The 47689-nt window shown below is 65.2% G+C and carries 47 protein-coding genes and 1 pseudogene; 19 read left to right on the top strand and 29 right to left on the bottom strand.

Annotated features, from left to right (window positions below):
* Positions 1–1219: TonB-dependent receptor domain-containing protein (locus tag HWN72_RS23065; RefSeq protein ID WP_211151516.1), on the top strand; the 1219-nt coding region annotated here is incomplete at its 5' end.
* Between the two features lie 81 nt (positions 1220–1300).
* On the opposite strand, the gene HWN72_RS23060 is transcribed toward HWN72_RS23065, so the two are convergent.
* Complete coding sequence (locus tag HWN72_RS23060) at positions 1301–2056, bottom strand: SDR family NAD(P)-dependent oxidoreductase (protein ID WP_036529617.1); 756 nt, start codon at positions 2054–2056, stop codon at positions 1301–1303.
* Positions 2057–2173: 117 nt separating this feature from the next.
* On the opposite strand from HWN72_RS23060, the gene HWN72_RS23055 reads away from it, so the two are divergent.
* From HWN72_RS23055 to HWN72_RS23020, 8 genes are all read left to right on the top strand, one after another.
* Complete coding sequence (locus HWN72_RS23055) at positions 2174–4534, top strand: membrane-bound PQQ-dependent dehydrogenase, glucose/quinate/shikimate family (RefSeq protein ID WP_248006271.1); 2361 nt, start codon at positions 2174–2176, stop codon at positions 4532–4534.
* Positions 4531–5295 carry an SDR family NAD(P)-dependent oxidoreductase gene (locus tag HWN72_RS23050; protein ID WP_036529619.1) on the top strand — a complete coding sequence of 255 codons (765 nt, stop codon included), beginning with the start codon at positions 4531–4533 and terminating at the stop codon, positions 5293–5295. The genes HWN72_RS23055 and HWN72_RS23050 overlap by 4 nt, the downstream gene beginning before the upstream one ends.
* 5 nt (positions 5296–5300) lie before the next feature.
* Entirely contained in the window at positions 5301–5708 is a 408-nt protein-coding gene (locus tag HWN72_RS23045; RefSeq protein WP_036529620.1) for a nuclear transport factor 2 family protein, read from the top strand.
* A gap of 14 nt (positions 5709–5722) precedes the next feature.
* Positions 5723–6133 (top strand): nuclear transport factor 2 family protein, encoded by a 411-nt coding sequence (locus HWN72_RS23040; protein WP_036529623.1) that lies wholly within the window; start codon positions 5723–5725, stop codon positions 6131–6133.
* A 96-nt stretch (positions 6134–6229) separates the two neighbouring features.
* Entirely contained in the window at positions 6230–8035 is a 1806-nt protein-coding gene (locus HWN72_RS23035; RefSeq protein ID WP_211151515.1) for an FAD-dependent monooxygenase, read from the top strand.
* Positions 8032–8379: a hypothetical protein gene (locus tag HWN72_RS23030; protein WP_036529627.1), complete on the top strand. Its 348-nt coding sequence runs from the start codon at positions 8032–8034 to the stop codon at positions 8377–8379. Before HWN72_RS23035 ends, HWN72_RS23030 begins: the two co-directional genes overlap by 4 nt.
* A 40-nt stretch (positions 8380–8419) precedes the next feature.
* Positions 8420–9682, top strand: a complete 1263-nt coding sequence (locus HWN72_RS23025) for an aromatic ring-hydroxylating dioxygenase subunit alpha (protein WP_051587157.1) — start codon at positions 8420–8422, stop codon at positions 9680–9682.
* Positions 9683–9698: 16 nt separating this feature from the next.
* A complete protein-coding gene (locus tag HWN72_RS23020) occupies positions 9699–10121 on the top strand; it encodes a nuclear transport factor 2 family protein (RefSeq protein ID WP_036529628.1) in 423 nt (140 codons plus the stop codon).
* Between the two features lie 166 nt (positions 10122–10287).
* Here HWN72_RS23020 and HWN72_RS23015 read toward each other — a convergent pair whose 3' ends face one another.
* The 3 genes from HWN72_RS23015 to HWN72_RS23005 all read right to left on the bottom strand — a co-directional run bounded on the left by HWN72_RS23015 (position 10288) and on the right by HWN72_RS23005 (position 13913).
* A complete protein-coding gene (locus HWN72_RS23015) occupies positions 10288–11235 on the bottom strand; it encodes a hypothetical protein (protein WP_211151514.1) in 948 nt (315 codons plus the stop codon).
* Entirely contained in the window at positions 11235–12161 is a 927-nt protein-coding gene (locus tag HWN72_RS23010) for a hypothetical protein (RefSeq protein ID WP_036529633.1), read from the bottom strand. The genes HWN72_RS23015 and HWN72_RS23010 overlap by 1 nt, the downstream gene beginning before the upstream one ends.
* A gap of 132 nt (positions 12162–12293) precedes the next feature.
* Entirely contained in the window at positions 12294–13913 is a 1620-nt protein-coding gene (locus tag HWN72_RS23005) for an FAD-dependent monooxygenase (protein ID WP_197524479.1), read from the bottom strand.
* Positions 13914–14152: 239 nt separating this feature from the next.
* On the opposite strand from HWN72_RS23005, the gene HWN72_RS23000 reads away from it, so the two are divergent.
* From HWN72_RS23000 to HWN72_RS22975, 6 genes are read left to right on the top strand one after another with little or no spacing between them, the layout of a single operon-like run.
* Positions 14153–14905 carry an SDR family NAD(P)-dependent oxidoreductase gene (locus HWN72_RS23000; RefSeq protein ID WP_036529691.1) on the top strand — a complete coding sequence of 251 codons (753 nt, stop codon included), beginning with the start codon at positions 14153–14155 and terminating at the stop codon, positions 14903–14905.
* A gap of 52 nt (positions 14906–14957) precedes the next feature.
* A complete protein-coding gene (locus HWN72_RS22995; protein ID WP_036529635.1) occupies positions 14958–15716 on the top strand; it encodes an SDR family NAD(P)-dependent oxidoreductase in 759 nt (252 codons plus the stop codon).
* Between the two features lie 11 nt (positions 15717–15727).
* Positions 15728–16108, top strand: coding sequence for an EthD domain-containing protein (locus HWN72_RS22990; protein ID WP_051587159.1), 381 nt, complete (start codon positions 15728–15730; stop codon positions 16106–16108).
* A gap of 14 nt (positions 16109–16122) precedes the next feature.
* Positions 16123–17139 carry an NAD(P)-dependent alcohol dehydrogenase gene (locus tag HWN72_RS22985; protein WP_081799203.1) on the top strand — a complete coding sequence of 339 codons (1017 nt, stop codon included), beginning with the start codon at positions 16123–16125 and terminating at the stop codon, positions 17137–17139.
* 46 nt (positions 17140–17185) lie between these two features.
* Complete coding sequence (locus HWN72_RS22980) at positions 17186–18397, top strand: phosphotransferase family protein (RefSeq protein WP_036529637.1); 1212 nt, start codon at positions 17186–17188, stop codon at positions 18395–18397.
* A complete protein-coding gene (locus tag HWN72_RS22975) occupies positions 18397–18897 on the top strand; it encodes a hypothetical protein (protein WP_036529639.1) in 501 nt (166 codons plus the stop codon). The genes HWN72_RS22980 and HWN72_RS22975 overlap by 1 nt, the downstream gene beginning before the upstream one ends.
* 128 nt (positions 18898–19025) lie before the next feature.
* Here the strand turns inward: HWN72_RS22975 and HWN72_RS22970 are convergent, their stop codons facing one another.
* The 3 genes from HWN72_RS22970 to HWN72_RS22960 are packed head-to-tail and all read right to left on the bottom strand — an operon-like array spanning position 19026 to position 21893.
* Complete coding sequence (locus HWN72_RS22970; RefSeq protein ID WP_036529699.1) at positions 19026–19781, bottom strand: SDR family NAD(P)-dependent oxidoreductase; 756 nt, start codon at positions 19779–19781, stop codon at positions 19026–19028.
* Positions 19774–21489, bottom strand: a complete 1716-nt coding sequence (locus tag HWN72_RS22965; protein WP_036529642.1) for an FAD-dependent oxidoreductase — start codon at positions 21487–21489, stop codon at positions 19774–19776. Before HWN72_RS22965 ends, HWN72_RS22970 begins: the two co-directional genes overlap by 8 nt.
* Complete coding sequence (locus tag HWN72_RS22960; protein WP_051587161.1) at positions 21486–21893, bottom strand: nuclear transport factor 2 family protein; 408 nt, start codon at positions 21891–21893, stop codon at positions 21486–21488. The genes HWN72_RS22965 and HWN72_RS22960 overlap by 4 nt, the downstream gene beginning before the upstream one ends.
* A gap of 230 nt (positions 21894–22123) precedes the next feature.
* Here HWN72_RS22960 and HWN72_RS22955 point away from each other — a divergent pair, with 230 nt between their 5' ends.
* Positions 22124–22990 (top strand): NmrA family NAD(P)-binding protein, encoded by an 867-nt coding sequence (locus HWN72_RS22955; RefSeq protein ID WP_036529644.1) that lies wholly within the window; start codon positions 22124–22126, stop codon positions 22988–22990.
* A gap of 36 nt (positions 22991–23026) precedes the next feature.
* On the opposite strand, the gene HWN72_RS22950 is transcribed toward HWN72_RS22955, so the two are convergent.
* Genes HWN72_RS22950 through HWN72_RS22935 form a run of 4 tightly spaced genes read right to left on the bottom strand, consistent with a single transcriptional unit; the run spans position 23027 to position 25223 of the window.
* Entirely contained in the window at positions 23027–23719 is a 693-nt protein-coding gene (locus tag HWN72_RS22950) for an EthD domain-containing protein (protein WP_155986454.1), read from the bottom strand.
* A 39-nt stretch (positions 23720–23758) separates the two neighbouring features.
* Positions 23759–24184, bottom strand: coding sequence for a nuclear transport factor 2 family protein (locus HWN72_RS22945; protein ID WP_036529647.1), 426 nt, complete (start codon positions 24182–24184; stop codon positions 23759–23761).
* Between the two features lie 11 nt (positions 24185–24195).
* Complete coding sequence (locus HWN72_RS22940) at positions 24196–24789, bottom strand: VOC family protein (protein ID WP_036529649.1); 594 nt, start codon at positions 24787–24789, stop codon at positions 24196–24198.
* A gap of 29 nt (positions 24790–24818) precedes the next feature.
* Positions 24819–25223 (bottom strand): nuclear transport factor 2 family protein, encoded by a 405-nt coding sequence (locus HWN72_RS22935; protein ID WP_036529652.1) that lies wholly within the window; start codon positions 25221–25223, stop codon positions 24819–24821.
* 114 nt (positions 25224–25337) lie between these two features.
* Between HWN72_RS22935 and HWN72_RS22930 the strand changes: the two genes are divergently transcribed.
* Positions 25338–25823 carry a VOC family protein gene (locus tag HWN72_RS22930; RefSeq protein WP_036529654.1) on the top strand — a complete coding sequence of 162 codons (486 nt, stop codon included), beginning with the start codon at positions 25338–25340 and terminating at the stop codon, positions 25821–25823.
* A 143-nt stretch (positions 25824–25966) separates the two neighbouring features.
* Here the strand turns inward: HWN72_RS22930 and HWN72_RS22925 are convergent, their stop codons facing one another.
* From HWN72_RS22925 to HWN72_RS22880, 10 genes are all read right to left on the bottom strand, one after another.
* The gene (locus HWN72_RS22925; protein ID WP_051587163.1) at positions 25967–26719 is read right to left on the bottom strand and encodes a TetR/AcrR family transcriptional regulator; all 753 of its coding nucleotides are present in this window, start codon (positions 26717–26719) and stop codon (positions 25967–25969) included.
* A gap of 149 nt (positions 26720–26868) precedes the next feature.
* Positions 26869–27723 (bottom strand): fumarylacetoacetate hydrolase family protein, encoded by an 855-nt coding sequence (locus tag HWN72_RS22920; protein WP_036529656.1) that lies wholly within the window; start codon positions 27721–27723, stop codon positions 26869–26871.
* A 23-nt stretch (positions 27724–27746) separates the two neighbouring features.
* The gene (locus tag HWN72_RS22915; RefSeq protein ID WP_036529658.1) at positions 27747–28562 is read right to left on the bottom strand and encodes an SDR family NAD(P)-dependent oxidoreductase; all 816 of its coding nucleotides are present in this window, start codon (positions 28560–28562) and stop codon (positions 27747–27749) included.
* A 24-nt stretch (positions 28563–28586) separates the two neighbouring features.
* Positions 28587–28934 (bottom strand): hypothetical protein, encoded by a 348-nt coding sequence (locus tag HWN72_RS22910; protein ID WP_036529659.1) that lies wholly within the window; start codon positions 28932–28934, stop codon positions 28587–28589.
* Positions 28931–30196, bottom strand: a complete 1266-nt coding sequence (locus HWN72_RS22905) for an aromatic ring-hydroxylating dioxygenase subunit alpha (protein WP_211151513.1) — start codon at positions 30194–30196, stop codon at positions 28931–28933. The genes HWN72_RS22910 and HWN72_RS22905 overlap by 4 nt, the downstream gene beginning before the upstream one ends.
* Before the next feature lie 239 nt (positions 30197–30435).
* Complete coding sequence (locus HWN72_RS22900; protein WP_036529661.1) at positions 30436–31236, bottom strand: enoyl-CoA hydratase/isomerase family protein; 801 nt, start codon at positions 31234–31236, stop codon at positions 30436–30438.
* Positions 31233–32867: an AMP-binding protein gene (locus HWN72_RS22895; protein ID WP_036529664.1), complete on the bottom strand. Its 1635-nt coding sequence runs from the start codon at positions 32865–32867 to the stop codon at positions 31233–31235. Before HWN72_RS22895 ends, HWN72_RS22900 begins: the two co-directional genes overlap by 4 nt.
* A 68-nt stretch (positions 32868–32935) precedes the next feature.
* The gene (locus tag HWN72_RS22890) at positions 32936–35263 is read right to left on the bottom strand and encodes a TonB-dependent receptor (protein ID WP_036529666.1); all 2328 of its coding nucleotides are present in this window, start codon (positions 35261–35263) and stop codon (positions 32936–32938) included.
* Between the two features lie 26 nt (positions 35264–35289).
* Positions 35290–36597 carry a cytochrome P450 gene (locus tag HWN72_RS22885; RefSeq protein ID WP_036529669.1) on the bottom strand — a complete coding sequence of 436 codons (1308 nt, stop codon included), beginning with the start codon at positions 36595–36597 and terminating at the stop codon, positions 35290–35292.
* Positions 36598–36609: 12 nt separating this feature from the next.
* Positions 36610–37710 (bottom strand): NAD(P)-dependent alcohol dehydrogenase, encoded by a 1101-nt coding sequence (locus HWN72_RS22880; RefSeq protein ID WP_036529672.1) that lies wholly within the window; start codon positions 37708–37710, stop codon positions 36610–36612.
* Positions 37711–38049: 339 nt separating this feature from the next.
* On the opposite strand from HWN72_RS22880, the gene HWN72_RS22875 reads away from it, so the two are divergent.
* Positions 38050–38841, top strand: a complete 792-nt coding sequence (locus HWN72_RS22875) for a MerR family transcriptional regulator (RefSeq protein WP_051587166.1) — start codon at positions 38050–38052, stop codon at positions 38839–38841.
* Positions 38842–38848: 7 nt separating this feature from the next.
* On the opposite strand, the gene HWN72_RS22870 is transcribed toward HWN72_RS22875, so the two are convergent.
* Genes HWN72_RS22870 through HWN72_RS22850 form a run of 5 tightly spaced genes read right to left on the bottom strand, consistent with a single transcriptional unit; the run spans position 38849 to position 44969 of the window.
* Positions 38849–39856 carry a hypothetical protein gene (locus HWN72_RS22870; protein WP_069709342.1) on the bottom strand — a complete coding sequence of 336 codons (1008 nt, stop codon included), beginning with the start codon at positions 39854–39856 and terminating at the stop codon, positions 38849–38851.
* 43 nt (positions 39857–39899) lie between these two features.
* Positions 39900–40409, bottom strand: a complete 510-nt coding sequence (locus tag HWN72_RS22865) for a hypothetical protein (RefSeq protein WP_036529676.1) — start codon at positions 40407–40409, stop codon at positions 39900–39902.
* The gene (locus tag HWN72_RS22860) at positions 40406–41638 is read right to left on the bottom strand and encodes a phosphotransferase family protein (protein WP_069709559.1); all 1233 of its coding nucleotides are present in this window, start codon (positions 41636–41638) and stop codon (positions 40406–40408) included. The genes HWN72_RS22865 and HWN72_RS22860 overlap by 4 nt, the downstream gene beginning before the upstream one ends.
* 11 nt (positions 41639–41649) lie before the next feature.
* Positions 41650–42621: a hypothetical protein gene (locus HWN72_RS22855; RefSeq protein WP_036529679.1), complete on the bottom strand. Its 972-nt coding sequence runs from the start codon at positions 42619–42621 to the stop codon at positions 41650–41652.
* Positions 42622–42641: 20 nt separating this feature from the next.
* Positions 42642–44969: a TonB-dependent receptor gene (locus HWN72_RS22850; protein ID WP_036529681.1), complete on the bottom strand. Its 2328-nt coding sequence runs from the start codon at positions 44967–44969 to the stop codon at positions 42642–42644.
* Positions 44970–45345: 376 nt separating this feature from the next.
* On the opposite strand from HWN72_RS22850, the gene HWN72_RS22845 reads away from it, so the two are divergent.
* The gene (locus HWN72_RS22845) at positions 45346–46611 is read left to right on the top strand and encodes a TetR/AcrR family transcriptional regulator (protein WP_036529682.1); all 1266 of its coding nucleotides are present in this window, start codon (positions 45346–45348) and stop codon (positions 46609–46611) included.
* A 90-nt stretch (positions 46612–46701) separates the two neighbouring features.
* Here HWN72_RS22845 and HWN72_RS22840 read toward each other — a convergent pair.
* From HWN72_RS22840 to HWN72_RS22830, 3 genes and pseudogenes are all read right to left on the bottom strand, one after another.
* Positions 46702–46812, bottom strand: a pseudogene (locus HWN72_RS22840) (IS3 family transposase); the annotation flags it as partial.
* Positions 46813–47058: 246 nt separating this feature from the next.
* The gene (locus HWN72_RS22835) at positions 47059–47517 is read right to left on the bottom strand and encodes a nitroreductase family protein (RefSeq protein WP_081799206.1); all 459 of its coding nucleotides are present in this window, start codon (positions 47515–47517) and stop codon (positions 47059–47061) included.
* The coding region (locus HWN72_RS22830) for a transposase domain-containing protein (protein ID WP_211151512.1) at positions 47435–47689 on the bottom strand (255 nt) is incomplete at its 5' end. The genes HWN72_RS22830 and HWN72_RS22835, both read right to left, overlap by 83 nt.

Here is a 47689-nt window from a genome sequence, read left to right as displayed (position 1 = left end):
GAACTACGCCGCCTTCGGAAACCTGGAGTTCGACGTCAACGACCAGATCACGCTCAAGGCCGGCATCCGCCAGACCCGTGCCAAGCGCGATGCCTATGCCTTCAACGGCGATCTGCCGCAGTTCCCGATCCTGCCGACCGACACCACTTTCGGCGGCACCCCGGGGGTCACGCTGACCGACTTCTTCAACGCGGTATACGGCTCGCTCGGCCCGCTCTACGGCGGCCCGGGCTACCAGATCCCGACGATCGCACCGGGCGGCTCGATCATCCTCGACACGCGCGGGCTGGTGCTGGGCGATCCTTCGGCGAACGATCCGGTCGATCCCGATACTTTCCTCACCGCCACCACCGTCAATACCCGAATCCGCGAGAACAGCACCTCGTGGATGGTCGGTGCGGACTTCAAGCCGGTGGACGGCCTGCTGCTCTACGCCAACGTGTCGAAGGGCTACAAGGCGGGCAGCTTCCCGCACTTGTCGGGCGCGATCTTCGATGCCTATGCGCCGGTGAAGCAGGAATCGATCATGGCCTACGAGGCGGGCTTCAAGGCCCAGCTGATGGACCGCCTGCTCACCATCAACGGCGCCGCGTTCTACTACGACTACAAGAACAAGCAGACCCGCGCGAAATTCGTCGATCCGATCTTCGGCGCGCTCGACAAGCTCCTGAACGTGCCCAAGTCCACCATCAAGGGCGCCGAACTGGAAGTCACCGCGCGCCCGATGCAGGGCCTGTCGCTCAGCGCCTCGGTGACGTACCTCGACGCCAAGGTGGACAAGTACCTCGGCGCCGTGGGCCAGACCGCGGTGAGCGGCGTGCTGGTACCGGTGAACGCCTCGTTCAAGGGCGTGGACCTGCCTTTCTCGCCCAAGTGGCAGTACTCGCTGCGCGCGGACTACACGTTCCCGGTCAGTTCGGCGCTGGACGGCTTCGTGGGCGCGGGCCTCAACGGGCAGAGCAGTTCGGTATCGGCGCTGGTCGTGCCGGGTTCGGCCACCTTCGGGGCGACTTCCGACCTCTACGACATCAAGTCCTATACGCTGGTCAACGCCAACCTCGGCATCCGTTCCTCGGACGGCAAGTGGACGGCGTCGGCCTGGGGCAAGAACATCTTCAACACCTATTACTGGAGCAACGCCACGCAGGCCTACGACACCTTCGTGCGCTACACCGGCCGTCCGGCGGAATACGGCATCACGGTCGGCATGAACTTCTGACGAAGCAACCTACCCTCCTGAAAAGGCCCGGAAACCGCGAGGTTTCCGGGCCACTTTTTTTGCCATCGTGACGGATGAAGATCAGATGCTGGTGTGCCCGCCATCGATCGCGAACGAGGCGCCGGTGGCAAACGAGGCTTCGTCCGACAGCAGCCAGCGCACCGCGCCCGCGATCTCGGAAGGCTGGCCGAAGCGGTTCATCGGATGGACAGCGGCCAGCGCCTTTTCCAGCCCGGCATCCACTTCCATCGCGCCCTTCAGCATCGGCGTGAGCGTACCGCCCGGCAGCACGGCATTGATGCGGATGCCCTTCGTCGCATAGTCGATCGCGCCGCCGCGCGTCAGGCCCATCGCCCCGGCCTTGCTGGCGCAATACTCGCTGCCGTTCGGGAAACCGACCATGGCGGACGTGGAGACGATGTTGACGATCGCCCCGCCCTTGTCGAGCATCGCGCGGATCTCGTGCTTGTTGCACAGGAACAGCCCGCGCAGGTTCACCGCATGGCAGCGGTCCCATTCGTCCAGTTCGACTTCGTGCAGCAGCTTGCCGCGCTGGGGGACTCCGGCGGCGTTGCAGGCGCCATCGAGGCGGCCGTAGGCGCCCACCGCCCCCTCGATCATCGCGATGACCGAGCTTTCATCCGCCACGTCCGCCGCGATGCCCTGCGCGGTGCCGCCCGCCTGCCCGATCGCTGCCGCGACGGCCTGCGTCTTGCCGCCATCGAGGTCCGCCACGGTGACCCGGCAGCCCGCCTCGCCCAGCGCGAGCGCCACCGCTTCGCCGATCCCGCTGCCACCGCCGGTGACGACGATCGACTTGTCCTGAAGACCTTTCATTCGTTCGTTCTCCCATCTTCGCATCCTTCCCCACTCGATGCGGGTGGGCGTGCAATGTTTTTATTGACCATAAGGTAAGTTTAGTCCAGCCTCCTCAAAACGAACGGGGAAACGAGGATGGCGCCGAAAACGGCGAGCCGGGGCATGATTGCGCTGGGCATGGCAGTGGCTATCGCAGGTCTGGCATTGCTGGCGGGTGGGCTATGGCTCGCCGCGCTGGGAGGCTCGATCTATTACCTGATGGCCGGGGCGGCTCTGCTTGGATCGGGTACGCTGATCGCCCTCGGGCGGGGCACCGGCGCTAAAGGCTATGCGCTGTTCCTCACGGTCACGATCGCATGGGCGGTGGCGGAAAGCGGGTTCGCGCCATGGCCGCTGACGGCGCGGCTGCTGGCCCCGGCGCTGCTCGGACTGCTTTTCGTCATTCCCGGTGCGCGCGCCTCGCTCGGCCAGGGCGCCAGCCTCGCGGCGGGTGTCGGGGCGCTGGCGCTGCTGCTGGTCGTCGGCGCGCACCTCGCCCGCGACAGCCACGACATTCGCACGGCCGAAGCGATCGCCGCCTCGGCGCCGATCCCCGCAGACGCAGCGGGGGACGAATGGACATCGTGGGGCGGGGACAAGGGCGGAAGCCGCTTTTCCCGGCTGGCGCAGATCACGCCCGCCAATGTCGGCAAGCTCGAAGCCGCGTGGACCTTCCATACCCGCATTCCGTCCGACCCCGCCACCGGCTACCTCTCCGCCACGCCGCTGATGGTCGGCGGGCGGATGTTCCTGTGCGGGCAGGACAATTCGGTCTTCGCGCTCGATCCCGACAGCGGCCGCGAACTCTGGCGCTTCGATCCCCGCGTATCCGCCAAGGGCTCCTCGGCCGTGCGGACCTGTCGCGGCGTGGCCTTCGCGCGGACCGAAGGCGCCGGCCGCTGCGCCGCGCGGATCGTCACCGCCACCTTCGACGGCCGCCTGATCGCGCTCGATGCCACCGACGGCAAGCGCTGCGAGGGCTTCGGCACGAACGGCGCGGTCAACCTGTTCGACGGCATGGGACTGGTGCAACCCGGCTTCTACTATTCCAGCGCCCCGCCCGCCATCGCCCGCGACCGCATCGTCGTCGCCGGATGGGTGGCGGACAACCAGAGCAATGACGAACCCTCCGGCGTCATCCGCACTTACGATGTACACACCGGCGCGCTTGTCTGGGCCTGGGACGCGGGCAATCCGCTGAACGTCCACGGGCCCCGACCGGGCGAGCACTACTCGCGCTCTACGCCCAACACCTGGGCGCCGATGAGCGTGGACGATACCCTCGGCCTGATCTACGCCCCGACCGGCAATCCCACGCCCGACCATTACGGCGCGCTGCGAAGCGCCGCGAGCGAGAAGTACGGCTCCTCGGTCGTCGCGCTGGACATCGCCACCGGGGCCGTGCGCTGGTCGTTCCAGACCGCGCATCACGACTTGTGGGACTATGACGTTCCCGCGCAGCCCAGCCTCTTCGCAGCTGGCAACACCCCCGCCATCGCGATCCCCACCAAGCGCGGCGAGACGTTCGTGCTCGACCGGCGCACCGGCAAACCGCTGCTGCCGGTCACGGAACGTGCCGTCCCCAGCCGGGGGGCGGTGGAGAAAGTCGCCGCGACGCAGCCCTTCTCCGCCTTTCACTCCATGGCCGGCCCGGACCTTGCCGAGCGCGACATGTGGGGCCTCACCCCGTTCGACCAGCTCTGGTGCCGCGTGCGCTACCGGCAACTGCGCTACGACGGCAAGGCCACCCCGCCCGGCACCGACGAGGCGCTGATCTATCCCAGCATCGGCGGCGGCATGAACTTCGGCGGCGTGGCGATCGATCCCGTCCGGCGCATCGCCGTGGCTAACGCGCTCTATTACGGCACGATCATCCAACTGGTGCCGCGCGCCGAGACCGACCGCCTGATCGCAGGCGCGGCCGCAGGAAGCCATGCCGTCACCAACTTCGGCCTGCCATTGCCGCAGGCGGGCACCCCGTTCGGTGTTCGCCTCAAGCCCCTCGCGTCGCCGCTGGGCGTGCCGTGCAATGCCCCGCCGTTCGGCCGGATCGCCGCGATCCATCTCGACACCGGCAAGGTCGCATGGGAGCGCCCGTTCGGCACCGCGCGCGATGCCGGGCCGCTGGGTCTGGCGCTCGGCCTGCCGATCCCGATGGGCGCGCCCAACTTCGGCGGATCGCTGACCACCGCGAGCGGCCTCACCTTCATCGGCGCCGCGCGCGAGCAGACCCTGCGCGCCTTCGACACCGCGACGGGTAAGGAACTGTGGTCCGCCCGCCTGCCCGCCAGCGCGCAGACGATGCCGATGACCTACCGCAGCCCGCGCACCGGCTGCCAGTACGTCGCCACCGCCGCGGGCGGTCACAACATGCTGCAATCACCGCTTTCCGACAGCGTCGTGGCCTTCCGGCTGCCGGGCTGCTCCGCAAGCAAATCCAAGGGAGATGGGAAATGAATCGACTTCAGGACAAGGTCGCCGTGGTATCGGGCGGCGCATCGGGCATCGGCGCGGCGGTCGTGCGGCTGTTCGTCGAGGAAGGCGCCCGGGTGCTCGCCTGCGACATCCAGCCCCCGCTCGACGCCGCCTTGCGCACCCTGCTGGACGAGGCGCCCGAGAAGGTCCGCTTCACCACTTGCGACGCCTCGAAGGAGAGCGACGTCGCCGCCGCCGTGGCCTTGGCAACCGAAACCTGGGGCCGCCTCGACGCTGCCGTCGCCTGCGCGGGGGTTCCCGGACAAGGCAGCGACATCGACCTTGCGGTGGACGAATGGGACCGCATCATGGCGATCAACGCGCGCGGCGTATTTTTGCTGACCAAGCATTCCCTGCCGCCGATGATCGCGGGCGGCGGCGGTTCGATCACCAACATTTCCTCGGCCTACGGCGTCGTTGGCGCACCCGGTTTCGCGGCCTACTGCGCCTCCAAGGGGGCTGTGCGCACCTTCACCAAGTCCACCGCCGTCGAGCATGCGCACCAGCGCATCCGCGCCAACTCGATCCATCCCGGCGTGATCGAGACGCCGATGCTGCAGGGCATCTTCGACCGCAGCGACGATCCCGAAGCAACGCGCGCCGCCTTCTCCGCGCAGCAGCCCAACGGCTTCAACGGCGCGCCCGAGGACATCGCCTGGGGCTGCGTCTACCTTGCTTCGGACGAGGCGCGCTTCGTCAACGGGGTCGAGCTGCCGATCGATGGCGGCCTCTTGGCGGGATAGGAAGAATGGCTGAAAACGCACGCATAGCCGCCGATCTCATGGCGACGTTCGGCGCCGACATGGAGCCATGGTGGGCCATCGCCGACGAGGATCTCGTCCTCGAATTCCCCTTCGCCGGCTCGATCGGCATGCCGCAGCGGGTCACCGGCAAGGAAGCCTCCCGCACTTATCTGGAGAAGGTCGTCTCGGGGCTGGAGGGCCTGCGCTTCACCGGAATCACCGCAAGGGAGACCGGAAATCCGGGCGAAGTAGTGGTCGAATACGTCGGCACCTGCCCGGCACCCAATGGCACCTACGACCAGCAATACATAACCATAATGCGCTTCAAGGAGGGCAGACTGATCCTCTTCCGCGAATACTGGGACACCACCGAGGTCACCCGCGCCTTCGGCGACCTCGCCGCCGCATTCTGACAGGAGTTCTACCCATGACGACCAACAAGGACCGCGCCCTCGAAGCCTGCCGCCTCCTCTCCGAACGCGACCTCGACACGATGTTCGCCGCCTTCGCCGAGGACGGCACATGGACGATGCCCTACCTGCCCGATCGCTTCGCCTTCGCCGGCGAGCGCGACAAGACGGCGATGCGCGAACTGCTTGACGGGTTCCTCGGCGGGTTCGAGCATTTCGAATTCCATGTCGAGCAGGCGGTGGCGGACGGCGATACCGTGGCGATCCTCGGCAAGTCCTATGGCATCGGCCCGCGCTCGGCGATCTACCGCAACACCTACCACTTGTTCTTCACCTACCGCGACGGGGTGCTGCTGAAGGTGCGCGAACTGTTCGATCCTTATCAGGTGGAGGCTTACGTGGCGCAAGTCGAGGCGCAGGCCGCCTGAACTTAATATTGACTATTTGGTCAGTTGTAGCATTCTACGAAAAATGCGGCGGAGCGCCCCCGGCGCTTGAGCCAGGCAATGGAGAGGTCACGCGAAATGAAGCGAATCGAAGTCCCGGTCCTGATCGTCGGCGGCGCGGGCTGCGGGCTGGCCAGCGCGAACTTCCTCGGGCGGCTGGGCATCGAGTGCCTGGTGATAGAGCGCTATCCGGCCACCTCGCCCGCGCCAAAGGCGCATTACCTGAACCAGCGCACGATGGAGATCATGCGTGAAGAGGGGCTGGCCGATCACATCTACCGCAGCAGCACCCCGGCCGAGAACATGGCGCGCGTGGGCTGGTACACCAGCCTCGGCGGCGACGGCCCGCTCGACCGCAAGCGCATCGGCATCATCGACGCTTTCGGCGGCCACTCGCTGAAGGACGCCTACGGCGCCGACAGCCCGGTGCGCGCCGCCAACTTCGCGCAGATGTACATCGAACCGCTGCTGCTGGAGCACCTCGCCACTTACCCCACCTCGCGCATCACCTTCCATCAGGAACTCAAGAGCTTCACGCAGGACGATGACGGCGTCACCGCGCAAGTAGAGGATCGCAATTCCGGCGAAGTCTACGAAGTGCGCGCGCAGTACATGATCGCGGCGGACGGCGGGCGTCTGGTAGGACCATCGCTCGGCATCGCGATGGACGGCATCGACCGGCTGATCGACATGGTGACGGTGTGGTTCGCCGCCGACCTCTCCGAGTACATCGAGGACGAGTCGGTGATGATCCGCTGGTTCACCAACCCCGAAAAGGGCGGATCATGGGGCAGCGGCGTGATGGTGGCGCTCGGCCCCGATACGTTCGGCGCGAAAAGCAAGGAATGGCTGATGCACTTCGCCTTCCAGCCCGGAGAGGCGGGCAAGCTCGACGCCGAAACCGCGATCCCGCAGATCCGAGAACTGCTGCGCCTGCCCGATTTCGATCCCAGGATCATCCGCATGAACGACTGGCAGGTGCAGGGCGTACTGGCGCGCGAATACCGCAAGGGCCGCGTGTTCCTGGCCGGAGATGCCGCGCATCGCCATCCGCCGACTACCGGCCTTGGCCTCAACAGTGCGATCCAGGACGCGCACAATCTGGCGTGGAAGCTCGCCGCCGTGATCCGGGGCGACGCGGGCGACGCGCTGCTGGACAGCTACGAGGCGGAGCGCCGCCCGGTGGCCGCCAACAACGTGGCCTGGGCGATGATGACCTTCCAGAACCACCTGACCATCGATTCCGCGATCGGACTGATGCCGGGCGTGCCGGTGGAGTTCAACATCGGCGCCTATCACAAGCTGTTCTCCGATACGCCCGAAGGCGCGGCGCGGCGGCAGATGGTGGCCGAAGTTATCGGCACCCAGCGCGCCGAATTCCAGGCCCACGACATCGAGATCGGCTTCCGCTACGACACCGGCGCCATCGTCCCCGACGGCACCGAGCCACCGCCGCGCGGGTTGCTGGGCGATACGCATGTACCCACCATGCGCCCCGGCCACCGCATGGCCCACGTCTGGCTTAACGCGAAGAACACCGGGGAAGACAAGCGCGTCTCCACCCTCGACCTGACCCGGCTCGACCGCTTCACGGTGTTCGTGGACGGGCCTGCCGGTGACTGGACCGCCGCCGTCGATGCCGCCCGCGCGGCCAGCGGGCTGACGATCGATCTCGTCGCTGTCGGCAAGGACGAAGACTTCACGCCGGTCGACGATCGCTGGGCCAATATCTCCGGCCTGCAACGCGGCGGGGCGATCATCGTGCGGCCCGACCAGCACGTCGCCTGGCGCGGGGCCGTGCCGGTTGCCGATGCCGGGGCCACGCTGCGCGAGGTGATCTCCACCGTGCTCGGCCGGCGCGTCGATCAGCCGGTGGCGGCATGACCGCAGACCGCTCGCTGCCGCCGGGGTTCGAGGCGCTCGAACCCCACGTCGGCTACTGGGCGGCGGCCAGCGCGCAGCAGCGGCGCGCCGCGCGCGAGGCCGCCTCGATGGAGGAGATCGAGGCGTTCTACACCGCCATGCTGGCGCTCGCGCCCGAGGCGATCCGCTCGCTGGAAGGGCGCGACATGCGCGATCTCGAAGGCGCGCCGCTGCGGCTGATGCAGCTTCTGCTGGCGCTGGCGCACGTGTCGATGGCGACGGAGCTGCACCGCCAGCCGCGCGCGCCCTTCACGCCCTATCCGCACGAGGTCCGTCTGGTGGAGGGGCCGCGCATTCTCGGGTGAGACAACAGGAAAAAGCCGAAAACGGCGAAGGAGAGGAACCATGAACGATCAGGTCGCCGATTTCCGCGCGGACCGCACCAACCTGACCGCGCTGGCCGGGCTGGACACCGCGCCGGTCAGCCTCGAACCCTACCGCTCGCAGGACTGGTTCGATGCCGAAGTGCGGCAGGTGTTCAAGCGCGCATGGCTGTGCCTCGGCCGCGAGGAGCGGATCGCCGCGCCCGGCGACTACTTCGTCCAGACGCTCGAATTCGCACGCGCCGAAGTGCTCGCCACCCGCACGAAGGACGGGCGCGTCCGCGCCTTCCACAATGTCTGCTCGCACCGCTCCAACAAGGTCGTGCTGGAGCGCGAGGGCAATGCCTCGCGCTTCATGTGCCGCTACCACAACTGGACCTACCGCAACGACGGCGAGCTTGTCGGCGTGCCGGACCAGAAGAACTTCTTCGATTTCGATCGCAAGTCCTGTGGCCTCACCCCCGTGGCCTGCGACATCTGGGAAGGGTGGATCTTCATCAACCTCCAGCGCGAGCCGGAAGTGCCGCTGGCCGAATTCCTCGGCGCATTCGGGGAAATCTACCGGGGCATCCCCTACCCCAATGCCGACCGCTCGATCCTGTTCGAGTCCCGGCTGAAGGCGAACTGGAAGGTCATCGCCGACGCCTTCGCCGAGACCTACCACATCCCGGCGATCCATCCCGAGACGATCGGCGCCACGTTCGCCAGTAACGAGAACCCTTTCGCCCGGCCGATCAGCGCGCAGACCTGGGGGCCGCACCGCTCGGTATCGACTTACGGCAACCCCGAATACGCGCCGCCGCCCGGATCGCAGGTGGAGCGCCTGTTCTACAGCAACATCGCTACCGGCAACGTGCTTTCGGCCGCCAGCCTCGACGATACCGAAGTGTTCCGGCGGCATCCGGCGATCAACCCGACCAAGTCGGCGAGCTGGGCGGTGGACGTGACCTGGCTGTTTCCGAATTTCCAGATCGACGTCTCCCCCGGCGGGTTCTGGACGCATCACTTCTGGCCGGTCAGCCAGGACGAGACGCGCTGGGAGGCCCGCTTCTACATCCCCGATGCGCCCGACGTGTGGAGCCGCCTGCAGCAGGAGCACTACATCGCGCGGCTGGGCGAGATCCTGCTCGAAGACGTCGGCAATACCGAGCGCACGCAGGAAGGCATCGCTTCGGGCGCGAAGGATACGATGCCGCTGCAGGACGGCGAAGTGATGATCCGCCACTCGCTGCACAACCTGCACAAATGGATCGCGGCCGGGACCGTGGCCGAAGCACTCGCCTGAACAGGAGACGATACCGATGAGCGAATTCGACAAGGCCCTGAGCGACCGCAACGTCGCCAATGCGCAGAAGCTGATGGCGCTGTTCGGGCATGACATGGATGCCTTCTGGGCGATGGTCTCGCCCAACCTGCATATGGAGCTGCCCTTCGCCGGGACGGTGCGCCTGCCCACCGAGCTGCATGGCGAGGATGCGCTGGGCATGTTCCGCACGGCGGCCGAAGTCTTCGACGTGAAGTTCAATTCGGTGGAAGTGACCCCGCTCGCCGATCCGAACCGCGTGCTGGTGGAGTATCGCGGCTACGGCGAGCCGGGCGGCACGGTCTACGACCAGCGCTATGTCGGCGTGCACGAATACCGCGACGATACGCTGGTGTTCTACCGCGAATACTTCGACACGGGCGTGGTGATGAACGCGCTGGGCGCCTACCTTCCGGCCTGATCCGACATTGTGCGCGCAGCGCTCGCCTGTCCTCAACCCCGCTCAGGCTGAGCTTGTCGAAGCCCCGGCGGCGTGGCGCGCGGGCTTCGACAAGCTCAGCCTGAGCGGGTGGGGTTAGAACCGGTCAGGCAGGACAAGGGCCAGCGCCCCCATCCCGCAAGAAAGATCAGTACACGCCCGCCGCACGCACATGTTCGAGGTAGGAGATCGGCCAGCCCATCTCCATCCAGCCGCCGCCGGGATTGCCGTCGATGGTCAGCCGCGCCGCGCCTTCGTTCAGCACGAAGTTCGGCGCGGCCGGGAGCGGGAAGACCCCGAAGACATCCCCCTCCACCCGCGTGGCGCGGCCCAGTTTGTCGACGATGTCGCACTGGAACGCGGTCTGGTCGAGGCGGCTGTCGCCCTGCCAGTCGACGTCGAGAGTGGCGATCTCCGCCATGACCGCGTCCTTGTAGACGTAGCCGCGCACCTGACGGCGACCGAGGGCGTAGAACTCCCAGAAGTGCACCGAAAAGGCGTCGCCCGACTGGCCCTGAAACCAGCGGTAATAATGCAGCGCATCCCAGTCGCGCCGCCCCCAGCTGTGGTCGCGGTGGCCACTGCCGGTAAAGTCGATGGTCCGTGTCCCGATGCGCAACGTGCCGGAGACGCGGCCGCTCTGCTCGATGCGGTCGTCGGCGGCGTAGGAGGGGCAGCCGTCCTTGTGCGTTGAGTAGGCATAAGGCGGATGGAACGCCTCGTACGTGAAGGCGATCTCCGCCTCCTCGCTGCGCCACGATATTTCCGCGCGGTTGAAGCTGAGGTCCTGGCGCATGGTGAAGTCGTCGATCCGCCAGTCGTCGAAGCCCATGGTATCGGGCACCTTGCGGTCGGGCAGGCGCACCGCGATCGGCGCACGGCCGAGGCCCCTGCCCCAGATGCCCATGGCCGCGCCCGCCATGCCGTCCTTGTCCACCCAGGTATAAGTGAACAAGGCGATCTCGTGCTCGGGCAGGACGACACAATAGGGGATGGATTCGCGCATCAACGGCAAGTCAGGCAGCGCGTGCCGACCATCATGCACGGGGTCGATGGCCATTGCCGGCCGGGCGAGTGCTGCGGGATCGAATGCCATCAGTCTTCTCCGTTACCCGCCCAGGGGAAGCGGAAACCGCATTCGCCAAGGCCATACCCCTTGGTGCCGTCGGCAAGGGTATATTCCATCATGTGCTCGGTCAGCGCGAAAGTATCGAGCGGGAAGGTCCAGCAGTAGAGCCGCCGCGCGGTGAAGGCGTGAACATCTCCGTCCGCATCGGTGACGCGCCAATCCATGCCCTTCAGCGTCATGCCGTCGGCTTCGTAGATGTTGCGATCCTCGATCGCGGTCACGCCGATCCACTTGCCGCCCTTGCCCACCATCTTGATGTAGGCGTCGTCGCCGTTGGTGGAGATGCCGTGTGTCGAGACGATCGACAGACCGTTATCGAAGATCGGCCAGGCAAGGCGGTAATGGCGCAGGAAGTCCCAGTTGCGCGGGCCCACGGCGATATCGCGGAAGCCCTTGCCGTCGATCGCGATCGTCTCGCCGTCTGCCAGCGTGATCGTGCCGGTGACGCGGCAGGTGCCCTCCATGTGGATATGGGCGATCTCCTTGGCGAAAGCGTCCTCCGCCCCGGCATCGCTGAGGTGGATCGCATCCTGCATCGGCAGGATCGCGTCCCAGGTCAGATCGACCTTGAAGTCCCGTTCATCGAAAGTGATGTGCGCCTTCGACAGCGGCTCGATCGAGCGCAGCCGCATCCCGGCGACTTCCAGCCCGTCTCCCAGCCCCAGCCGGGTGGCGGCGTAGGGCAAGTTCATGTTGGTGCGGTTGAACAGCGGCTTGCCGTCCCGGAAGAACACGAACCAGCTGTTCGTCTCGCCCAGATTCTCGAGGATGCCGACGCGGATGAAGCAGCCGATGCGCTGCGCCGGATCGTAGAAGTTGAAGTAGACGCTCTGGTTCCAGCGCGGGTGATCGTTGGCCTGCCAGTAGTCCTCGGGACTCTTCTCGACGGTCAATTGTCCTCTCCTCTTGTCGTTGTACCCGGTTTTGGGGCGGTTGATCCGGCTGCACCGGATCAACCGCCCCAAGGTTTTTGGTTTGCCGCATTTTCCGAGTCATCAGGTGATCCCACCTGATTAGAAAATGCTCTAGCGACCGCAGACGCGCCGCAGCAATCCCGCGCAGTCGTCCGGCAAGGCATCGCCGCGCCAGGCGACGTGCTGGTCGGGCCGCACCAGGATCAGGCCGCGTTCGTAGATCGCGCGCAGGTCCGGGCGATCGAGCCGCAGCACGTCGAGCGGAACACCCTGTGCCTTCGCCGCATCCTCCAGCGGCGCGGTGTCCGCATCGCCGAGCACGACGAGTGTGAAGAACAGCCCGAGCCGGTCGAACAGCGCCGTCCCGTCCTCAAGGAACACATGCGGCAGGCGTGCGCCGGGCCAGGTGCTCGGCACATAGGTCAGCGGGTCTATCGCCGGGGCCTCCCCCTCGCCCGCCACGACCGGCGACTGGTCGTAACGATAGCCGTACTCCACGCCCCAGCTCTCGTTCTCGGCATTGCCGAGCGCGGCGATCTTCGCGGCGACATCGGCGCGGCGGGCGTCGGCTTCGGGGCCTTCACCCTCGAGGTCGCCCGCCTCCATGTAGATCATCGTGATCTGCTGGCGCACGCCCATGTGCCGGCGCGAGGCTTCGAGATGCCACCACGCGGTCGGCCGCCGCTCCGCATCGTAGGCATCGAGCAGCCCGTCGCCGCCCCAGCCCTGCAGGTTCGCGGCCAGCACCCACGACAGCGCGGCGGCGTCGGCGATGCCCGAATTCATGCCGTAGCCGCCGGTCGGGATGAACTGGTGCGCGCTATCGCCCGCCAGCAGCGTGCTGGCGTCCCGGTACTTCTCGGCGACCACGAAATGCGCATGCCACGGATTGGCCTGCAGTATCTCGTAATCGAACGCCTTGCCGACCCAGGCTTCGAGCACGCCCTCGGCGGTCATCTCGTCCGGGTTCATGCCGGGCAGCAGCCATGCCTGCAGCGTGTAGATGTCGTGGTCGTTCTGGGCGATGATCGTGCCGAGCCCGGACTGCAGATGATAGATCGGCCCCCAGCGCTGCAGCAGTTCGCGGTCGTCGGTGCGGAAGTGGACCATGTAGGCCCCGGCGACGTTCTCCTCGCCCTCCAGCGCAATGCCGAGACCCCGGCGCACGCGGCTGCCCCCGCCGTCGCAGCCCGCAAGGAAGCGGCACTTCACGGTGCTAGTTTCGCCGCTCTGCGAATCGACGATCTCGGCGGTGACGCCATCGGCGCCATTCTCGACGATCCGCTCGAAGCGGGTGCCGAAGCGCACGTCGATCAGCGGATTGGCGTCGATCGCCCGTTTCAGCACCGGCTCGATCTGGATCTGGCTGACCCGCAAGGGCGCCTGCGCGCCGTGGCTGCCGTCGTTCTCCTCGCGGATGATGCGGGTCTTCTCGTCGGCGGAGGGGTAGGGAAACCGGTACAGGTCGTGTCCGACCATCGAGGTGATCCACAGGATGTCGAAGCCGTTCGCACGCGGCACGCCCGCGTCGCGCAGCGCCTCGTCCAGGCCGAGACGGTGGAACAGCTCCATGCTGCGGCCATTGGTCAGGTCCATCTTGGGATGGCGCGTGGTCGCCGGGTTCCGCTCCAGCAGCAGGGAGCGAATGCCGTAGCGGGCAAGGTTCAGGGCCAGCGTCATGCCGACCGGCCCGCCTCCGGCGATCAGCACCGGCACTTCGATCTGCGTCATTCCATCTCCCCTCTTATGCCTTGCCCAACCGCGAGTAACGAAATTGAACCATATGGTCAACTTGTGCGCAATGCGCAAATGGACGTCAAGCCGGGTCAGGCTATGATTTTAGCAATAATCGCACTGAAACCGAGCGCATGATCCCGAAGTCGCGATTGAATGCTTGACATTGGCTGACCGTCTGGTCTGTTTATGGAAAGTGCAGCGACTGACTGCACCAAGGGATGAAGGACAAGACGATGCCCACCGGCCGACTTTCCGGAAAAATCGCGCTCATAACTGGCGCAGGCAGTGGAATCGGCGCGGCGCACGCCCGCCTGTTCGCCAGCGAAGGTGCGCAAGTCGTCGCTACCGACATCCGCCTCGACGCTGCCCGCTCCGTGGTGACGCAGATCGTCGAATCCGGCGGCGCGGCCATCGCCATCGAGCATGACGTCGCCAGCGAAAGCTCCTGGCAGACTGCCATCGACGCGGCGCTGGCCGCTTATGGGGGACTGACCACGCTGGTCAACAACGCGGGCCTCAACCACATGTTCGGGGTGGAGGACGAGACGCTGGAGGGCTGGAACCGCATCGTCTCGATCGACCAGACCGGCACGTTCCTGGGCATGCGCGCGGCGATGCCGCATCTGCGGGCGAGCGGCAACGGCGCGATCGTCAACATCTCCTCGGTACTGGCGATGATGTCGACGGTGACGTGCTTCTCGTTCCACGGCGCCAAGGCGGCGATCCGGGGCATGAGCAAGGCCGCCGCGCAGGAATATGCAGGCCGCGGCGTGCGGGAGAACTCGATCTACCCCGGCATGATCGACACGCCGCAACTCGCGACGATGCTGCCCGAGGAGCGCGAGATGATCCGCACCTCGATCCCGATGAAGCGCATCGGCAACCCGGACGAGATCGCCCGTAGTTCGCTGTTCCTGTGCTCCGACGACGCATCCTACGTCACCGGCGCGGAACTGATCGTCGACGGCGGGCTGTTCCCGGGATGAGAGCGCGACCCATGACTTTGCAGAGCGGCACGGCCGCCAAGGGAGAATACGGATGCTGAACGGCAAGGCCATCCTCATCACCGGCGCGGCATCGGGCATAGGCCGCCGCTGCGCCGAAGTCTTCGCGGCGAACGGCGCGCGCGTGCTTGTCACCGACCTCAGCGCCGAAGCGGGCGCCGAGGTCGTCGAAGGCATCCGCAACGCGGGCGGCGAGGCCGCGTTCCAGCCCTGCAACGTCACCGACGAGGCCAGCGTGGCGGCCGCCGTGGACAAGGCGGTTTCGCTTTACGGCCGGCTCGACGGGGCGATGAACAACGCCGGGATCGAAATGCGCAACAAGCCGGTCCACGAACTGACCGCAGAAGATATCGCGGCGGTGCTGGGCGTCGATCTGGTCGGCGTGTTCTACTGCCTCAAGCACCAGTTCCGGGTGATGAAGGACAGCGGCGGCGGGGCGATCGTCAACACCGCATCCTCCTCGGGCATTCGCGGGCAGATCAACGCTTCCGACTATGTGGCGGCCAAGCACGGCGTCGTCGGGCTGACCAAGGCGGTCGCCTGCGACGGCGGGCCGCTCGGCATCCGGGTGAACGCGCTGTGCCCCGGCCTCATCATGACGCCGATGGCCAAGGACCGGCTGATGCAGGATCCGGTGTTCTCCGAGGCGCTCGAAGGACTGCGCCAGCGCCACGTCATCGGCCGCTTCGGCGAGATGGACGAGATCGCCAATGCAGCGATGTTCCTGCTGTCCGACATGTCCTCGTTCATGACCGGATCGCCGATGATCGTCGACGGCGGCTACGCCATCTGAGGGAGACTGACATGATTAAGATGGTCGTTGAAGTCTGGAAGAAGCCGGAAATGACAGACGAGCAGTTCGCCCGCCGCTGGCTGGTGGAACACGGCGCGCTGGTGCGTGCCAATGCGAAGGCGATGGGCTTCGTGCGCTATGTGCAGAGCCACAAGCGCGTCTCGCCCGAGATCGACGCCTTTGCGCAAGGGCGCGGCTGGAAGCGCCCGCCCGACGGCCTCACCGAAGTATGGTGGGAAAGCGAGGAAGCCATGCAGGCCGCGCTTTCCTCGCCCGAGGGCATCGAGGCCAGCGGGGTGCTGCAGGCGGACGAGGAACAGTTCATCGACGCCCCCCGCATCAGCGCTTTCCTCGCGGACGAGGAAACCATCTTCGACTACACTGTCGCATAGGGAGAGATTCGGCGATGACCGAAAACCGACGCTACGTCATCACGCCGGGACAGGGCATCGCCGGACTGCGGCAGGAGCGCGCGCCCATGCCGCGCCCCGGTCGCGGGCAGGTGCTGCTGCGCATGCGTGCCTTCTCGCTCAATTTCCGCGATCTGCTGATGATCGACGGGCATTATCCGGGCGGTGCGCCCGACGCGATCGTGCCGCTTTCCGATGGCGCGGGCGAGGTCGTCGAACTGGGTGAAGGCTGCTCGCGCTTCGCGGTGGGGGACCGGGTCTGCCCGATCTTCATGCAGAGCTGGATTGGCGGCGACATGACCGACGCGGACGGTGCGTCCGCGCTGGGCGGTGCGATCGACGGTGTGCTCGCCGAATATGTCGTGGTCGGTGAGGCCGGCCTGGTGGCGGTCCCCGGCTACATGGACTTCGCGCAGGCGGCCACGCTGCCTTGCGCCGCCGTCACCACCTGGAACGCGCTCTACGGCCGCGAGCCGATCACGCCCGGCTCTACGGTGATGGCGCTTGGCACGGGCGGTGTCGCGATCTGGACGCTGCAACTGGCCAAGGCCGCCGGGGCGCGCGTCGTCATCACCTCGTCCAGCGACGCCAAGCTGGAACGGGCCACGGCGATGGGCGCGGACCATGTCGTCAACTACGCCGCGACGCCCGAATGGGGCGCCGCCGCCCGCGCCTTCACGGGCGGACGCGGGATCGACAAGATCGTCGACAGCGCCGGGCCGGGCACGATGCCGCAATCGCTCGCGGCGCTGCGGCGCGGAGGAGAGATCGCCATGGTCGGCGTCATCGCCCCCGGTACGATCGACCCGCTGGCGATCCTCGTCGGCGGGGCGCTGGTGCGCGGCGTCATGGTCGGTTCGCGCCGCCATTTCGAAGACCTCGGCCGCGCGCTGGAAGCGCACCGGATCGAACCGCTGATCGACCGCAGCTTCACCTTCGACGAGGCGGCAGAGGCTTACGAACACCTGCGCGCGGCGCAGCACATGGGCAAAGTCGTCATCGAGATGACCTGACCCCGCCAGGATACAAGAAACGACTGGGAAGGAAGTGGCTCAACCAATGCACGGCACTCTCGACATACGTCAGCGCCCCGAGGACCATTTCCTCGACGCCATCCGGGACCGGTTTCCGGTCGAGGCCGAGATCGACCGCACGCTGTCACGCAAGATGCGCCTGCGGGCGAGCGGCGACGTCTACGCCGCCCACTCGCTGGACAGCCTGATCGAAGGCACCGCCAGCCTCATCCGCGCCAACGTGGGCGACGATTTCACGATCTCCGACGCGCGCTGGCTGACCGGCGGGGCGTCGAAGATCCAGGTCGCCTTCGAACTCGAATGGCAGGACGGATCGGCGCGTCGCAAGGCGCCGATGGTCCTGCGCATGGAACCGAACGAGTCCGTGGTCGAGACCAGCCGCAAGCGCGAGTTCGAGCTGCTCCAGGCGCTCGACGGCCTGGTGCCGGTGCCGCCCTGCTTCTGGGTCGATCCGGATGGCGAACACCTGCCGCACCCCGCGCTGATCTACGGCTTCGCGCAAGGCGTGACCAAGCCTTCCGATCTGCCCTCGCAGCAGGTGACCGGCATCGGCCTCAACTATGGCCCTAAGCTGCGCGCGCCGATCACCGCGCAGTTCATCGAGCACATGGCGCGCTTTCACCGCATGGGCGCGGAACTCGCGCCCCGCCTGCCCAGCTTCGACGGCGTGGAGGTCGGCTCCAACGCCAGCGTCATCCGCCTCGTCAACTGGTGGCGGCGGGTGTGGGAGGAAGACCGCGCGCACGACGAACCGCTGATGACGGTCGCCTACGACTGGCTCATCGCCAATGCGCCACCGATCGACCACGTCTCGCTGGTCCATGGCGACTGCCGCGCCGGCAACTTTCTGTTCACCGAGCACGACGCACGGATCACCGCCTGGCTCGACTGGGAACTGGCGCTGCTGGGCGACCGCCATCAGGACCTCGCATGGTCGATGATGGACCCGTACAGCCATTCGAACGAGGAAGGCACCGCCCAGCTCATCAACGGCATGCTGCCTTACGACGACTACATCGCCGCCTACGAGAAGGCGTCGGGCCTGACGGTCGATCCGGCGCGGCTGGCCTATTACCGGGTGCTGTGCAGCTACCTGTCGGTCTCGATCTGCCTCGGCACCGGATACCGCGTGGCGAAAGGCGCCAAGACGCACCAGGACATCGTCGTCTCGTGGCTGGCGATGATCAGCTACCCGATCATGGAACAATTGCGCGGCACGCTGAAGGAGGTGCTCTGATGGTCCCCGATTCCGATCTCCAGTTGCAGGTCGTCATCAAGGCGCTGCGCGAAGCCGTCGGCCCTGCGATCCGGGCGGACGAGAAGGTGGCGCAGGAGCAGTTGCACTTGTCGCTCGCCACGCTCGGCGTGCTACGCAGCCAGTTGCCGATGACGCGCCGTTTCATCCGCGCGCTGTCGAGCGATGCGCTGGACCTCGCCGGAAAGCTGGGCGCCCTTACGTCCAGTCAGGCCCTGTCGGCTCCCCGGCAGGCACTGGAAGCGGCGCTTGCCGATCCGTCACGGGAAAACCACGAGATCGAAGCCGCCCGCAGCGCCCTGATGGACAGCACCTGCGCGCTCATCGAAACCCTCGGCCCCGATCTCGCGGATCAGGCCCGCAGGGTGGTGATCGACGCGAGCGCCCTGCCGATCGAACGCCAGCGTGCGTGGTTCATCGGCTCGGGCTTCGAATCCGCGCCCGACAAGGTCCGCCCGATCGAGACGATGCTGGAGGCGTAGAGCACGATGACATTGGGTTAAACCACCCTTCGTCATTGCGAGCATGGCGAAGCAATCCAGGGCGGTTTCGTACTGCCCTGGATTGCTTCGCTATTCTCGCAATGACGATTCAATAAGAAGTCATGACCTCAAGCCAGTATCCGGCCGAGCGTCTGCACGGTGGTGCCGACGCTCCAGCCGCCATCGACGAACCAGTTCTGCCCGGTGACATAGCCGGCATCGTCGCTGGCGAGAAAATGCACGGCGGCGGCGATATCCTCCGGCTGCCCTTCGCGGCCCAGCGGCGCCAGCACTTCCAGCGCCCGGCTGAGTGCATCACCGTTGATGGCGATGGACAGCGGCGTGGCGACACCGCCGGGGCTGACCGCGTTGACCCGGATGCCCAGCGGCCCGAACTCCAGCGCAGCGGTCTGCGTGGCGGAGATGATCGCCGCCTTGCTCATCCCGTACTCGCCCCAACCCGGGGTTCCCCGCGCGCCGGACAGCGAGGCGACGTTGACGATCGCGCCGCCCCGCTCCATCCGCCGCGCCGCCTCGCGCATGCCGACGAGCACGCTGAGCGCATTGATCCGGTAATAGCGCGCGGCGCGCTCCGCATCGGCTTCGGCCATGTCGTGAACACCGGCCGAGGCGGCGTTGTTGACCAGCACGTCGAGCCTTCCGTGGCGCTCCATCGCCTCGTCCAGCAGAGCGGCGAACTGGTCCGCGTCCGATACGTCGGTATGGCGGAACGTGCAGCCCCACTGCGCCGCGCTTTCTGCGCAATCGGTGATATCGCCGATCAGCACTTGCGCGCCGGCCTTGCGCAGGCGCTGCGCCGTGGCGGCGCCGATGCCTGAAGCAGCGCCGGTGATGACGATCGATTTTCCGGTGAGGTCAAACATGGTCGCGTCCTTTGCCTGCGGCACGGGCGGCAATGTCGAGCGCCGCGATGTAGCCGAACGTCATCGCCGGCCCCAAGCTGGCCCCGCCGCCGGGGTACTTGCCGCGCATGATCGAGTTGTTGTCCAGACCCGCCGCATAGAGTCCCGCGATCGGCGCTCCATCGGCGCCAAGCACGCGCGCATGCTCGTCGGTATCGAGGCCCTGTATCGAACCCAGATCGCTGGGGCGCACCTCGATCGCGTAGAACGGCGCCTTGGTCAGAGGCCGCAGCGACGGGTTGGGCCCATGTCCCGCATCGCCCATGTACGTGTCATAGGCATTGGTGCCGCGTCCGAAGTCGGGATCCCGCCCGTCCGCCGCATGCCGGTTGAAGCGTTCCACGGTATCCGACAGCGCCAGCGGATCGAGCCCAAGCTCGCGCCCGAGTTCGGAAATGCTCGCCGCCTTGCGGGCATAGCCGGAGGCGACCCACTTGTCCGGGCGGAACGGCGCGGGCTTGATCGCACCCAGACCATAGCGCGCTACCGCCTCGGCATCGGCGATCTGCCAGATGCGCGTCACGCCCCTCTCCAGCGAGACTTCGCCGAAGTTCTGGTAGTGGAAACTCTCGTCGACGAAGCGCTTGCCGTCGCGCGCATCGACCATGATCTGTCCCGGGCAGTGGCGATCGAAGAACAGCGAGGGGAAAAGGCCCACACTGCCATCTTCGCGCTGATAGCGCGAAGCCGGCACCCAGATGCCGTTCGCCGCATTGTCCGGGTTCAGCCGCCCGCCCAGCTTCTCGGCCATGCGGATGCCGTCGCCCCGGCTGCCTTCGGGCTGGAGCGACCAGCCGGCCGCCGACTGGTGCAACCACTTCTGCCGCATCGCCTCGTCCTGCCCGAAGCCACCGGATGCAAGGACGACGCCTTGCCGCGTCTTGACCGTATGCCGCCCGCCGCCATGCTCGAACACCACGCCGGTCACCCGGCCGCCGTCGAACACGAGATCGCAGGCGCGGGCTTTCTCGATCAGGTGTACCCCCGCATCGCGCGCGGACTTGAACAGGCGCCCCGCCAGCGCATTGCCGTTGGCCATGTGCCTTCCGCGCCGTCCCCGCAGCCGGTCGAAAGCGTAGCCCGCCATGCGCGAGGCAGTCAGGCGAAAGGCCGAAAGCGACCGGTTCCACCCCTGCATCGCCACCGCCTGCGCGGGGCTGACCTGCATCGAGTCGAACAACCCCATCTCGCGGATCGGCGGACGCACGCGCTCGAAATCCGTGCCCAGCGCATTGCCGTCGAAATCAGCCGTGAGCAGGCAGCGCCCCTGATTCCAGCCTGCCGCAGAAGGGGCATAATCGGGAATGTCGCTGGGCGTCAGCCGTACCGTGGTCCGGCGTTCCATGAAGGCCAGCATCTCGCCCGACTTGTCGAGATAAGTGTCGATCTTGGCGGCGTTGAAGAAGTTGCCCAGCACCGCCTCGAGATACGTGCGTGCCGAGGCCCGGTCGTCCGCGATACCGAGCGCCGGCTGGTGGTGGTTCGCAGGAATCCACACGCCTCCGCCGGAAAAGGCGGTGGTCCCGCCGAAGACATCGGCCGCTTCAAGGAGCACCACGTCCAGCCCGTTCAGCGCGCCGACGGTCGCCGCCGTCATGCCCGCGGCGCCCGAGCCGATCACCACCATGTCCGCCGTTTCGGGAAGTGCAATCACGCTCGCCCCGCTCATCGCGCATCCACCAGCTTGCGACCGACGAGGGCCGTCTCCACGGCAACCGTATCGAGATACTCGACGATTTCGCTGATGCGGCCGTCGCGGGTGCGCAGGATGAAGCAGTAAGGATTCTGCCGGTATGGGCCGTAAGGTCCGACACCCTCGACGCTGGCGATCACGACGGCGCGGTCTCCCTCGGCGATGATCTCGCTCACCGCCATGCGTGCGGGTTCGCGGAAGGTGGAGAGCATAGGGATCATCTCCGTCAGCAGGCGATCCCTGGTAAAGTGCTTGGAAAGGGGTGTGTCGCCGATGATCGTCCAGGTCGCATCCTCGGCCAGCGATTCGAAACCGCCCATGAAATCACCGCTGCACAACTTGTCGAAGAAAGCGCCCGCGATCTGCCTGCTGTCGGTCATGTCCTCTCCTATCGGCGTGGTCCTCCGTCGCTGCGGGGACGCCCGGAGTGAAACTCCCACATTTGACCGTTATGTCAATTAAAACGTCCGGAAAACGAGATTTATCGCGATAAAATGGAATTTTCTTATGAATCACCGCCTAATTATGAATTCATATGGTCAATTTAATTGCGCTCACCAAGCGCCGCCGCCATAGTCCTTCGCAAACTCAGCCAGATGGGAGAGCAGGCATGGCATCGCGTACGATAACGGTCTTCGGGGGAACCGGAACGGCAGGAGGCGGCGTGGTCCGCGCGCTGCTGCAGGACGGCTGGACGGTCCGTGCCGTCACCCGCGATGAAACGGGCGACAAGGCAAAGGCTGCGCGGGCGCTCGGCGCCGAAACCGTGACCGCCGACATGGAAGACCGCTCGGCCCTGCGCCGGGCCATCGAAGGGGCGGACGCGGTCTATCTATCCGGTGCATCCCTGCAGGACCGCTGGGACATCGGGCAGGCCGTTCAGGGGATCATGGTCGCGGAAACGGTACGCGAAGTGGGCACCGGGCACTTCATCTATCAATCCGCACAGGCGGCGGGCAGCCGGGGCGTACTGTCCGTGGGATCGAAACGAGCCGTGGAAGAACGGATCGCCGAACTCCACCTCGATGCCACGGTGCTGCGTCCGGCATGGTTCATGGACAACTTCCTGAACTACTTCCCGATCACGCAGAACGACGGCACGCTTACGATCGCAATGGCCTTGCCGACCGACGTGCAACTCGCGCTGATCTGCGCCGAAGACATCGGGCGCGCGGCGGCGGCGGTGCTTGCGTCGCCAGACAATTGGCGTGGGCGCGAGGTCGATCTCGTCGCCGACGTCGGCAGCACCGCACAGATGGCCGCGATCGTCGGTGAGTTGGCGGGAAAACCGGCGACGGCCGTCGAAGTCCCGATGGCCGCGATCGAGGAGCACTGGCCGCAGGGCGTGGACCTCTATACCTGGCTGGCCACGAAGCCCGCGGAGAACGACACTGGCGCGCTGACGGCGCTGGTCGGCTCGCCGATCGACTTTCGCGCATGGGCCGAAAAGCACCTCGCGCCGACCTTGCGCGGCTGAGCGGAGGCGGGGTCGGCACACCGACCCCGCCCTTCGTCACATGAAGCGCTCGGCGCTGGCGAGGTAGGCGATGGACTCCGCCGGACGGCGCAGCAGTGTCTCCCAGGCCTGCGGATCGCGTGCGACGCCCTCCTCCATCGCCGTCTGCGTCGGCCAGTAGAGTTCGCGGATGCCGACGCAGAACGCGCCTTCGGGATGCAGGGCAGGCGAAGGGCGGCACCGCACATGGCGCAGCGCCTCGATCCGTCGTCCGAGCGCAAGGTCTTCATCATCGTCCCAGGCAGTCGCGCCCTCGCTGATGACGTATTGCAGCAGCTTGATGCTGATCGGACGGCGATCCAGCCGGAACAGTCTGTCGCCCGTCTCGACGCCCTCCTCGTTCCAGTCCGCCCCCGACTGCAGCACTTCCTCTTCGGCGAAGACGAACCGCAGCTTGTCCATGTCGACGAACAGCGGTTCGTCGGGGATCAGCAATTCGACGTAGTTGGGCTCGCCGGGAAAATCGATGGCGTCCTGCACGCAGTCGAACCACACTTCCGCCGTCGCCTCGAAATGCGTCTGGCGCGCGTCCAGCAGGTCCGAGTGAACCTGATGGCTCTGGGTGTAGGCGCGCATGGTCGATATCGTGCGGCCCATCGTTCCGTGGGGGTGCCGGTAGTGGTCGTGAAACCACTGCGCCGTCACGCCGGGTTTGCGCGGAATCGCGCCGAACATCTTGATACGAGACAAATACCCTCTCCGCCTTGTCGTTATGGGAACGGGGGCCGGTCACCCCGGCTGGAAAACCGGGAGGATGCTGCGATCCGCGATCTTCCAGACGCCACCTTCCTGTACGCACACGTCGATCACGTCGGCCACCGAACGCACCACCGGCGAAAGGTCCGCATCAGGCGAGCGGAACAGCGTCAGCAGCGAACGCACTTCCGCCCGCCCGTCGCCCAGCGCCGAAATCAGCGTGTTGGACAGGACATGACGCGAGGTGACGTGCGCCTCGGCCTGCCGGGCGGCCATCGCCGCCGCAATCGCAGCGCCGCTGATCGTGCCGGGCCGAGGCGAGCCGGGCCCGAAGGTCAGGTTCGCATCCTCGGCGAACAGCGCCGCCGCCTCGCCCGCACGCCCCTGGTCGATGAGCCAGAAGCCGCGCAGGGCCAATTCCGCAAGGTCGAGCCGATCCTCGATGGTGAGCTTCGTCATTGCCGCCTCCGTCACCGCAGCTTCACCGCTTCGAGCCCGCGCTGGCCGATATCCGGCCGCCGCTTGAGCACGGCTTGATCCTCGCCCGCCTCGACCCGGCGCAGCAGATCTTCGGGGTCGAACTCCACGCCGATCGGGTTCTCGGCAAACGCGGGGGAATAGAAGAACGCCGTCGCGTCCTCGATATTGTCGTAGTTGTCGACTTGCAGTTCGATCTGGTTCCCATCGGGGTCCTGATAGTACATCGAAGTCGTCGGCCCGTGATTGATCGGGAAGACCGGCGTGATGCCCACATCGCGCAGTCGCTTGTACGTCGCCATGAGATCGCCCAGGCTGTCGTAGGTGAAAGCCGCATGGTGGAAGCCCGCCACGCCGTCTTTCTGCTCCTCCAGATCCGGCATGTTCAGAACGGCGACGCGGTGGTGCTCCTCGTCATAGGAGAGGAATGCGAGGATTTCGTTCTCGAACGCAGCCTCGGCGCCGAGTACGGTCTTGTACCAATCGATCACCTCGCGAAAGCGCGATGTGCGCAGCACGAAATGGGCGAGCCGGACGGGCGGAATGATCGCCGCAGTCTCCGTGGCGGCAGTGGATTGCTGTGTCATGGTTGCTATCCTTGTGTCTGGATCGGGCGTCAGTGCGCCGCTTGCTCGCCGAAGACCGCCGACTGGAGCATCATCGTATCCATGAACTCGATCACTTCGACGAGGCGTCCGCCTGCCGCGCGCATCACGAAGGCATAGTAGGGCTGATCGTAAGGCCCGGTCGGCCCCACGCCGCGTCCGCTGCCCAGCAGCACGGCGCGGTCGCCCTGCACGATCGGCTCCTCGAAGCGGACGGCCGGCGGCTCGACGAAGTCCGACAGCAGCGGCACCAGCCGCGCGATCAGGTCCTTCGGTCCGTGATAGACGCCCGATGCCGGCGTCGTACCGATCACGGTGTAGATGCCGTCGTCGGCGAGCAGTTCGAACGCCTCCGGGAACCGCAGTTGCGCCAGCAGTTCGCCGAACCGGCGGGCAAGCCCTTGTGCATCCTCCATCGAATCCTCCTCTTCCTTACCTGTCTTATATTGATCTTTTGGTCAGGAAAGCATAACCCAAGGCGGATGACAAGGAGGCGTGTCACACAGACCGCCCGATCGGGAGAGAATGGCATGAAGTTTCATCACATGGCGCTGATGGTGACCAATCTGGAAGACGCCATCCGCCTCTGGCGCGACGTCATGGGCTTCGAACTGGGCGTCGAGACCGTGATCCCCGACGGGGCCGAGCCGGGGCCGAACACCTTCATGTATCCGGCGCTGCTGGACGACATCTTCAAGATCAAGGGCGCGCGTTCGCGTATGGCCCTGCTCAGTTCGAAGGACGGCGCCTTCATCGAGCTACAGGAATGCCTGAACCCCGCGATCACCAAGACGCCCGAGGAGAACTTGCGCTATGGCCATACCGGCATTCACGAACTCGGCCTGCTGGTGACAGACATCGACGGCTGGTTCGAAAAAGTCAGGGCCGCCGGCTACCGCACGCAGACGGACTACGTGTGGCAGTGCGCGTCGATGGGCCGCTCGTTCCTGTTCTACGACCAGGACGGCAACATGATCCAGCTCTGGGAGAACCTCGGCGAGCCGGAATGGAGCTGAGGCCGAGGCGCCCCCTAAGGCGTGACGACATTACATCGTATCGTCATTGCGAGCGTAGCGAAGCAATCGAGGGCAGTTTTACGCCGCTCTGGATTGCTTCGCTATGCTCGCAATGACGAAGGTTGGTTCAATATCATCGCGCCCTACGGCGCGTCGATGAAGACGAGTTCGTAGAGGAATGCGATGTTGCGCAGGATTTCGGTCTCCGAAAACACGTCGCGGCCCGTCAGTTCACGGTACTCGGTCGAGACCGTGAACGGCGTGCCGCCGGCGCTGATGATCATGTAGTACATCCGCGCCGGATCACACTGGCGCACGATGCCCTGGTCCTGCCCGGCGCGGATGAGTTCGCGGATCGCGCCGAAGTGTTCACGCAAGTAGTTCTCGATGACCCACTGCAGGCGCGAGGTGTCCTGGTTGCTCTCCATGGTCAGGATACGGTGGATCTGCGGCTGGCGGGCGGACATACGAATGAACTGCTCGATGAACGTGCGCAGGCCCGCCGCGGCGCTGTCACCCGCCTTTTCCAGATGCGCCTTCATTTCCGCCGAATAGCGCTTGAGCGCATTGTCGATCGTCGCGATCCACAAGGCTTCCTTGGACTGGAAGTGATAGAGCACCAGCGTGTGCGTCACGTCCGCCCGGTCGGCCACGGCACGGGTGGAAGTGCCTTCGAAGCCGAACGCCCCGAAGCATTCCAGTGCGGCGGCCAGGATGCGCTCGCGCACATCGTCGCCCCGGCGGCTGGCGCGCTTGCGCTGTCGCTGCGGCGCCTTCTGGTCGATCGCGACCGGGTGCGTTTCCGCCCCGTCGAGCCGCACCGCGATGCGGCCGCTGCTCGCACGGCGGCGCTTGGCGGGCGCGGAATCTTCGGGAATATCGCTCGTTTCGGCCATTCGATCGCTCCGCCAGGCCGTTCGCCTGACCAAAGATGTGCATTTCCTGACACCCTCACATCAGGATATGCAGCAAGGTCAAGCGATTTTGCAAAAACCGCGGCGAGATTAATCCACCATTAGGTCAGTTTTTGGGCAAAAATTGACGGTCAGGCGACGATCCTGTTCTCGATGACACCGATACCGTCGATCTCGCAGCGCACCACGTCCCCCGGTGACAGGAAGCGCGGCGGCTGCTGCGCCGCGCCCACGCCTTCCGGCGTCCCGGTGGCGAGAATATCGCCCGGCTCCAGCGTGAAAGCGGCCGAAAGGTGGGCGATCTGCGCCCCGATCGAGTGGATGAACTGCTCGGTATTGCTGGACTGGCGTATCTCACCGTTGACGATGCAGCGGATGCCGAGCGCCGCCGGATCAGCGATCTCATCCGCCGTCACGATCCATGGCCCGATCGGCCCGTGCGTATCGAACGACTTGCCCATGGTGATCGTCGGGGACTGGAATTGCCAGTCCCGCGCCGACACGTCGTTCACCACAAGGTAGCCGAACACATGCGCCATCGCATCGCCCTCGGCGACGGACTTGGCCGCGTGGCCGATCACCACGCCCAGTTCAACTTCGTGATCGAGCTTGGTGGTCGGCCCCTGCACCACGTCGTCGTAGGCCCCGTTCACGCACGTCGTCTGCTTGTTGAACCACAATTGCCCGTCAGGCACCGCGATGCCCAGCGCACGCGCCTCGTCCGCATGACGGCGGTAGTTCATGCCAAGACCCAGGAACTTGCGCGGGCGCAGCGGAGCCAGCAGATGCACATCGGCCAGCGCCAGCCGCTCACCGCGCCCCGATGCCAGCGCAGCGGCGATCTCACCCAGAGCGCCCTGCCCGCCCTCGATCAACGCGATCATGTCGGGATGGTCGATGCCGATAGTATCGAGCGGGACGATTCCATCGCCGTCCACCACGCCGAGGCGCGGCACGCCTCCGTTTTCGAACCGGGCCAGCTTCATCGTTGTTCCTTCGTTTCGGGAGATCAGGCGGCTGCAAGGCCGTCGTAGAACCGCCGGGCATCGGCGTAAGTCGGCAGGTGCGCGGTCGATCCGCCGTCCACCCGGATCACCTGCCCGGTAATGTAGCGCGCCTCGTCCGACGCCAGCCAGGCGACGGCCTGCGCGACATCCTCAGGCGTGCCGAGATAGCCGGTCAAGGTGGCATCGACGTTCATTGCGACGAAGGCCGGCGGGATCGAGGCTTCGAGCAGCGGCGTCGTGATCATCGACGGCGCCACCGCGTTGCAGCGGATTCCCTCGCGGCCGAAGGCCGTGGCCACCTGTTTGGTCAACTGGATCACCGCCGCCTTGGACACGCAGTAGGCGGGCATCTTGTAGAACGCATCCACCCCGTACATCGAGGCGGTGTTGACGATCGACCCGCCGCCCTGTTTGCGCATGGCAAGGATCGCGTGACGGCACCCCTGCATCGTCCCGCGGACCGTGCCTGCGAAGATCTTGTCCCACAGCGCGTCGGGGATTTCCAAGATATCCGTGTCGCCGGAAATCGCCTCGGGCGAAGTGAATGCCGCGTTGTTGTGCATGATGTCGAGCCGACCGAAGCCATCGACCATCGCGCCCACTGCCGCGCGGAAATGGTCTTCCACGGTGATATCGAGATGCAGCGCGCGCGCCGTGCCGCCGGCGTCGGCGATCTCCTCGGCAACGGTCTTCGCTGCAGTATCGTTGATATCGGCGATGCCCACGACGGCGCCTTCCGACGCCAGCCGCAGCGCGGTCGCGCGGCCGAGGCCCGATGCTCCACCGGTGACGATGGCGACTTTGCCCTTGAAACGCATGACAGTCCTTTCCCTTGCGCCCGATCAGCCGAGAAACGGCAAGCCGCGGGCGATCCTTATCGAATTGGGCCACGGCGTCCCCGGCGCGCGAGGTTGCCCGTGGATTTCAATGGCGACGTGCGCCTGCGCCAGCCCGAGAACCAGCGCCATGAGATTGCGCGCATCGTCAGGCAGGTCGTCGAGCCCGAACCGGTCGACGTAGCCGATGGCCTCTTCCGCCCGCGCGCACATGGCCTCGTAGAACACCCTGATCTCGTCCATCGAGCGCTCGCAGCGCGCGGCCAGCCGCCCGGCGGTCGTATGGCTGCCCCAGCTGTCGACGAAAGGTTCAAGTTCCGCGAACGCCTGCGGCAAGCGCGCCGCACCGCTCACGCCAGCGCCTCGGTGACGGTTTCCGCCTCGACCCATTTGAGCAGTTGCTCGACCGAGTGGCGGATGCCGACCTCGCTGTCCTGAAGCTGCATCTCGTCCTTGCCGGAACTGTTGATGCCGCGCTGGGTGCGGGCCACGTTGGCAAGGTCTTCCAGCACGACCTCGATCACCCGCGCGACATAGAGTTCCTGCTGCAGCCGCTGGCGCGCGTTCAGCGCGTCGGGGACATAGAAGCGCACTTCGTAGCGCGAAGTGGTCGGCGTCAGCGGCCAGAACTGGTGGACCCAGAAGCCGCCGGGGCCGAAATCGATCTGGGTGTTCGGAAACAGGTTGTTCACGTCCATCGACCAGCACCCCGCCCGCGTCGGATTGACGGCGGGGTGATCGAGGAACTCAGCCATCTGCGAACTCGTGCCTGCCGCGATCAGGCTGCCGGTGTCGCCAGAGGCATAGGCCAGCATCTCCACCTTGTTGCGCTCGTCGAGCGGCATCGTCGGGTTGCCATACATCGAGACGGTGCGGTGCGGCCCGAACGTGCGCGCATCGAGCAGCCGCGCGAAGCGGTTCCCGCTCGACGAGAAGGTCTGGGCAATCGTCTTCTTGTGGATCGCGGGGATGTGGTAGCTTTCGATGAAGGCGTCCTGCACCACTTTCCAGTTGGCATCGAGGTCGGCCTTGAGCACGATCGGCTTGTCCGCCGCCACGTAAGGCACGCCGGCCAGACGGTCGGCGAAATCGCCGAGGAAGGTGCGCAGATCGACTTCGGGCTGGCGCTGGAGGTTGACGAAGATCCAGCCCTCCCAGGTTTCCGTCGCCATCGGCGTCAGCCCGCAGCGCTTCTTGTCTACCGCGAAGAAGCTGGCTTCGTCCGGGATCGAGATCAGATCGCCATCGGCCGCATACGTCCAGTTGTGGTAGGGGCAGACGATGCGCCGCGCATTGCCCGTCGGACCGTCGAGGACTTGCGATCCGCGGTGCGAACAGGTGTTGTAGAACGCGCGGATGCGTCCATCCTTGCCCCGGTTGAGGATCGCGGAAACGCCGCCCGGCAACAGTTCGGTCGCGAAATAGTCGCCGTAGGCCGGGATTTCTTCCTCGCGCCCGACCAGCAGCCAGGCCCGCTCGAAGACTTGCACGCGTTCGCGTTCGAAAAACTCGGGCGATCGGTAAGGCTCGAGCGGCACCGGGCCGGTGCCAAGGCCGCAGGCCTCGGTGAACGCCGTCTTGCCTTCGAAAGCCCGCGCGGAAGCGGTGATGTTCATGTCCCAACCCTCTCCAATCGGAACCGGCGCCGACGTCGGCATCAGATGCCGCGTCGAGTCTTTATTTGACCGTTTGGTAAACTTAAGGTTGGAGAGGGGAATGTGTCAAGCGTTAGAGGTCGATGATATCGGATTGAACGACCATCTCGTCATTGCGAGCGCAGCGAAGCAATCCAAGGCAGTGTCAAGCCGCTCTGGATTGCTTCGCCGCGCTCGCAATGACGATTCAATATAGCGCCCTAAAGATCGCGATATTCTGGCGCGGCGCGGTTCCTGAAGGCTTCCACCGCCGTTTCGTGATCGGCGGTCGCGATCAGCATGCATTGCTGGCGATCCTCCAGCGTCAGCGCGGCGTCGATACCCGGCGCATCGACGGTGAGATTGAGAGTCTCCTTCGTCATGCGCAGCCCCATCGGCGAGGCGCGCAGCATATCGCGGGCCATCGCCAGGCCCGCTTCCATGAGAGCCTCGCCAGCCACCACCGAACTGACCAGCCCGGTCGCCAGCGCGCGCGGCGCGGCGATGAAGTTACCGGTCATCAGCAATTCGGAAGCCACCGACAGCCCGACTAGGCGCGGCAGCAGATAGCCCGAACCCATGTCGCATCCGCCCAGCCCCACGCGCAGATAGGCAGCATTGAGCCGCGCATCCTCCGCAGCGATGCGCACGTCGGCCGCCAGTGCCAGCGAGAACCCCGCACCGCAGGCCGCACCGTGCAGCAGCGCGATGACGGGCTGCGGGCACGCCCGCATGGCGCGCACGATCCCCGAATAGAGCCGCTGCATCGCCAGTTGCCGCTGGTTGCGCCCCGGTCCTTCATTGGCGAAAGCGTCGGAGCCCAGTTCGGCACCCGCGCAGAACATGCGTCCGGCACCGCGCAGGATCACCACACGCGTCTCCAGCCGTGCGGGCAGGCCGCTGAAGTAGTCGAGCAGCGCCTGTGCCAGTTCGGGCGAGACGGCGTTGAGCTGGTCGGGGCGATTGAGCGTGACGATCTCGATCGCGCCTTCGCTTTCCACCGTAAGCACCGTGCCGCTCATGCGATGATGTTCTCCGACCGTTGGGCATAGAGGCGTCGCAGCGCCATCTTGTCGAGCTTGCCGGTGCTGGTCCGGGGCATCGTGTCGATAACCCGGATCGCATCGGGCAACCACCACTTCGCGACGAAGCCTTGCATATGCTCGCGCAGCGCCGCCTCGTCGAGCGCCTCGACGCCCTCGGCCAGCGTGACCAGCATCAGCGGCCGTTCCTGCCAGCGCGGATGCGGGATGCTGATGACGCCCGCCTCGGCGACGCCGGCGAAACTGGCCGCCGCCGATTCCAGTTGCAGCGTGCTGATCCACTCGCCGCCGGACTTGATGACGTCCTTGGCGCGGTCGACGATCTCCATGGAACCGTCGGGATAGATGCGCGCGATGTCGCCCGTCTCCAGCCATTCGAAGCCTTCCGCATCACTGAGGCCCACGTAGCTGCCCGAGGCGATCGGCCCCCGCACCAGCAGGTGGCCCGCGTGCTCGCCGTCGAACGGAAGCGGCTTGCCCTCGTCATCGACGATGCGCATCTCGGACAGGAAACCGACGCGCCCTTGGCGGGCGAGGTGGCGTTCGTGCTGTTCGTCGGCCGGCAGAGTGTCGGACCCTGCCGCGGGGGCGCTGCGCGAGCAGCCCGGCACTTCGGTCATGCCCCAGGACTGGCACAGGGTGATGCCGAAGCTCTCGAAGCGCTCGGCCAGCGCGCGCGACGGGCGAGTACCGGCAAGCAGGCCTGTGCGCACCGTCTCCAGCTTCGAGCCCTGACGTTCGGCGGCGTCGAACAGGTCCATCCAGATCGTCGGCACGGCGCCGGTGATCGTCACACCCTCCCCATCGATCAGTTCGATGATGCCCTCGGGCGAGAAATCGCGGCCGTTGAGCACGAGCTTGTGGCCGTTCATCGGCGCGGTAAAGGGCATCATCCAGCCATTGGCATGGAAGATCGCGGCGATCGGCAGCATGCATTCCAGCGAGCCGCGCCGGTGCGTGCCGTACATGTCGGCCATCGACATGTTCATCGACCCCAGCGTGATCGAGCGGTGCGTATAGGCGACGCCCTTGGGCCGCCCGGTCGTGCCCGAAGTGAAGCAGATCGTCGCCGCTTGGTTCTCGTCGAAAGTGGGCCATGCAAAGTCAGCCGAGGCGTCACCGATGAAATCGGTCTTGGTGACGAAGCCGGGCAGTGCGCTCGCCGGAACCGGCGCGCCGGGTTCGTCCATGAACACCCAGCGTGTGACCATCGGCGTGATAGCCGCGACCTGCTCGGCCAGCGGCAGGGTGTCGGCATCGATGAAGATCGTGATCTCGCCGACCTTCTCGATCATGTAGCGCAGATCTTCGGCCGTCAGGCGCGGATTGAGCGTGTGCAGCCCCGCCCCGATGCCGAGCGCGGCATAGAACAGCTCAATGTGGTTGGAGGTATTCCACGCCAGCGAACCGACGACGTCGTCCACCTTGAAGCCATGGCCGGTCATGGCATTGGCCAGCCGCTTTGCCCGGTCGCGCATCCGCGCCCAGTCCGAACGCTCGATCACGCCGTCGATGCGGCGCGCTACGAAGGGCGTATCCCCGTGATGCTCGGCGGCATGGTCGATCAGCCGCGACAACAGCATCGGGTTCGTCATCATCGTCCCGCGCAAGATTCAGGTCCTCTCTCTTTTTTTCCGGCTCGGGGGAAAGGGCCTGCGCCCCCTCCCCCGGCCACCCGTCAGAAGCGGGCCGCGAGCGCTACGCCGTAGCTCGCCGGCCGCCCGGTGTACCGCACCTGGGTATCGTACAGGATTGGTGCATTGGTGTAATAATACTCGTTAGTGACGTTATTCGCGAACACCGTGAGTCGATACGCATCGTCAGAAAACGACAATCCGGCACGAAGGTCAACCAGTGTATAATCTTTCAGCTTGGCGGTCGGTACGGTATCGATCACCGAGTAGGTCGAGCTGTTGTGCGTTGCCGTCCCGCCGAGGAATGCCGAGACGCCCTCGCTGAGCGCGAACTCGTAATCAGCGGAACCATTCACCGACAGCTTGGGCGCAAAGGGGATCGGGTTGCCCTCGAAATCCTGCACGCCGCCGTTGAAGCCGACGCCGGTATATTCGTCGATGCGGGTATCGACGTATGTGCCGCCCAGACGCAGGTTCAGGCCATCGACCGGCTCGGCCATGATCTCCGCCTCGACGCCCATCAGGCTCGACTTGGGCACGTTGACCAATGCGTCGAGCACGCCGAACACCGGGTCGATGCGCTTGCCGCGGATCTGCTTGTCCGTATACTTGTAGTAGAACCCGGCCAGATTGAACTGCATGCGCCGGTCTAGCATGCTGGCCTTGAAGCCGCCTTCGAAGGCCAGCACCGATTCCTGCGTGACCGGCGCGAACTGCGCGGTGCTGGATGCATTGGTGAACAGGAAGCTGCCCGCCTTGTAGCCCTTGGACACGTTGGCATAAAGCAGCAGTTCGGGAAGCGCCTGATAGTCTATGCCGCCGCGCCAAGAAACGTTGTCCTGGTCGAGCGAGCCTTCGTACAACGTCGGCAGGAAAGTCGCCTCGTCCAGCGTCACGCATCCGCCGACTGGGATCGCCGGGGTCGGGGCAGCGGTCGGATCGATCGCCTGACGCACCTGGGTCGAGACGGCGGTGAAGAACGCCGCCGCGCCGCCGTTTCCGGCATCGCGCGTGCAGGTCTGCGCGTCGCGCTGGCTCTTGGTGTAGCGCACACCGCCCTTCACCGTCAGGCCGGGCAGGATCTCGTAGTCCGCATTGGCGAAGACCGCATAGTTGTCGATCTGCGAGTTCAGGAAGAACGTGTTGGTATTGGCCGGGAAGCCGAGGTTCGCCACCACCGAGCTTTGCCCCGCATACTGGTCGGCGAATTCCTTCGATGTGGTGTGCTCGAAATTGCCGCCGACGATCCAGCTGAACGGGCCGGAGCCGTTGCTGGCGATGCGCAGTTCCTGGCTGAACGACTTGAGCGAACCATCGAACAGGAACTCCAGCGATTCCACGGCGACGCCGTCGGGATCGTTGACCTGCTTGCGGCTGAAATCGACGTAGGAGGTGATCGAGGTCAGCTTGAGGCTGTCCGAAAGCTCATAGTCGGCGCGCAGGGCCGCCTGCCACTGGCGGTCGTCGCCCTTGGGACGGCGGTTGGGGTTCCAGTCGGCAGTACGCGGCTTGGACGGCGCGAAGGGCGTGGCGGCAAGACCCGCGCCGACCGGGCCGACTTGCGGGAACAGGGCGATGTACTGGCCCGCCTGCGGGTCCGACTTGTCGATCATGCCATTGACGTTGAGCGATACCGAGAGCCGGTCGGTCGGCGTCCAGTCGAGCAGGACGCGGCCCATGTAGAGTTCCTTGTCGCCCAGCTTGTCGTCGTCGGGCCGGGTCTGGCTCTTCTGCCAGGCGCCGCCCTGCGCGGTCTTGGCCGCGACGCGGACGCGCAGCGTGTCGCTGATCGGACCACTGACGAAGCCGCTCGCATCGACTTCGCCGAAGCTGTCGATGCTGGCATTCACGCCTGCCTTGAAGTCGGCGGTCGGCTTGGCGGCGATGTAGTTGATCGCACCGCCCGTCGCGTTCTGGCCGAACAGCGTGCCCTGCGGTCCCTTGAGGACTTCGACGCGCTCGACGTCCAGCGCCGCCGTGCCGACCAGCGCCGGGAACGGCATCGGCACTTCGTCGACGTAGACGCTGACCGCCGGATAGGCCGCCAGCGAGTTCTCGTAGAAGCCGACACCGCGCAGCGTGTAGACCGGCGTGTTGTAGATGCTGTTGGCCACTGTCAGCGCCGGAATCACCTTGGCGAGATCCGACACGCTGTTGACGCCCTGCTTGACCAGATCGTCGGAGGACAGCGCCTGGATCGTCAGGCCGACCTTGTTCAGCGATTCCGAGCGCTTCTGAGCAGTGACGATGATTTCGCCGACGCCCGCCGTGGGCTGCGCCGCGCTCGCCGCTTCGTCCTGCGCCATGGCGACGCCCGGCGTGGCCACAAGGCCGATGAAGGCGACGCCTGCCAGTAACTTGCTGGATTTCATGTATCTTCTCCCGTGAACTTTGTTTTTCAGTTGGTTTCGAAAGCGATCGGCAGAGACTTCAACCCTCCCACGAAGTTGGTCTCGATGTAGCGGGGGCTGCCGTTCAGCCGGACGGCGGTGAGGTGCGGCATCAGCTCTTCGTAGAGGATGCGGATCTCGAGCTTGGCGAGGTTCTGGCCGAGGCACATGTGCGGGCCGGAACCGAACGAGAGGTGCCGGTTGCGCTTGCGGGCGAGGTCGAAAGTCCCCGCGTTCTCGAAAATGTCCTCGTCGCGGCTGGCGGAAGGGTAGGACAACATGAGGCGCTGGCCCTTGCGGATCACGGTCCCGTGCAGGTCGAAATCGTCGATCGCGGTGCGCGTGAAGTGCCGCACCGGCGCCGCCGTACGCAGGGCTTCCTCGACGAAGGACGGGATGAGGCTCGGGTCCGCCTTGAGCCGCGCGAACTGGTCGGGGTGCTCGCACAGCGCTTTCATGCCGGTGGCGGTCGTGGTCGACGTGGTATCGTGCCCGGCGGTGGCGATGGTGATGTAATAGCCGTTGGCGAAGAAATCGCTGATCGGCTCACCGTCGATCTCGGCATTGGCGATGACGCTCATAAGGTCGTCGCGCGGGTTCTCGCGGCGATCGCGGGTCATCGGCGTGAAGTAATCGTAATATTCCTGGATCACCCGGTGGAACTGGCGCGCGGCCATGTCGGGGGTGATCTCGATGTCGCTGCGCTGCTCTTCAGGGTCCTTGGAGCCGAAGAATTCCTGCGTCATCTTCAACATCTTGGGCAGGTCCGTCTCGGGGACGCCGAACATGTTCATGATGACCCTGAGCGGGTATTCGAGCGCGAAATCCTTGACGAAATCCACCTCGCGCGGACCGGCCAGCAGCCGCGCCACGGTGTCCCTGGCGATGATGCGGATATCGCTCTCGAGCCGGGTGATCCTCGCGGGCGAGAAGTACGGAACGGCGATCGAGCGCAGCGCCTTGTGATCGGGATTGTCCATGTGCGTAAGCGCCGCGACGACCTGGCAGGTGCCGTTGTTGGCCGACCGCAGGAAGGCGTCGTCGGCCTGCGGGTTGTAGATCGGATTGTCGACCATGTTCAGGAACACGTCGGCGCGGCGCTCGACAGTGACGACGTCGTTGTACTTCGTGACCATCCAGATCGGATCGTAGCCGCCGAGATGCGCCCAGCCGATCGGCCGGTTCGCCCGCATCCACGCCAGCGCCTCGTGAAACGAAGCCTCGTCGGCGCAGAGGTTCGGGTTCACCACCTTTTCGGCGATGTCATCGGGAATGCGAAGTTCGTCCGGTCCGAACGCGAGTGTGTCGGTCTGCATGATCGGTTGCCTTCAGAAGGTGAGCACGGGCTTGACCACCAGCCCGGCAAGCTGGTCTTCGATCGCCTGGTTGATCTGGTCGAACGGATAGGTGCGCACGAGCTTGTCGAGCGGCAGGCGTCCCGCCTCGTAGTGAGCCAGAAGCTCAGGAATATAGGTGTCGGGGTCGGTATCGCCCTCGATCACCGCCTTCAGCGTCGCGCCGCTGGCGAGGAAACCGAGCATCGAGGTCGAGAACACCGCATCCATCTTCTTGGGCACGCCGAGGAACGCCATCGTCCCGTGCGGGGCGAGCGAGGCCAGCGCCGCCTGCACCACCGCGTCCACCGCCGTGGTATCGACCACGTAATCGACGCCGCGCGCGGCGATGGCGCGGATAGCCTCAGTCACGTCGCCGGCGGCCGGATCGATCGCATGGGTGGCGCCAAGCTCCGCCGCAAGGGTACGCCGCGCGGCTACCGGCTCGATCACGATGATCGGATCGCAGCCCGCAAGTTTCGCCCCCATCACCGCACTCAGCCCCACCGAGCCGCCACCGAAGATCGCGATCGAACGCCCGGCCTTCGCCGCGATCGAGCGCATCACCGCGCCTGCTCCCGTCTGGATGCCGCATCCCAGCGGCGCGGCCATGGTCAGGTCCGCGTCTGCGTGGACCTTCACGGTGTTGTGCTGCGTCGCGATCGCGTAAGTCGCGAAGGATGACTGCGCGAAGAAGTATCCGCCCACGGGTTCGGAGCCGCAGCACAGCGTCGCGCTGCCGTCCGGACGGCGGCCGCTGTAGTTGAGCGTCATCCCCTTTTCGCAGTAGGCCACGTCGCCCCGGCGGCAGTTGGTGCATTCGCCGCAAGAGCCCACGGTGAGCACCACCTTGTCGCCCGGCGCGACCTTGGTGACGCCCGGGCCGACGCGCTCGACGATGCCCGCTCCCTCGTGCCCGAGCACGATGGGCATCTGCACCGGCAGCGACTGGTCGCGTGCCGCGATGTCGCTGTGGCACACGCCCACCGCCACCAGGCGCACGAGAACCTCGCCCTCGCGCGGTTCGTCGATCTCGATTGTTTCAAGCGCAAAGGGGCGCCTGGCCTCGCGCGCAATGGCGGCCGTAATCTGCATATGCCGATTTCCAGTTCAAGAGGGTTTGGCGCGGAGACGGGGAGAGAGTTCGCCCCCGCGCCGGGACCGTCAGCCGCCCGGAAGGACGACGACCGTGTTCGTCTCGGAGTGGTTCAACACGCCCGATGTGGCGCCTCGACCACACCGGCCGGGCGTGGAGCGCGAAGCACCTGCGCGCGTTTGCACTTCGGTCCTTTCAGATGGATGCTGCCTTGCATCTTCGTCTCCCAAGCCATCGCTTTGCACGATCGGCTTCAAGTGCTACGTACTTCGTATACGCAGTTTGTAATCTGATTTACTTCCCGTGACAAGCGGCAAAATCAAAACTAGGAAAATGCCATGAAGATGGGGGAACTGGAGCACCTTACGGGAGTAAACCGGGAGACGATCAGGGTGCTGATCCGCAAGGGTTTGGTACCCCCGCCCGACAAGCCGAAGGCAACCGTGGCGCATTACAGCGACGAGCATGTGCGGGCGATTCGGGCGGTGCGCAATCTGCAACGCGAACATCAGGTAACGCTGGACGAAATCGGAGCGATGCTGCGCGGCGACAAGCTCGACAAGCGGTTGGAGGCGCCCGCGTTCCACCATCTTGAGAATCTGGTGGCCGCGCGCTTCGGTGAGGACGACCGCACGATTGCATTGGAAACGCTGCAGCAGGGAAATCCGCATGCGGAACGCGACGCACGTGGCCTCGCGGCGCTTGGCGCCGTCGAACTCATCGAAACGGAGGAGGGAACGGCCGTCAGCTATACCGACGCGAACCTGATCGGCATCTGGGCACGCATGCGCGAAGCAGGCTTCGAGGAATCGGCCAACTTCTTCCCGGAAGTGCTGGACCACTATACCAAGTCGGCCGACTATCTCGCCTTCGCCGAAGCCACCCGCTTCATCGCCCGCACCGAAGGCCTGATCCGCGAAGAACGTGCAGCCGATATGCTGAGAACCGGCCTCCCCCTCATGCTCGACTTCTTCGGGGTGCTGAGGATGAAGTATTTCATGCGCTACCTGACCGCTGAAAGTGAAGGTCGGCTCCACGAGATCGTACCGCCGCGCCTGGACCGCGCAGGCGCCGCCGATGCCGCGCCCAGACAAGAAGGACGCAGCAATCGGAAGCCTCCCTCCAAGTGAGGAGCGATTACCCCGACACGGCGCGTGCATTGGCAAGACGCGACAGCTTCTTGGAAAGCGTCGTGACGCCGATGACATCGGTCACGTTGCTGAACCCCACCCTGTCGCCCATCGTCCAGCGGTAGAGGGTCTGATACGAAATGAAGGCAGCATAGGCGTTGTGCCAGGGCGCGGCGGCGACGGCGGCGCCCACCATCTCCCATTTGCGGCCCTTGGCGTCGGTGATCCGCACCACGCGGTGCATGCCGAGCAGCGACAGGCTTTCCGCATCAACCTCTGCCGCCACGATGGCGCAGCTTTCACCATCGACCAGAGCATAGCCGAAGCGAAACGTGGTGTAGACGGTCTGCCCATCGACGATGTCCAGCGTCATGATGAGGTGGAACGCCAGATCAGTCCCGAACGTCATGTGCATCCACGAGACGGGCGCAGAGTTCCACTCCGCGCGCGGCCCCCAGCTGCGATCGAGGCCGTCCACGCAATCGACCGCGAAGCGATGGCCGTGCACTTCCAGTTCGCCGGTGATGTGGCCGACGAGGTCGTAATGCCCCTTCGACCAGGAATCGCCCGCACCACTCGCGGCCTCGGTGTCGCCGCCGAAATGCTCCAGCATCGGGTTCTGGCTCGGGTCCAGCGGATCGAACGGGTCCATCAGCCCCTTGAAGCGCAAGTCGAAGCGGCACAGGCCGTCGGTGCCTTTGTACCGGTAATGATAGTCGCGGGCATTGTTGCTGCCGGTGACCGCGAGGCCCGTGGACAGGCGGAAGTCCGACAGCTTCTCCGGGCACTGGACGTGCATCTGCGCATCTGAGTAATCCGCCGCACCGGCATGGGCCACGATGCCCTGGTGGATGTAGACGGACGACAGGCACACGCCCGCGTTCGGCCGCCCAAGGAAGTAGGCATTTCCACTGATCCCGGCTTCGGGCACGGAGAAGATGAGGAACATCGTCTCCGCATAGTTATGCTCGGTCGAACCGTGATGGTGAAAGTCGAGGTCTGCGTTGGTGATCATGATCCGGCCTTGCCTGGTTGGGGGAAGTGTAAAACGGGGCGCGTTACCAGGCGGGTACCGGCAACGCCTCGGGGGTCAGCTCGAAGCCGAAAGGCAAGGCCCATAGCCGCGCCTGCGCCAGCATCGCCTCGCTGCCGTCGAGGATGGCGGCGGTCACGTCCCGTTCGCAGGGAGAGCCATGCGTGGTCGCCACCAGCGCCGCCAGCTGTTCGCGCAAGTGACGGCTGGCCGCCTCGCAATCCGCCGCGTCGCGGACGCAGAGCGCAAGCACCTCTTCGCCCACCGAGATTCCGGCGGCCAGCGCCTCGCTCTCGGCCGGCAGGCTGGGCTGCACGATCGCCCTCGCCCGCTCCGCCAGCGCAAGGCAGGACGACAGTTCGAGCCGCGCGAAGCGGGTCGCTTCGGGAATGCGGTCGGCCACGAAGCCCAGCGTGGCGATCGTCAGCTGCAGTTGCTCGACCACGTGCTTGTCCGCACCGGCGAGCGCGGGCGCTATTACATCGCTGAGCGCGCGGATCGCGATGCGGACCTGCGTTTCGAAAGACTGGTTCATCGTGTGACCTCCAGAAACCGCTCGCGCAGGTCGGCGATGGCCGTGTGCCCCATCTGCGACACGAAGTTCACGAGCACGTCCTGATGCGTCCCCGCCTGCAGCGAAGCGCGCGCCGAGGCGGCGAGCGTCAGGACGCAGACGAGATAGCGGTTGAATATCTCGAAGTAGCGAATCCGCACCGGATCGACCGGGAGTCCGGAGGCCGCCTCGTATGCTGCGTAGAAATCGTCCTTCGGCATCATCCCTGACGCCAGCACGCTCCTGCCATCCTCCGAAAGATGCTGGAAGGTGGGCAGCGTGGCGTAGGTGAGGTCCTGATGCCGATCGCCGATGACCGCGCCTTCCCAGTCGAGCCAGGCGGTGATTTCGCCGGACGCCTCGTCGAACAGGAAGTTGCCGCTGCGATAGTCGCCGTGGACGATCGACGGGCGGTCCACCGGCGGCGCGTGGGCGATGAGCCACTGGTAGACGACTTCGAGGAAAGGCTCCTCCTCGATCCGGTCCTCTTCCCAGATCCGGCGATAGGCGTTCACCTGCCGGATCACGGATGCGTTCGAGCCCTCCTGCGCCTGCATGAACGAGGCCATCGCGGTGCATTCGCCCGGATCGACGGTATGCAGGCGCGCGAGCAGGAAGACGAAATGCGGCGCGAGTTTCGCGCGCAGTTCGGGGCCGTAGTTCTGCCCAAGGCCCGACACCTTCTCCACGCCGACGCTGGGCTTTGCCGCGCCTTTTGCAAAGGCATAGACCATTCCCGGATACGGCAGATGGCGTGCCTCTGGGTCCACCCAGTAGGGGCGCGGCGCCGGGATCACGCCCTGCACCGCATTCAGCACCTCGAATTCGCGGCGCCGACTGGATTCGGTCACCGAGGCGGCGGGCTCCATGCGCAGCACGAGAGTTTCGACGCTTTCGGGAGCCTGCCCGTCCAACCCGCGCCACGCAAGGTCGAAGACCATCTGCAGCTTCGATGCTCCACCCGACAGCCAGCGGGCATTGGAGACTTGCGCCTCGTAGCCAAGCTCTTCGCCGATCATCGCCGTAACGCCCGCGACCAGCCGTTCGATCGGAACCGCCTTGTACGGATCGCCGCGACGGCGGCGCATCTTGCGGGTCAGGACCGCATCGATCTCGGGCTCGGTGGGGTAGCGATCGCGGATGCGGGCGATCATCGCCTCGTCGGGATGGCGCCGCTGCGCCTCGGTGAAGGACAGCACCGGATGGGACATCACCGCCGCCGTCATTGCGCGAACTCGTCGGCCATGCCCTCGGACAGGAAGTTCAGCCCGCTGAAGTCGGCGATGTGACTGTAGCCGACGCCATGGTCGCTCTCCCAGCGCATGAGCGTCTGGTACGCCGCGCTCGACGGGTTGAAGTTGTACCAGGGCGCGGCCGCCACGGTCGATCCGCGCGCGGTATAGACATTGCCGCGGTCGTCCTCGAACCGCACGTCGGCCCGCGTCACCAGCATGTCGGAACGCTTGGCGGTCATGCTCGCGTACACGATCGGGCGCCGTTCGCCGTCGATCGCCAAGAAGCCGTACTTGAACGGCCCGTAGCGTAGTTCCTTGTTCTCGAACCCGAGCCCGAAGACGAGGAACGCGCCCGTCTCGCCGTCGAGGTCGACATGGACCCAGCTGGCCGCCTTGTTGCCCCAGTCGCGGCGCGGGCCCCAGCTCTTGTCCATGCCGTCGACGCAGCGGATGGCATAGCGCCGGCCGCGCAGCAGCAGCGATCCTTCGATGCGCCCCTTGCTTTCCATGTGCCCGTTGTTCCAGCCGTCGTAGCCATCGACCTGCCCGCCTCCCAGCGCCGGGACTTGTGCTGGATCATGCGGATCGAACGGATCGCAGATCGCCCGGAACGACAGGTCCACCTCGCAGGCGCCGTCCAGCGACTTGTACGTGAAGCGGCTGTTCCGTTCGTTGAACGCCTTGAACGACAAGCCGTTTTCCAGCGTGAAGTCGGAAAAGTCCTCCGGGCAGGGCAAATGCATCTGGCTGTCGTTGTGATGTATCTGCCAGGGATGGAAACACATCCCCTTGTGTATCTCGATCGAGCTGTGACAGATGCCCAGGTTCGGCCGCGCCAGCACGTAGAGATTGCCGCTGACGCCTGCTTCGGGGACCGAGAAGATCACGAAGATCGTCTCGGTCCAGTGCGGGTCGGCCGGATCGCGGGGGTGGAACTTGAAATCGTCGGCAGTAATCATGGCTCTGCTTTCTACGAAATTCAGAAACGATAGCGGGCTTCGAGCATGAAGGTGCGGGGCTCACCGGGAACCACGAAGTTCAGACCGAACAGGCTCGCGAAGCCGATGCCGCCGCTGTAGTAGGTCTTCTTGAAGGCGTTCTTCACCAGTACCGACAGCGACAGCCCGTCTTCCTTCTGCTCCAGCCCGACCCGGAAGTTGGCGAGCGCGTAACCCGGAATCTGGGTGTTCGGATTGAGCGACTTGCCGGTCGAGCTGTAGTAATTGGAAGTCTGCGCGTAGACGTCGCCATGAAGGACGGCGTTGAACCGCTCGCTCACCGGGATCGTGATGTCCGAGTAGAACACGCCCGACCATTTGGGCGTATCCGGATAGGTATCGTAGACGGCGGTGCCGGTGCTGGTCCCGTCAGTGCCGATCACCGACACCACGTTATCCGTGAAACGCGCATGGGTGTAGTTGACGTTGCCGCCGATGACCAGCCAGTCTGCTGGCCGGATGTTGCCGTCGAGTTCGAAGCCCCTGATCTTGGCCTTGGGCACGTTCACGGTGATGCCGGCCAGCCCGCCATAGATCGAGGTGTAGAAGGCGCGCTGCACGTTCTTCACCCACATGTTGTAGAGCGCCAGGTTGAGATTGACCGGCATCGTTCCGGCATAGCCATGGAACTTCGCGCCCAGTTCGACATCGGTGGCGATCTCGGGGCGGTACTCGCCGCCAGATTCATCCGCGAAGCCCGGCGTCGGCGGTGCGTGGAAGTTGAACCCGCCACTGCGGAAGCTGCGCCGCGACGAGGCGTAGAGCAGCAGGTCCGGCGTCACCTGGTTCTGGATGCCGGCGGTCCAGCTCAGCTTGTTGAAGGTGTCGCGCTGCGGATCGATGAAGCGTCCGTCGGCATAGAATGGCGCGAATTCGGGATGGGTCGCGGCGGAGAACAGGTCGTCGGCGTCGCGAACGAAGCTGACCTTTTCCGATGTGTAACGGATGCCGCCCGTCACCTTGAAACCGGCAAGGCCGGTGTCGAACGTACCCTGCGCGTAGCCTGCGATGGCCTTGCTCGTGGTCGTCCCCGCATTGATCTGGGGCGGCAGGCCAAGCTCGTTCAGGATGTAGCTGGTGTTGCGCGTGTGATCGGCGATCTTGGCCGCATAGACGCCGGTGACGTATTCGAGACGCCCGTCGATCGCCTTGCCCACCAACTGCAGTTCGTCCGAGATCTGCTCGATCGTGCCCCGGCTGCCCTGAGCGCCCGTCTGCGCATTGCCGCGTCCGTCGATGCCGTAGGAAGTCCCATCGAGGTCACCCGCGTCGAGGAAGCCGACATGGACATAACCGAACACGTTCTTGAGCGTGACATTATCCGCGATCTCAAATGACGTGATGTTCGACACCACCCATTTCGAAATGCGGTGATCCCCCAGCGAGTCGACGTCGACCACGAAAGGACCGCGTTCGCGCTGCGCCTGCGCGAAATCGGCGAGACCGGGGAACAGCACATTCGTCGGGACGAAAGGATAACCCGGCGCATTGGCACTCGCCGGCACGACGTAGGACACCGAACCGGAAATGTTGGTGCCCTTGTCATGGTAGTATTCCGCGACAAGATCATTGGTAAAATCGGGCGACGGCTTGAGTGTAAGACTGAACCTGACGCCTTCCCGCTCGATCTTACCCAGCTTGCTGCCGTCGTAGAGATTGAGCTGATACCCGTCCCGCGACCGGTAGACCCCCGCCACCCGCACGAGCACCTGGTCCTCCACGATCGCGCCGCCGACCGCGCCTTCGAGCTGGAAGTCGTTGAACCGGCCGTAACGGACCGATCCGTAGCCGGACAGTTCGTCGGTAGGCTTGCGCGTGGTGAACAGCACCGCGCCGCCGGTCGCATTGCGGCCGAACAGGGTGCCCTGCGGCCCCTTGAGCACCTGCACCGACTGCAGATCGTAGAAGGCCGTCTGCCCCACGCCGCCCACCTGCACCTCGTTCACATAAGGCAGGACTGCGGGCAGCGAGCTGGTGAAGGTATCGACCGTCTGCCCGCGCAGGGAGTAGTTCAGCTGGTTATCGTTCTGCTGCGCTTTGACCGTCAGCCCCGGCGCCGCCATCTGGAGGTCGCGCTCGGACACGATCGCCTGTCTGGCAAGGGCGTCACCGGTGACGACAGATACGGCGACGGGCGTACGCTGTAAGCTCTCCGAGCGGCGCTGGGCGGTGACGATGATTTCGGCCGATGCCGCAGCCGTGGATGCGCTCTGCGGCTGTGAAACCGGTACTTCCTGGGCGGCGGCATGGCTCGATACGGCAAGCAGCGCCACGCCGGCGCTGGACGACAGAAACTTCTGCAAGGCCATTTGGTGTCCCCTCCGACATCATTCCTTTCCGGCTTTGTCGCCGGATGAAGGCTCTCCTGGTCCGCGCGATTGATTTTTTGGCCAGAAGGCAGTGCGCGAACTGCGACTCAACCTATCACAAGATAACTGGTTTACAAGTAGGCCAGTCGTTACATTTCTCAATGATTATGGCGATGGATACGGACTATGCAGCATTTTCAAATTAGATCGGCCGTTATAATGGCACCGGAATTCGACCATGCCCACAAGTTTCAGCCAGGTTGAGCTGGCATGGAAAGGGACGTGCTGCATAAGAAGGGGGGAGCCCGCATGTTGTGCACGTGCCAAACGCAGCAATCGGCAGAAATCGCCAGTTCGCATGAACGAGATACCACTGATGTCAGACGACAACGCCTCGCCCAATGAACCATCGTCGGCCGCCATCGCGGACCAGCTGGTGATGCACACGATAGCGATGATCGCGCATCAGGGGCTCGACAAGCTGTCGCTGCGCACCATCGCCGCACGATCGGGCTGCTCCACCGCCTATATCTTCCAGAAATTCGGCAACCGGGACGGTCTGGTCCTCGCCGCTCTCGATCGGGCCATCGCCATCGAGCGGGCGAGCCACGCGGACCTGCTGGAACAACTGTCTCCGCTTCCGGTCGGGCAAACGGCGCTCGGGGATCTCCTCTGCTACTACGTGGAAACCAGAGCTGCGGCAGATGTACCCCGCTTCATGCTGTCCTGGGTGGCGAACAGCGTTCCCGCCCACATCGCCGGCCTTCTGGGCATATGGCACACGATGCGCCGCGACTTCTGGGAGGCGGTGAGCCTGCGATGCGGACTGCAACCCGACATGCCCGCGATCCTGGCCGCCTATGCACTCATGGAAGAAAGCTACGCGGTCGCGCTGCAGGGGAGCCTGCGCTACGACCTGCTTCTGAAAGAGACCATACGCGCCCTGCTGGGACTCAATCGGTCCGCCGACGCCAGCGAGGAAGTCAGCATCGCCGACACGCTCAATGTCGTCCCTCCACCGCTGGGGCCGGGCACGCCCGATGCCAACGGCTCCATTCGCGACCGCCTGCTGTTTCACGCACGGGAGGAAATACTCCAAAACGGCATCGGCGCGGTCAACCAGCGGTCGGCGGCACGCAACGCCGGAGCGTCAAATTCCGCGATTGCTTATTACTTCGGCTCGATGGATGCCTTCGTGGACGAGGCGATCTGGCGCGCCATGCTGTCCGACATACCTCCGGAACTCGACCCCAACAGGACCATCGAAGGACGGCGTCTGTCGGTACAGCAGTGGCTGACAGCGTTGAGCCGGCACCTGCAGGGCGCGAATGACGGCGAACCCGCAGGGTTCTATTGCACCTATGCACGGCTGACAGTTCAAACCTGCCTCCTCGCGCACTCGCGCCCTTCCCTCAAACCGCTGGTGGTGTTCCTGCGTGAACTTGACGGCTGGGGGACTTATCGCACCAGTCGCAACCTCGAAGCAACTTTCAAACCCATAGGCCGGGACCAGGCATCCGCCTTCGCCATCTGGATCAAGGGTTCCGCAGTCATCAACGCTGTAGCGGATTCAGGAAATCCGATCACAGTGGGCGCCCTCAGGTCGGGAGCTGCCTGGATCTTCGAAACGGAGCAACAGTGACTCTAGGATACGGGAACACTAAAGCGTTCATTCTGAAGCAGGGCATGGACGGCGTTCCCGTGGCAGACATCCGCCGCACAGCCGGGATCAATGCTGACTGACACCGGGCCGGTCGGAAACCTCCGCTACCGGATATCCACGGCCGGCGATCTGGGCCACCGAATCACGCTTGAACTCATCGCTGAAATTGGGCTTCCCCATCGTCGCCTCCTGTCCTCCAAATTAGGATAGAAGGCGTCCAGAATTCTAGGGGCTGCTCACACCAAACTCGATTTCTACGGCGACGAGCTCAGCGCAGAAGCTGCAAGCCGTCTCACCGCTTGCGAGGTCTTGCTCGACGAGTACGCCAAGCAGGTCTTCGAAGCCCAAGAGGAAAATCGCGGCGCAACCTAGCGCTCGCCGAACGTCAAAAGGACATCCATGCCATCCGTGCCGGCAAGTCCGCCATCATTCGTGGACGTTCATGTATTCCTCGATCGCTACCCGGTCGGTCACCAGGCCGTTTTCTGGCGCCATAGGGTCTGCATGGCCAAGTGCTAAACCCGAGACGAGAATCTGGTCGTCCGGGATTCCCAACTCGCGGTGAACCACTCCGCCAAATTCACACCAGGCTTGTTGAGCACAAGTGTCTAGTCCCCGCGCCCGCGCTAGGATCATTACGGTTTGCATGAACATACCGCAGTCAACCCATGAGCCTTCTGTGAGTTGGCGGTCGAGTGTGAAAAAGAGTAAGCGCGCATTTCGTAACACGTTGCTTCCGGAGGCAGTGCGGCCATCACAGTTGACGCTGGACGAGACAGGCCACCGCGGCGACGTCGGCAGGTCAGGCGTGTTTTTCGAAGTTGAATGGCAGCAGGTCGTCGATATCGGCGTCGAGAGGTCGCTGGGGCAGTTCAGTGAGAACATGGCGTAGCCACGCGAGAGGCTCGACGCCGCAGGCGCGGCAAGTCAGCATCAGGCTATAGGTGACGGCGCTCGCCCGTGCGCCTTCCACGGTGTCGCAGAAGAGCCAGGATTTTCGTCCCGTTGCTATCACATGTTCATTCTGCCCATGTCGGGCAGAAGGTAGAGTTTCGTT

The sequence above is a fragment of the Novosphingobium sp. HR1a genome (genome assembly GCF_015594425.1).
GTDB lineage: Bacteria > Pseudomonadota > Alphaproteobacteria > Sphingomonadales > Sphingomonadaceae > Novosphingobium > Novosphingobium resinovorum_A.
Note: the sequence above shows the minus strand (reverse complement) of the source record. Positions and strands in the feature narration are given on the sequence as shown.

Excerpts from the sequence above, each read along its gene's own strand:
- HWN72_RS22845 (WP_036529682.1), top strand. The coding sequence starts at position 45,346 with ATGTCAGACGACAACGCCTCGCCCAATGAACCATCGTCGGCCGCCATC.
- HWN72_RS22920 (WP_036529656.1), bottom strand. The coding sequence starts at position 27,723 with ATGAAGCTGGCCCGGTTCGAAAACGGAGGCGTGCCGCGCCTCGGCGTG.
- HWN72_RS23015 (WP_211151514.1), bottom strand. The coding sequence starts at position 11,235 with ATGGCATTCGATCCCGCAGCACTCGCCCGGCCGGCAATGGCCATCGAC.
- HWN72_RS22940 (WP_036529649.1), bottom strand. The coding sequence starts at position 24,789 with ATGACACAGCAATCCACTGCCGCCACGGAGACTGCGGCGATCATTCCG.
- HWN72_RS22880 (WP_036529672.1), bottom strand. The coding sequence starts at position 37,710 with ATGCAGATTACGGCCGCCATTGCGCGCGAGGCCAGGCGCCCCTTTGCG.
- HWN72_RS22900 (WP_036529661.1), bottom strand. The coding sequence starts at position 31,236 with ATGAGCGGCACGGTGCTTACGGTGGAAAGCGAAGGCGCGATCGAGATC.
- HWN72_RS22975 (WP_036529639.1), top strand. The coding sequence starts at position 18,397 with ATGGTCCCCGATTCCGATCTCCAGTTGCAGGTCGTCATCAAGGCGCTG.
- HWN72_RS22985 (WP_081799203.1), top strand. The coding sequence starts at position 16,123 with ATGACCGAAAACCGACGCTACGTCATCACGCCGGGACAGGGCATCGCC.
- HWN72_RS22930 (WP_036529654.1), top strand. The coding sequence starts at position 25,338 with ATGAAGTTTCATCACATGGCGCTGATGGTGACCAATCTGGAAGACGCC.
- HWN72_RS22885 (WP_036529669.1), bottom strand. The coding sequence starts at position 36,597 with ATGCAGACCGACACACTCGCGTTCGGACCGGACGAACTTCGCATTCCC.
- HWN72_RS22955 (WP_036529644.1), top strand. The coding sequence starts at position 22,124 with ATGGCATCGCGTACGATAACGGTCTTCGGGGGAACCGGAACGGCAGGA.
- HWN72_RS22855 (WP_036529679.1), bottom strand. The coding sequence starts at position 42,621 with ATGATTACTGCCGACGATTTCAAGTTCCACCCCCGCGATCCGGCCGAC.
- HWN72_RS22965 (WP_036529642.1), bottom strand. The coding sequence starts at position 21,489 with ATGAGCGGGGCGAGCGTGATTGCACTTCCCGAAACGGCGGACATGGTG.
- HWN72_RS22860 (WP_069709559.1), bottom strand. The coding sequence starts at position 41,638 with ATGTCCCATCCGGTGCTGTCCTTCACCGAGGCGCAGCGGCGCCATCCC.
- HWN72_RS23020 (WP_036529628.1), top strand. The coding sequence starts at position 9,699 with ATGAGCGAATTCGACAAGGCCCTGAGCGACCGCAACGTCGCCAATGCG.
- HWN72_RS23040 (WP_036529623.1), top strand. The coding sequence starts at position 5,723 with ATGACGACCAACAAGGACCGCGCCCTCGAAGCCTGCCGCCTCCTCTCC.
- HWN72_RS23055 (WP_248006271.1), top strand. The coding sequence starts at position 2,174 with ATGGCGCCGAAAACGGCGAGCCGGGGCATGATTGCGCTGGGCATGGCA.
- HWN72_RS22945 (WP_036529647.1), bottom strand. The coding sequence starts at position 24,184 with ATGACGAAGCTCACCATCGAGGATCGGCTCGACCTTGCGGAATTGGCC.
- HWN72_RS23005 (WP_197524479.1), bottom strand. The coding sequence starts at position 13,913 with ATGACGCAGATCGAAGTGCCGGTGCTGATCGCCGGAGGCGGGCCGGTC.
- HWN72_RS23050 (WP_036529619.1), top strand. The coding sequence starts at position 4,531 with ATGAATCGACTTCAGGACAAGGTCGCCGTGGTATCGGGCGGCGCATCG.
- HWN72_RS22890 (WP_036529666.1), bottom strand. The coding sequence starts at position 35,263 with ATGAAATCCAGCAAGTTACTGGCAGGCGTCGCCTTCATCGGCCTTGTG.
- HWN72_RS22875 (WP_051587166.1), top strand. The coding sequence starts at position 38,050 with ATGAAGATGGGGGAACTGGAGCACCTTACGGGAGTAAACCGGGAGACG.
- HWN72_RS22935 (WP_036529652.1), bottom strand. The coding sequence starts at position 25,223 with ATGGAGGATGCACAAGGGCTTGCCCGCCGGTTCGGCGAACTGCTGGCG.
- HWN72_RS22960 (WP_051587161.1), bottom strand. The coding sequence starts at position 21,893 with ATGACCGACAGCAGGCAGATCGCGGGCGCTTTCTTCGACAAGTTGTGC.
- HWN72_RS23035 (WP_211151515.1), top strand. The coding sequence starts at position 6,230 with ATGAAGCGAATCGAAGTCCCGGTCCTGATCGTCGGCGGCGCGGGCTGC.
- HWN72_RS22990 (WP_051587159.1), top strand. The coding sequence starts at position 15,728 with ATGATTAAGATGGTCGTTGAAGTCTGGAAGAAGCCGGAAATGACAGAC.
- HWN72_RS23045 (WP_036529620.1), top strand. The coding sequence starts at position 5,301 with ATGGCTGAAAACGCACGCATAGCCGCCGATCTCATGGCGACGTTCGGC.
- HWN72_RS22970 (WP_036529699.1), bottom strand. The coding sequence starts at position 19,781 with ATGTTTGACCTCACCGGAAAATCGATCGTCATCACCGGCGCTGCTTCA.
- HWN72_RS23025 (WP_051587157.1), top strand. The coding sequence starts at position 8,420 with ATGAACGATCAGGTCGCCGATTTCCGCGCGGACCGCACCAACCTGACC.
- HWN72_RS22870 (WP_069709342.1), bottom strand. The coding sequence starts at position 39,856 with ATGATCACCAACGCAGACCTCGACTTTCACCATCACGGTTCGACCGAG.
- HWN72_RS22850 (WP_036529681.1), bottom strand. The coding sequence starts at position 44,969 with ATGGCCTTGCAGAAGTTTCTGTCGTCCAGCGCCGGCGTGGCGCTGCTT.
- HWN72_RS22865 (WP_036529676.1), bottom strand. The coding sequence starts at position 40,409 with ATGAACCAGTCTTTCGAAACGCAGGTCCGCATCGCGATCCGCGCGCTC.
- HWN72_RS22995 (WP_036529635.1), top strand. The coding sequence starts at position 14,958 with ATGCTGAACGGCAAGGCCATCCTCATCACCGGCGCGGCATCGGGCATA.
- HWN72_RS22915 (WP_036529658.1), bottom strand. The coding sequence starts at position 28,562 with ATGCGTTTCAAGGGCAAAGTCGCCATCGTCACCGGTGGAGCATCGGGC.
- HWN72_RS23000 (WP_036529691.1), top strand. The coding sequence starts at position 14,153 with ATGCCCACCGGCCGACTTTCCGGAAAAATCGCGCTCATAACTGGCGCA.
- HWN72_RS23030 (WP_036529627.1), top strand. The coding sequence starts at position 8,032 with ATGACCGCAGACCGCTCGCTGCCGCCGGGGTTCGAGGCGCTCGAACCC.
- HWN72_RS22905 (WP_211151513.1), bottom strand. The coding sequence starts at position 30,196 with ATGAACATCACCGCTTCCGCGCGGGCTTTCGAAGGCAAGACGGCGTTC.
- HWN72_RS22925 (WP_051587163.1), bottom strand. The coding sequence starts at position 26,719 with ATGGCCGAAACGAGCGATATTCCCGAAGATTCCGCGCCCGCCAAGCGC.
- HWN72_RS22835 (WP_081799206.1), bottom strand. The coding sequence starts at position 47,517 with ATGTTCTCACTGAACTGCCCCAGCGACCTCTCGACGCCGATATCGACG.
- HWN72_RS22980 (WP_036529637.1), top strand. The coding sequence starts at position 17,186 with ATGCACGGCACTCTCGACATACGTCAGCGCCCCGAGGACCATTTCCTC.
- HWN72_RS23060 (WP_036529617.1), bottom strand. The coding sequence starts at position 2,056 with ATGAAAGGTCTTCAGGACAAGTCGATCGTCGTCACCGGCGGTGGCAGC.